This window comes from Paenibacillus sp. FW101-FHT12H11 (genome assembly GCF_058790355.1).
Map to the genome: position 1 here is coordinate 249,457 of NZ_JBYTCO010000005.1, position 57,671 is coordinate 307,127.

General features: G+C 42.2%; 52 protein-coding genes (2 of these 52 only partly in view). 45 read left to right on the top strand and 7 right to left on the bottom strand.

Annotated elements, in window-relative coordinates; translation table 11 throughout:
- The 4 genes in view from AC3WTJ_RS17850 to AC3WTJ_RS17865 are tightly spaced (at most 60 nt apart) and all read left to right on the top strand, a layout consistent with a single transcriptional unit that may run on beyond the window.
- Positions 1-821: the 3' portion of a response regulator transcription factor gene (locus AC3WTJ_RS17850; RefSeq protein WP_492522933.1), read on the top strand. 763 nt of this gene lie to the left of the window's left edge; the window shows 821 of its 1,584 coding nt (coding positions 764-1,584); its start codon lies off the left edge, out of view; the stop codon is at positions 819-821.
- Positions 822-855: 34 nt separating this feature from the next.
- On the top strand, positions 856-2,418 hold the full coding sequence (locus tag AC3WTJ_RS17855; protein WP_492523271.1) for a glycoside hydrolase family 43 protein: 1,563 nt from the start codon (positions 856-858) through the stop codon (positions 2,416-2,418).
- 32 nt (positions 2,419-2,450) lie between these two features.
- Complete coding sequence (locus tag AC3WTJ_RS17860; RefSeq protein ID WP_492522934.1) at positions 2,451-4,742, top strand: glycoside hydrolase family 95 protein; 2,292 nt, start codon at positions 2,451-2,453, stop codon at positions 4,740-4,742.
- A gap of 60 nt (positions 4,743-4,802) precedes the next feature.
- Positions 4,803-5,198, top strand: a complete 396-nt coding sequence (locus AC3WTJ_RS17865; protein WP_492522935.1) for a VOC family protein — start codon at positions 4,803-4,805, stop codon at positions 5,196-5,198.
- Between the two features lie 289 nt (positions 5,199-5,487).
- Here the strand turns inward: AC3WTJ_RS17865 and AC3WTJ_RS17870 are convergent, their stop codons facing one another.
- Complete coding sequence (locus AC3WTJ_RS17870; protein WP_492523272.1) at positions 5,488-5,844, bottom strand: NucA/NucB deoxyribonuclease domain-containing protein; 357 nt, start codon at positions 5,842-5,844, stop codon at positions 5,488-5,490.
- A gap of 320 nt (positions 5,845-6,164) precedes the next feature.
- Here AC3WTJ_RS17870 and AC3WTJ_RS17875 point away from each other — a divergent pair, with 320 nt between their 5' ends.
- The 12 genes from AC3WTJ_RS17875 (at position 6,165) to AC3WTJ_RS17930 (ending at position 19,815) form a co-directional block, all read left to right on the top strand.
- Entirely contained in the window at positions 6,165-7,724 is a 1,560-nt protein-coding gene (locus AC3WTJ_RS17875) for a response regulator (RefSeq protein WP_492522936.1), read from the top strand.
- A gap of 5 nt (positions 7,725-7,729) precedes the next feature.
- On the top strand, positions 7,730-9,433 hold the full coding sequence (locus AC3WTJ_RS17880) for a sensor histidine kinase (RefSeq protein WP_492522937.1): 1,704 nt from the start codon (positions 7,730-7,732) through the stop codon (positions 9,431-9,433).
- Positions 9,434-9,557: 124 nt separating this feature from the next.
- On the top strand, positions 9,558-10,925 hold the full coding sequence (locus AC3WTJ_RS17885) for an ABC transporter substrate-binding protein (RefSeq protein ID WP_492522938.1): 1,368 nt from the start codon (positions 9,558-9,560) through the stop codon (positions 10,923-10,925).
- An 86-nt stretch (positions 10,926-11,011) separates the two neighbouring features.
- Positions 11,012-11,959: a carbohydrate ABC transporter permease gene (locus AC3WTJ_RS17890; RefSeq protein ID WP_492522939.1), complete on the top strand. Its 948-nt coding sequence runs from the start codon at positions 11,012-11,014 to the stop codon at positions 11,957-11,959.
- The gene (locus AC3WTJ_RS17895; protein WP_492522940.1) at positions 11,956-12,759 is read left to right on the top strand and encodes a carbohydrate ABC transporter permease; all 804 of its coding nucleotides are present in this window, start codon (positions 11,956-11,958) and stop codon (positions 12,757-12,759) included. The genes AC3WTJ_RS17890 and AC3WTJ_RS17895 overlap by 4 nt, the downstream gene beginning before the upstream one ends.
- A gap of 878 nt (positions 12,760-13,637) precedes the next feature.
- Positions 13,638-14,351 (top strand): CAP domain-containing protein, encoded by a 714-nt coding sequence (locus tag AC3WTJ_RS17900; RefSeq protein ID WP_492522941.1) that lies wholly within the window; start codon positions 13,638-13,640, stop codon positions 14,349-14,351.
- 229 nt (positions 14,352-14,580) lie between these two features.
- Positions 14,581-14,898, top strand: coding sequence for a hypothetical protein (locus AC3WTJ_RS17905; RefSeq protein ID WP_492522942.1), 318 nt, complete (start codon positions 14,581-14,583; stop codon positions 14,896-14,898).
- Between the two features lie 516 nt (positions 14,899-15,414).
- The gene (locus tag AC3WTJ_RS17910) at positions 15,415-15,933 is read left to right on the top strand and encodes a hypothetical protein (protein ID WP_492522943.1); all 519 of its coding nucleotides are present in this window, start codon (positions 15,415-15,417) and stop codon (positions 15,931-15,933) included.
- Between the two features lie 348 nt (positions 15,934-16,281).
- The gene (locus AC3WTJ_RS17915) at positions 16,282-16,818 is read left to right on the top strand and encodes an HAD-IIIA family hydrolase (RefSeq protein ID WP_492522944.1); all 537 of its coding nucleotides are present in this window, start codon (positions 16,282-16,284) and stop codon (positions 16,816-16,818) included.
- A 600-nt stretch (positions 16,819-17,418) separates the two neighbouring features.
- Positions 17,419-17,985 carry an RNA polymerase sigma factor gene (locus AC3WTJ_RS17920; protein WP_492522945.1) on the top strand — a complete coding sequence of 189 codons (567 nt, stop codon included), beginning with the start codon at positions 17,419-17,421 and terminating at the stop codon, positions 17,983-17,985.
- Between the two features lie 390 nt (positions 17,986-18,375).
- Complete coding sequence (locus tag AC3WTJ_RS17925; RefSeq protein WP_492522946.1) at positions 18,376-18,882, top strand: GNAT family N-acetyltransferase; 507 nt, start codon at positions 18,376-18,378, stop codon at positions 18,880-18,882.
- A gap of 660 nt (positions 18,883-19,542) precedes the next feature.
- Entirely contained in the window at positions 19,543-19,815 is a 273-nt protein-coding gene (locus AC3WTJ_RS17930) for a hypothetical protein (protein WP_492522947.1), read from the top strand.
- Between the two features lie 111 nt (positions 19,816-19,926).
- Here the strand turns inward: AC3WTJ_RS17930 and AC3WTJ_RS17935 are convergent, their stop codons facing one another.
- Entirely contained in the window at positions 19,927-20,895 is a 969-nt protein-coding gene (locus tag AC3WTJ_RS17935) for a serine hydrolase domain-containing protein (protein ID WP_492522948.1), read from the bottom strand.
- Positions 20,896-21,025: 130 nt separating this feature from the next.
- Between AC3WTJ_RS17935 and AC3WTJ_RS17940 the strand changes: the two genes are divergently transcribed.
- The 11 genes from AC3WTJ_RS17940 to AC3WTJ_RS17990 all read left to right on the top strand — a co-directional run bounded on the left by AC3WTJ_RS17940 (position 21,026) and on the right by AC3WTJ_RS17990 (position 34,264).
- Positions 21,026-22,150: a hypothetical protein gene (locus AC3WTJ_RS17940; protein WP_492522949.1), complete on the top strand. Its 1,125-nt coding sequence runs from the start codon at positions 21,026-21,028 to the stop codon at positions 22,148-22,150.
- A gap of 20 nt (positions 22,151-22,170) precedes the next feature.
- Positions 22,171-23,658: a glycan biosynthesis hexose transferase WsfD gene (wsfD, locus tag AC3WTJ_RS17945; RefSeq protein WP_492522950.1), complete on the top strand. Its 1,488-nt coding sequence runs from the start codon at positions 22,171-22,173 to the stop codon at positions 23,656-23,658.
- 19 nt (positions 23,659-23,677) lie between these two features.
- Complete coding sequence (locus AC3WTJ_RS17950) at positions 23,678-25,228, top strand: hypothetical protein (protein ID WP_492522951.1); 1,551 nt, start codon at positions 23,678-23,680, stop codon at positions 25,226-25,228.
- The gene (locus AC3WTJ_RS17955; RefSeq protein WP_492522952.1) at positions 25,228-26,478 is read left to right on the top strand and encodes a glycosyltransferase family 2 protein; all 1,251 of its coding nucleotides are present in this window, start codon (positions 25,228-25,230) and stop codon (positions 26,476-26,478) included. Before AC3WTJ_RS17950 ends, AC3WTJ_RS17955 begins: the two co-directional genes overlap by 1 nt.
- 26 nt (positions 26,479-26,504) lie before the next feature.
- The gene (locus AC3WTJ_RS17960) at positions 26,505-28,592 is read left to right on the top strand and encodes a cellulose biosynthesis cyclic di-GMP-binding regulatory protein BcsB (RefSeq protein ID WP_492522953.1); all 2,088 of its coding nucleotides are present in this window, start codon (positions 26,505-26,507) and stop codon (positions 28,590-28,592) included.
- Positions 28,589-29,443 (top strand): diguanylate cyclase domain-containing protein, encoded by an 855-nt coding sequence (locus tag AC3WTJ_RS17965; RefSeq protein WP_492522954.1) that lies wholly within the window; start codon positions 28,589-28,591, stop codon positions 29,441-29,443. Before AC3WTJ_RS17960 ends, AC3WTJ_RS17965 begins: the two co-directional genes overlap by 4 nt.
- A gap of 314 nt (positions 29,444-29,757) precedes the next feature.
- Entirely contained in the window at positions 29,758-31,128 is a 1,371-nt protein-coding gene (locus AC3WTJ_RS17970) for a UTP--glucose-1-phosphate uridylyltransferase (RefSeq protein WP_492522955.1), read from the top strand.
- Positions 31,129-31,545: 417 nt separating this feature from the next.
- The gene (locus AC3WTJ_RS17975) at positions 31,546-31,920 is read left to right on the top strand and encodes a hypothetical protein (protein ID WP_492522956.1); all 375 of its coding nucleotides are present in this window, start codon (positions 31,546-31,548) and stop codon (positions 31,918-31,920) included.
- A 38-nt stretch (positions 31,921-31,958) separates the two neighbouring features.
- On the top strand, positions 31,959-32,705 hold the full coding sequence (locus AC3WTJ_RS17980) for an SDR family NAD(P)-dependent oxidoreductase (RefSeq protein ID WP_492522957.1): 747 nt from the start codon (positions 31,959-31,961) through the stop codon (positions 32,703-32,705).
- A gap of 99 nt (positions 32,706-32,804) precedes the next feature.
- Positions 32,805-33,152, top strand: coding sequence for a putative quinol monooxygenase (locus tag AC3WTJ_RS17985; RefSeq protein ID WP_492522958.1), 348 nt, complete (start codon positions 32,805-32,807; stop codon positions 33,150-33,152).
- A gap of 125 nt (positions 33,153-33,277) precedes the next feature.
- A complete protein-coding gene (locus AC3WTJ_RS17990) occupies positions 33,278-34,264 on the top strand; it encodes an SLAC1 anion channel family protein (RefSeq protein WP_492522959.1) in 987 nt (328 codons plus the stop codon).
- 39 nt (positions 34,265-34,303) lie between these two features.
- Here the strand turns inward: AC3WTJ_RS17990 and AC3WTJ_RS17995 are convergent, their stop codons facing one another.
- Together AC3WTJ_RS17995 and AC3WTJ_RS18000 are read right to left on the bottom strand one after the other, a co-directional pair.
- Positions 34,304-34,837 (bottom strand): permease, encoded by a 534-nt coding sequence (locus AC3WTJ_RS17995; RefSeq protein WP_492522960.1) that lies wholly within the window; start codon positions 34,835-34,837, stop codon positions 34,304-34,306.
- On the bottom strand, positions 34,834-35,316 hold the full coding sequence (locus tag AC3WTJ_RS18000; protein ID WP_492522961.1) for a permease: 483 nt from the start codon (positions 35,314-35,316) through the stop codon (positions 34,834-34,836). Before AC3WTJ_RS18000 ends, AC3WTJ_RS17995 begins: the two co-directional genes overlap by 4 nt.
- A gap of 349 nt (positions 35,317-35,665) precedes the next feature.
- On the opposite strand from AC3WTJ_RS18000, the gene AC3WTJ_RS18005 reads away from it, so the two are divergent.
- The 6 genes from AC3WTJ_RS18005 (at position 35,666) to AC3WTJ_RS18030 (ending at position 39,914) form a co-directional block, all read left to right on the top strand.
- Entirely contained in the window at positions 35,666-36,124 is a 459-nt protein-coding gene (locus tag AC3WTJ_RS18005; protein ID WP_492522962.1) for a cupin domain-containing protein, read from the top strand.
- 147 nt (positions 36,125-36,271) lie between these two features.
- Positions 36,272-37,222, top strand: coding sequence for a thioredoxin-disulfide reductase (gene trxB / locus AC3WTJ_RS18010; RefSeq protein WP_492522963.1), 951 nt, complete (start codon positions 36,272-36,274; stop codon positions 37,220-37,222).
- Between the two features lie 65 nt (positions 37,223-37,287).
- Positions 37,288-37,620 carry a thioredoxin gene (gene trxA / locus AC3WTJ_RS18015; protein WP_492522964.1) on the top strand — a complete coding sequence of 111 codons (333 nt, stop codon included), beginning with the start codon at positions 37,288-37,290 and terminating at the stop codon, positions 37,618-37,620.
- Between the two features lie 209 nt (positions 37,621-37,829).
- Positions 37,830-38,162: a putative quinol monooxygenase gene (locus AC3WTJ_RS18020; RefSeq protein ID WP_492522965.1), complete on the top strand. Its 333-nt coding sequence runs from the start codon at positions 37,830-37,832 to the stop codon at positions 38,160-38,162.
- 35 nt (positions 38,163-38,197) lie between these two features.
- Positions 38,198-39,574, top strand: a complete 1,377-nt coding sequence (locus AC3WTJ_RS18025) for an FAD-dependent oxidoreductase (RefSeq protein ID WP_492522966.1) — start codon at positions 38,198-38,200, stop codon at positions 39,572-39,574.
- Between the two features lie 22 nt (positions 39,575-39,596).
- Positions 39,597-39,914, top strand: a complete 318-nt coding sequence (locus AC3WTJ_RS18030; RefSeq protein ID WP_492522967.1) for a thioredoxin family protein — start codon at positions 39,597-39,599, stop codon at positions 39,912-39,914.
- A gap of 54 nt (positions 39,915-39,968) precedes the next feature.
- Here the strand turns inward: AC3WTJ_RS18030 and AC3WTJ_RS18035 are convergent, their stop codons facing one another.
- Complete coding sequence (locus AC3WTJ_RS18035; RefSeq protein WP_492522968.1) at positions 39,969-40,670, bottom strand: Crp/Fnr family transcriptional regulator; 702 nt, start codon at positions 40,668-40,670, stop codon at positions 39,969-39,971.
- A 156-nt stretch (positions 40,671-40,826) separates the two neighbouring features.
- Positions 40,827-41,525, bottom strand: coding sequence for a pirin family protein (locus AC3WTJ_RS18040; RefSeq protein ID WP_492522969.1), 699 nt, complete (start codon positions 41,523-41,525; stop codon positions 40,827-40,829).
- Positions 41,526-41,874: 349 nt separating this feature from the next.
- Here AC3WTJ_RS18040 and AC3WTJ_RS18045 point away from each other — a divergent pair, with 349 nt between their 5' ends.
- The 6 genes from AC3WTJ_RS18045 to AC3WTJ_RS18070 all read left to right on the top strand — a co-directional run bounded on the left by AC3WTJ_RS18045 (position 41,875) and on the right by AC3WTJ_RS18070 (position 49,409).
- Entirely contained in the window at positions 41,875-43,377 is a 1,503-nt protein-coding gene (locus tag AC3WTJ_RS18045; RefSeq protein WP_492522970.1) for a spore germination protein, read from the top strand.
- 1 nt (position 43,378) lies between these two features.
- Complete coding sequence (locus AC3WTJ_RS18050; RefSeq protein ID WP_492522971.1) at positions 43,379-44,551, top strand: Ger(x)C family spore germination protein; 1,173 nt, start codon at positions 43,379-43,381, stop codon at positions 44,549-44,551.
- A gap of 242 nt (positions 44,552-44,793) precedes the next feature.
- A complete protein-coding gene (locus AC3WTJ_RS18055) occupies positions 44,794-45,897 on the top strand; it encodes a GerAB/ArcD/ProY family transporter (RefSeq protein WP_492522972.1) in 1,104 nt (367 codons plus the stop codon).
- 363 nt (positions 45,898-46,260) lie between these two features.
- Positions 46,261-47,058, top strand: coding sequence for an SDR family NAD(P)-dependent oxidoreductase (locus tag AC3WTJ_RS18060; protein ID WP_492522973.1), 798 nt, complete (start codon positions 46,261-46,263; stop codon positions 47,056-47,058).
- Positions 47,059-47,101: 43 nt separating this feature from the next.
- On the top strand, positions 47,102-47,851 hold the full coding sequence (locus tag AC3WTJ_RS18065) for an SDR family NAD(P)-dependent oxidoreductase (RefSeq protein WP_492522974.1): 750 nt from the start codon (positions 47,102-47,104) through the stop codon (positions 47,849-47,851).
- A gap of 358 nt (positions 47,852-48,209) precedes the next feature.
- Positions 48,210-49,409, top strand: coding sequence for an MFS transporter (locus AC3WTJ_RS18070; protein WP_492522975.1), 1,200 nt, complete (start codon positions 48,210-48,212; stop codon positions 49,407-49,409).
- Positions 49,410-49,715: 306 nt separating this feature from the next.
- On the opposite strand, the gene AC3WTJ_RS18075 is transcribed toward AC3WTJ_RS18070, so the two are convergent.
- The gene (locus AC3WTJ_RS18075) at positions 49,716-50,063 is read right to left on the bottom strand and encodes a winged helix-turn-helix transcriptional regulator (protein ID WP_492522976.1); all 348 of its coding nucleotides are present in this window, start codon (positions 50,061-50,063) and stop codon (positions 49,716-49,718) included.
- Positions 50,064-50,505: 442 nt separating this feature from the next.
- Here AC3WTJ_RS18075 and AC3WTJ_RS18080 point away from each other — a divergent pair, with 442 nt between their 5' ends.
- The 6 genes from AC3WTJ_RS18080 to AC3WTJ_RS18105 all read left to right on the top strand — a co-directional run.
- A complete protein-coding gene (locus AC3WTJ_RS18080) occupies positions 50,506-51,690 on the top strand; it encodes a phospholipase D-like domain-containing protein (protein WP_492522977.1) in 1,185 nt (394 codons plus the stop codon).
- A 145-nt stretch (positions 51,691-51,835) separates the two neighbouring features.
- Positions 51,836-52,576, top strand: a complete 741-nt coding sequence (locus AC3WTJ_RS18085; protein ID WP_492522978.1) for an SDR family NAD(P)-dependent oxidoreductase — start codon at positions 51,836-51,838, stop codon at positions 52,574-52,576.
- Positions 52,577-52,726: 150 nt separating this feature from the next.
- Positions 52,727-53,461, top strand: a complete 735-nt coding sequence (locus AC3WTJ_RS18090) for an SDR family NAD(P)-dependent oxidoreductase (RefSeq protein WP_492522979.1) — start codon at positions 52,727-52,729, stop codon at positions 53,459-53,461.
- A gap of 374 nt (positions 53,462-53,835) precedes the next feature.
- Positions 53,836-56,160: a helix-turn-helix domain-containing protein gene (locus tag AC3WTJ_RS18095; RefSeq protein ID WP_492522980.1), complete on the top strand. Its 2,325-nt coding sequence runs from the start codon at positions 53,836-53,838 to the stop codon at positions 56,158-56,160.
- Between the two features lie 63 nt (positions 56,161-56,223).
- The gene (locus AC3WTJ_RS18100) at positions 56,224-56,598 is read left to right on the top strand and encodes a cupin domain-containing protein (RefSeq protein WP_492522981.1); all 375 of its coding nucleotides are present in this window, start codon (positions 56,224-56,226) and stop codon (positions 56,596-56,598) included.
- 130 nt (positions 56,599-56,728) lie between these two features.
- Positions 56,729-57,671, top strand: the beginning of a protein-coding gene (locus tag AC3WTJ_RS18105; RefSeq protein ID WP_492522982.1) for a chondroitinase-B domain-containing protein. It continues 944 nt past the right edge of the window; the window shows 943 of its 1,887 coding nt (coding positions 1-943); its start codon is at positions 56,729-56,731; its stop codon lies off the right edge, out of view.

Here is a 57,671-nt window from a genome sequence, read left to right on the forward strand (position 1 = left end):
AGGAGAAGCTGCTTGAGTTCTTGAAAGTGGACTGTTATGCCGCGATTGGAGAAGAGTCAAGTTCGCTTTCGGAGTTAGGCAGTTTAATAGGGAAAATTAAACATTACCATGATCGCCGGTTCTACATAGATAGCCGTTACGAGGAGGCATTATGGCCCCGGGCAGATAATGTTCTTTTAACGGAGCCAGGTACAAGCCTCGGGCTTGAAGCGCTTTCGGCGAAATGGATGGAGGCGCTCTTCGATGGGAACCGGTCCCTGTCGCATATTTATCTGGGGAACCTGAAGCGGGCGATATACACGGCATCCATGGACACAGTGAAAACGAAAGAGCGGCTGCTTCGGCTGATACAAGAGGTCAGTATACGGTTTAGCCGATCCGTACCCGCAGGTATTCAGGAGGACATTGCACATACGGTTCGCCTGGAGGAAGCTTTCCGGATTGTGCGTTGGTATTCCGAACGTCTGATCGATGATATTTTATCGTCAGCAGAAGAGACCAATGAGACCAACCCGGACATCAAGGCGATACAAATTTACATCCGCGAGCATATTTACAGAAACATCACGTCGATTGATATCGCGAGACACCTGCACTTGAATCCAAGCTATTTCTCGCGTTACTTCAAGAAACTTACGGGCCAGAATTTCACCGATTACGTCCATTTGATCAAAATGGAGGAAGCGAAACGGCTGCTCGCCAAAGGCGAAACAGCGGAAAATATAGCGTATATGCTCGGTTATTCGGATCGTGCTTATTTCTCAAAAGTGTTCAAGAAATATACAGGGGTGAGCCCCAGCGAATACAAGCTGCGCCCCTAATCCATGAAGGAGTGAGAACGTGACGAATTTCAATATGTCTATTGAACGGATTCCATGGGTTTCAGACCAAGGTGATGGTACTTTCACCAACCCGATCCTGCATGCGGACTATTCGGATCCTGATGTCGTAAGGGTCGGAAGTGTTTTCTATATGACGGCATCCAGCTTCGGCCATATCCCGGGGCTGCCGATCCTGCATTCCAAAGATCTTGTGAATTGGCGCTTAATTAATCATGCTATCCCACGCATGCCGCTCAGCGGATACGATCGCCCGCAGCACGGGAATGGTGTATGGGCTCCGAGCATTCGGTTTCACGAAGGAAAGTTTTGGATATTTTACGGTGACCCCGATGTCGGCATCTTCATGACCACCGCCGATGATCCTGCCGGTAGTTGGTCAGAGCTTCACCTCGTGCATGAGGGCAAGGGCCTTATCGATGCATGCCCTTTCTGGGATGATAACGGCGAAGCTTATCTAGTTCACGCCTATGCACAGAGCCGAAGCGGTATCAAACATAGACTTCGTGTACGACGTATGTCTTCGGATGGGAAGCGGCTTCTTGGTGAAGGCGCTATCATCATAGATGACATGGAGCGTCATCCGACCATTGAAGGGCCGAAAATGTATAAAAAACACGGCTATTATTATATATTCGCACCTGCCGGAGGCGTTGAGGAAGGCTGGCAGACGGTACTTCGAGCTTCCAATCCACTCGGTCCGTATGAGGATCGAATTGTGCTGCAGCAGGGTGCTACCCCGATAAACGGTCCTCATCAGGGGGCATGGGTGGAACTCGAATCGGGTGAATCTTGGTTTATTCATTTTCAGCATAAGGAGGCTTATGGCCGTATCGTTCATTTACAGCCAATGACATGGACAGAAAATCATTGGCCTGCGATGGGGATAGACATTGACGGGGACGGCATCGGAGAGCCAGTTCTAAACTTTAGTAAGCCGAATGTCGGCGGTGAGTACCCAATCTGTGTTCCGGCAGCTTCAGATGATTTCACTTGCGAACAATTGGGGTTGCAATGGCAGTGGCAGGCTAACCCGGAAGCAGGGTGGCACTCCCTTACGGCACGGCCTGGATGGCTCAGGCTGTCTTCGCAAACCTTGCCCGAAGGCGCTGCTTCCTTGTTTCAGGCACCTTATTTGCTGCTTCAGAAGTTCCCTGGTCTAACTTTCGAGACAACGGTTTGTGTGGCTGGAGCCGGACTGAATGCCGGGGATCAGGCGGGGCTTATGGTATTCGGTTACAGCTTTGCGGCTTTGACGTATACGGTAGATCCCGAGAAAGGACCCCTGCTTCAAGTTCTCGAAGGGGATCAAGAGGGGCAAGCCGTGAGATGGCAACACAGAATTACCGATAATGCCGGACAGGAAGTATCTTTGCGTGTCGTCATCCAGCCAGGATCAGTATGCACGTTCCAATTCAGTCTTGACGGATACATCTATGAAGCTGTTGATCTTCCTGCTTTTCAAGCGACGGTAAGCAAGTGGGTAGGTGCGAAAGTAGGGTTATTTGCGCAAGCAGGGAGCACGGCTGGGGGCTTCGCGGACTTCAATCGGTTCACTGTAACAAGTGTTTCCGAGTAAATATTATGATTGGTTGAGGGGAGGGAATCAACGTGAGCTTAGATGGTGAGAAAAGGATTTGGTACCGCAGGCCGGCTGCGGAATGGAACGAGGCGCTGCCACTTGGTAACGGAACGTTGGGGGCGATGATATTCGGCAGCCTTCATAGCGAAAGAATTCAACTGAATGAGGACTCGCTCTGGTACGGCGGTCCTCGCGATCGACATAACCCGGACGCAGCAGCATATTTACCGCAGATTCGCGAACTTGTGTTCGCGGGACGCCCGAAGGAAGCGGAACGCTTGGCGGCGCTTGCCATGACAGGGCTTCCAGAAACGCAGCGGCACTATGTGCCTCTGGGGGATCTGCTGTTGACGTTTCCCCATGAGAAAGACAGAGAAGTTAGGAAATATATACGTGAGTTGGACTTGTCGGAAGCGATGGCCAAAGTATCTTACAAGATCAGCAATACTTTATATCGTCGTGAGATTTTTATCAGCCATCCGGATCAGGTGCTTGCCGTTCGCCTGACCGCGGACCGTCCAGGTGCGCTTACGCTAACGGCACGTCTATCCCGGGAGAAGTGGAGATACGTCGAGCGAATCGAGAAGATTGGAAATGATACCCTCGCTATGCGCGGAACCAGCGGAGGCGAAGGTGGCGTAGACTATCGTGCTGTTCTTCGCTGCACTGTATCAGGAGGTAGTTTGAAAGCAATCGGCGAGCATCTGGTGGTAGAGGGTGCTGACGAAGTCATCTTCTTTCTTGCAGCGGCCACGACCTTTCGATATCAAGATCCGGAGTCGTATTGCTTGGAACGCGTGGAAGCGGCGGCGAAGAAAGGTTTCGAAAGCGTTCTGACAGATCATCTTGAGGATTACTCCCGTTTATTCGGACGGATGCATTTTACTCTGACGGGCGACGAAGAGCTCAGAGAGTTGGATACCACAGAGCGATTAGAACGGATTAGATCAGGGGAGCGGGACAACGGATTAAGCGCGTTATACTTCCAGTTCGGACGATATCTGCTCATCGCTTCAAGCCGTCAAGGTTCACTGCCAGCGAATTTGCAAGGTATTTGGAATCATGAGTTCCTTCCGAGATGGGATAGCAAATTCACCATTAATATTAATCTGCAGATGAATTATTGGTTGGCTGAGGTTTGCAATTTGCCTGAATTGCATGAGCCGCTCTTTGAGCTTATTGAAAGGCTGGTTCAATCCGGGAAGCGTACGGCCGGCGTCATGTATGGCTGCAGAGGATCTGCTGCGCATCACAATACAGATATATGGGCGGACAGCGCACCGCAAGATACATGGATCCCTGCAACCTATTGGCCGCTTGGGCTAGTTTGGTTATCGCTTCATATCTGGGAGCATTATCAGTACTCCGGCGATAAGGAGTTCCTTGCAAAGCGTTATCACATTTTGAAAGAGGCATCGCTGTTCGCTCTAGACTTTCTAGTCGAGAGTCCCGATGGTAATCTGGTCACATGCCCCACGATTTCACCGGAGAATGCCTATTTACTGCCAAATGGAGAGACTGGGATCTTCACGTATGGCGCTACAATGGATAATCAGCTGCTGCGCGAATTATTCAGGGCTTGTGAGCAAGCGGCTGGGCTCTTGGTAGTCGATGATGATTTCCGCAGGGAGTTAAATAAGGCTCATGGCCGTTTACCTCAGACGGTCATCGGGAAGCATGGGCAAATTCAGGAATGGATTCACGATTACGACGAAGCGGAGCCGGGCCATCGCCATATCTCTCATTTGTTCGGACTTCATCCTGGGAACGAAATCAGTGTCAGCAGAACGCCGGAGCTAGCCCGTGCAGCCAGAGTTACGCTGGAGAGGAGGCTGCGCAGCGGAGGCGGCCATACAGGCTGGAGCCGAGCATGGATCATTAATTTCTGGGCGCGGCTGTTGGATGGGGAACAAGCCGGCGCACATTTGCAGCAGCTTCTTATGAAATCCACATTACCGAACTTGCTGGACAATCACCCTCCTTTCCAGATCGATGGTAATTTCGGCGGCGCTGCAGGGATTGCCGAGATGCTGCTCCAGAGCCACGAAGGCGAGCTGCATCTGTTGCCCGCCCTGCCTCCCGAATGGCAAGAGGGACGAATAAGCGGACTTCGAGCGCGAGGCGGTTATACACTTGACCTGGATTGGACAAACGGCCGATTGCTGCTTGCCCGAATCGTCGCGCAACGAGATGGTGTCTGTCTAATGCGGATCAGCGGCTCGAAATTACATGAGTTCCCTGTGCTTGCTGGCTGCACGTATCGCTGCGAAGCTGATGGAACGTTAGAAACGGGCAATCTCCGTATTCGCATTGACAATTGAACAGGCAATTCGTATGATCCAAATAGGATTGTAAAAAAATGCAAATGGGGTCGATTGCTGATGGCGACAGCTGACTGGGCGAACAAAATTACCGAAATCACATTGTTTGTGGAAGATTTGTATCGGTCGAAGGCATTCTACCAAGAGACTTTCAAACTTGCGATTATATATGAGGATGAGAGTTGTGCGGTTTTCGATTATGGCAATACAAGCATCAATCTGTTAAAACAATCGAATGCCGGAGAGTTGATTAAGCCGGCGCAGGTTGGTCGTGGCGGAGATGGCGCGCGTTTTCAGTTCACGATTCAGGTACCGGACGTTGACCGGGTATGCGATGAACTGAAAGTACGGGGTGTTCAGTTATTGAATGGACCGATAACGCGTCCTTGGGGGCGGAGGACGGCTTGCTTTGCCGATCCAGATGGGCATTTGTGGGAAATTGCTCAGGTGCTTTAAAGTCGTTGACATGCTTACTCTTATCAGGCAAAAAGCTGCTGGCCGGAGCCATGCGGTTCCTCTTCAAATCTCCAATGATCGCTGTGCGATCGTAAACCTTCAATTCGTTAATGGGCAGCCTAGATTAATTATAACTTTATATATTATTGATGTTTCGTTGTACCAAATGGAGAGTATGATTTCCGAAATCAACAGTGAATGTAGGATAAAAAGAAGAAGGTAGCCGATCAGTCCGGTTACCTTCTTTTTTAACGAGAATAATATCTTGAAAAATTTTAGTAGTTTAAAGTTACTTAATAATAATTTCAACTTTAGTACCATTTGGGTACTTTTCAAGTTGATTTGATATCCATGAGCCTGCACCGCGATTATCTGCAGGTGTCACGTACATTATATCAGCACCAGCACCACCCTCTGCACACATTGCCATTGGCCACTCATCACGGTCATATCCCTTCTTAGTAGGTATACCTTTAAGCGATTGATCTCTATTATGGTCTGCCTTCTCCCTATCTATTGTACAAATATTTGATTCTCCATGTTCTATTGCCGACTTAATATGGGCACCGGTTTCCGGATAACGTTCCTTTGGGAAGATGATGGTCACCAAAGATCCTTTTTGAACGGCAGTTTTACTCTGAAAGATCCCAGATTGAGTTAAATATGTAGCTGTTGAAATAAACACCACTAGTAAGAATAACCAAAGAAGTTTCTTAATAATTCCATCTCCATCTCTAGATTAGTAATGAATACCATTATAAAACCGATTTTTTAATTTGTCTTCTAATTGAATAGAAAAAAGTGATTGTGCTTATAACGGGAGATTAACACTATGTGAGAAAAGGTGGTTTTATCCAAACACCGAATAATTTAATAAATATAAATTTTATTGGAAGCTAACTATCTGTGTTCAATCGGTTAAGGCAGACGAATGAATTTATAACTTCCATAGGGGGCTGATGAGAAATGGCACGGATTCATGTAATGATTGTTGATGACGAGGTGCTTGCCATTCAACACCTTAAGCAGTTGATCAATTGGGAGGAACATGGCTTCACCCTGGCAGGAGAATCAGCACGTCCCAAGCAAGCATTGTCGATGATAGAGCAACTCAAGCCGGAGCTTATCTTTGTCGATATCCGCATGCCTCAAATGGACGGTCTGACGTTCTGCAAGGAAGTCTTGGCGCTGAATCCGACAGTGAAGCTCATTTTATTGTCATCCTACAAAGAATTTGAATACGCCAAAGGGGCGATCCAGCTAGGGGTTTTCAACTATTTGGTGAAGCACGAGCTGGACAGTGTAAGCTTGAGCAAAGAGCTGGAAGCCGTGCGAAAGGCGATTCAAGATGATCACAATAAACAAGGCATTATGATTAAGCAGGCATTGAAGGAGTTGACAGCAGGCGATCCTTCTTCGATTGAGCTTTTAGAGTTAGTTCCAAAACGCAATTTGGATGCAGGTCAAGTGTTTATGTACATTTTGCTAGAGAAAGATGCTCCCTATCCAGTATTAACTGGGTATATGGCTGACAGCAAGTCCCTAGCCGAACTGGAAGAAAATTTGGTCTGTGAGCAGGATGTGTTAGGGATTGCGTACAAGGAAAGCAGCCGATTGGGGATTGTGGTTATTCTGGAGCCGGGTAGAAGTATGAAAGCTGCGGCAGAGATGCAGTTTTTCAAGGCGCGCGCTATTCAAAACGCTTTTTTGCGGCTTTATCCTGGTGAAACCGTTTCGGTCGTATATTCTGGCTTATTTCGCAAGTTGGAAGATTTGCCAGACATCCATCGGCAGGCGCAACAGGTTCAAAGAATGCGATTTATGTTTGGAAACGGTTCGATTTCATCTATCGAGGATCAGTTAAAGCGGGTGATTTCAAGTCGGCAGCAAAACTTACCAGACCTCAATGCGGCCGAGTGGGAACAACTTTATTCCCGCAATGGGTTAGACGCGCTGCTCGAAGAATTGGAAAAGAGATTCCAGGACATTCAAGAGACATATTCGGCTGAGCGGCTTTCCGAACTGTGTTCGGTAATGACTGGCTGGATTGACAGGCATCGTGCAGAGCGTGCGCTGCCGCTGCTTAAGCAGCTTTGGCAGCAAAGACAGATCTGGACAGAACAATGGCGCACTTTACAAGGAATCCAACTATGGTTAACGGAAATGGTAAAGACGACGCTTCAGCAGGAGCAACAGCCCTTTTCACGTAAAATACGTGAAGCGCTTGAGTTCATGAATAGCCATTATAACAAAGAAATAAGTACAGAAGAGATTGCCATGCAGGTTGGTTTAAGCGGCGAGCATTTCCGGCATATGTTCAAGGAGGAGACCGGACAGACGGTGCTGGATGTGATAACGGCCATTCGGATGAACAATGCCAAGGCGCTGTTGCGAAGCGGACATTACAAGCTCTATGAAGTTGCGGAACTGGTGGGGTATCGAAGCAGCTATTATTTTACTAAAACGTTTCGCAAGCAGACAGGCATACATCCCCATGCGTTTGTCGAGCAATCGAAAGAAGGATGATTCGAATGAAGATCAGAACCAAAATCATCGTAAGCACTGCAGCCATTGTCTCCATTTCCTTACTCGTCAGCAGTTTTATTACTTATACCTACGTAGCCCGTATCATACGAGAACAATCGATCAGGGATAACCAGACGAAGCTCGCACAAATCTCCTCATCCATAACCAGAGTACAGGAGCGATTGGCCAAAACAGCCGAAATCATTATCGTTGACCCAGGGATCAATGGAAAGATGGTCCCTAATGGGAGCTTAACAAGCGAACAGCAATATTTCCGCAAATATGATGTGCAGCAGATGCTGCAGCGCTTTCGTGCGCTCAATTCTTCGCTTCTGAACATTATGATTGTCCGACCGGATGGCGAAATATTCTCCAACAATAGCGGATACGAAAGCTATTTTCACGAATATTTGGATGAGGAATGGATTAGGCCGTTCTTCCAGCATGGCGAAGCGGCTGTCTACTCAGCGCCGCATAAACTTCAATATTCGAATGGGACATACTCGGTCATCAGTTATGTAAGTCCTTATCGGAATATGCAAGATGCGGCGGAAACTAAGCCTTACTTCTTAATTTTAGAAATTAGGTTGGATGAAATTGAACGTATATTTGAAAATAGCAGCAGAGATTTTGCCTGGTTGAGGCTGTTGAACGATCAGGATCAGCCCATTTACGATAGTCAGGCGATGGGGAATGAAAAGGGAGAGGCACCGTCCACTGCGCGGATGATTTCCATGGAAGACGTATCCATGTTGGCTGGATGGCGTCAAGAAGCGTACATCTCTGAGGAACAGCTGTATGAGAAAATTCGGCCTATTCTGTTCTTTTACCTGCTTATCGGCATGGCGAGTTTGGCTTTCATTATGCTTGTAATGTTTCCCAGTATGCTCCGCATTACTAAGCCGATTATTGTAATGACAAGAGCAATGCGACGATTGTCGGCCGGTGAGTTGAACACGGCTGTGAACATTCGCAGCGGTGACGAGATGGAGCTTTTAGGGAATGGCTTTAACCGAATGGCGAAGGATTTGCAGATCTGGATGGAATCAGCCATGCAAGAACAGGAGCTGAAGCGAAATATCCAAATCAACCTGCTGCTCTCAGAAATCAACCCACATTTTCTGTATAATACCTTGAATACCGTCATCTATTTGTCGCAAGCGGAGCGAAGCAAGGATGTCATCACGATTACGAAAGCGTTAATTGATATTCTTCAGGATACGATCAAGACGGGGGAAGATGCCTATTTTACGACCATTCGTGCAGAAGCGGAGATCGTAACCAAATATGCAGCAATTCAGCAATATCGCTACCCAGATCGTTTTCGGCTGCAATGGTCGTTCGGAGAGGGAACTGTGGGATGCATCATCCCGAGAATGATCATACAACCAATTGTGGAGAATGCTTTATTCCACGGCGTATTTGCAAACGAGGATATTGGCAGGATCCAAATCGAATCGTCTCTAGTCGGCGAGGAGCTTCAAATCGTGATTCAAGACAATGGATGCGGCATGAGTGCAGAGAAGATGAATGGGCTGTTCACCAAAAATCGGACTTCCACTTTTTCGAATCAGACGAAAGGCATCGGCCTTGCCAATATTAGGGAACGTATCGAATTTCATTATGGTCACCCATATGGTGTCGATCTGGTGAGCACACCGGGGCAAGGAACGACGGTTGTCCTTCGATTGCCTATTCTTATGTCATGAAAGAGAGATGAAACGCGCGACCGGATTGGTTCACAAATAGCCGGATTGTTGCATAGGAAAGTACACAAAAAGAAAGTATTCTTACTTGTGTAAGCGATTTCACTCGATGATTGGAGAGGTTATCATGAAACATTTGAAAAAAACATGGATCGTCCTTACGACTGTAGCGTCAATCACAACGGTTATTTTGTCGGGATGCAGCAGTTCGGACACACCAACTCCGAATACTACTTCCGCTACAGGAAACAGCACATCAACCGCAACCAAGTTTGGTGGAGTTCCCACGGATCTGAAAGGCACAATCAAGGTGTGGGACTGGGATGAGGCATTCCTAAAGCGTATGGTGCCAGAGTTTAACAAGGTATTCCCGAACGTGAAAGTGGAATATACCGTCGTCAACAATGGCGATTTCATGCAGAAGCTGCAGAGCGGTATCGCTTCCGGCTCGGAAGTGCCGGATGTCATTCTTGGAGAGATGAACTATCGCGGTCAGCTATTCGATCTGGGAATCCTCGATAATCTTGAAAAAGCGCCATACAACTTCTCAAAGAGCGAGCTGCTGGACTACCTGCCCGCGATTCTCTCCAATGCCAAGGGGGAGCTTGTCGGTGTCGATCAATCAATTACGCCGGCAGGATTAGCATACCGTAGGGATTTGGCTCTCAAATATTTGGGTACCGAGGACCCAACTGCTGTAGCCGCATTACTATCCGATTGGAAAGCATTTATTGAGAAAGGGAAAGAAGTGAAGGAGAAGAGCGGAGACACGGTTACGATGTTTGCAAGCTTCGATGATGCGTATCGCGTCATTCGCGAACAAGCCTCCAAGCCATTTGTGAACGGTACGAATATCAACATAACGGAACGCTTTAAGCAGCCAATCGAGACCGTATTCAGTATGCGCGATGCAGGTGTTCTTGGTAAATATGAATCCTACACGCCCGGCTGGAATGCTTCCTTTGCAAAGGGAGACAATATCTTTTATCCAATGGCTCCTTGGGGTGCAAAGTGGAACATTTCAGCTAACGACAAGGACGGCGTTGGCCGCTGGGGACTAATTCCGGCACCAGGCGGAAGCTATACCTATGGCGGTACCTCTATCGGCGTCTTTAAGGACAGCAAAAACAAGGAAGCGGCTTGGGCTTACATTTATTTCAACTATTTATCCGATGAAGGGCTTGCAATCAGCTATAAGGAATTCGGTAATATGCCGGGAATCAAGTCTTTCTTCGACAAGCACAAGGACTGGCTGGACGCGGGGATCGAATATGATAAATACTTTAAGGATCAGAACCTCAGCAAGACGTTCTTCGAGAAAATTGTTCCAACCGTGAAAGCAGATCAGCAAACGAAATACAATGCGATTGTTCAAACCGCTTATAGCTCACTTTATCCACTTTGGATGAAAGACGGCAGCATCAGTGCGGCGGCCGCACTCGAAAAGTTGAAGGGGGAAGTCAAAAACCTGGCCCCTGAGGTTTCAATCAAGTAATACGTGATTCAGCTTTGCGAAGCAACTGCTGTGGCTCGCATTATTGCTTGCGGCGGTTGCTTCCTTGCCTAGAGGAGGAATTAAGCATGGAGGTAGTGAATGCTGCTGTCACACAAGCAACCAAAAGTAAAATAAAGTCCGGTATGCGAATATGGCCATATTTGTTTTCGCTTCCGTTTGTAGCGTGCTATTTGATTTTTCATTTCTATCCGATCTTGTACTCCTTCTATTTAAGTCTTCACGATTGGAATGGGATTGGCGACAAAACGTACGTGGGCTTGAGAAACTATGTTACGCTGCTGACCAAAGATCCATTGTTCTTTAAGTCACTGTTTAATACCATTGTTATTATGCTCATGTCTACACCGATCATGATTCTGTTAGGAATGGTTGTTGCGCATCTGATCTTTCACTTGACACGCGGCAGAATGGTTTTTCAAACGCTTAACTTTCTTCCATACATTACCACACCAGTCGCAATTGGATTCATCTTTTCGTTCATGTTTGATTGGCAGACAGGGATTTTGAATATGCTGCTCATTAAGCTTGGTTGGCTGAAAGAGGGCGTTTACTGGCTGCAAGTCCCCTGGTTGTCGCGTATGATCATTGCCATTATGATCATCTGGCGTAATTTGGGCTATTTCATGGCCATTTATTTGGCGGGGATGACGGCAATTCCACAGGAAATATATGAAGCGGCTCGTGTAGACGGCTCCACATCCTTTCATACATTTACAAGGATTACACTTCCGCTCCTGCGTAATATTACGGTTTTTCTAATCGTCACCTCGGTGATCGGCGGGCTTCAGCTATTTGACGAGCCTAAGCTGCTGTACGGCGGGTGGTCTACGGCTCAGGTAGGTGGGCCGGACAACGCTGCATTAACGGTGATCTGGAAATTTGTGAATGACTCCTTTGTTACCGGCACTCGGTTTGGCTATGGTTCAGCAATAGCGTATACGTTGTTTGTCGTCATCGCTATCTTTTCTGTACTCAGTTACAGACTTACCGCAGGGAAGGAGGAGAAGGCATGAAGGCTGTAAAATGGCTGTTTATTGGTTTGATAACCATCGTTTCGTTGTTTCCCTTCTATGTAATGGTCATGATGTCCACCTATTACTCGGAAAATATTTTCAAGCAGCTTCCGCTTCTGCCTTCGAATTATTTGTTTGACAATCTAGAGACCGTCTTTAAGACGAATTTCTTCAAGGTATATGCCAACAGTCTCATCGTCTCTTTCTCTTCAGTACTTCTCGGCGTATTTACTAGTACCCTGATCGGCTATGCGGTCGCCAAATTCCACTTCAAGCTGAGCCGTATATTGACCTATTTCATTATCATCACCATGATGGTGCCTGCTCAGGTAGGTCTGATTGGCTATATTATCGAAATGAGACATATGGGCTTTGGCAATACGCTAATGCCAGTCATTCTGACCTGGAGTGCCTGGTCCTTCGGGGCATTCTTCATGATACAGTTCATCCGGGATACAGTTCCAAGTGAGATTATCGAGTGTGCGAGAATGGATGGGGCATCAGAACCTGGCATCTTGTTTCGAATTGTGGTTCCGTTGATTAAGCCGGGCATTTCAACCTTATCAACGCTTGTGTTCCTCTGGTCATGGAACAATTACTTGCTTCCGTTAGTGACCATCAATAATTCAAAATGGTTTACGCTTCCAGTTTTCATCTCGACCCTTGGCATCGTGCATCGAACGGACTATGGTGCCAGGATGGCCGCACTTTGCATTGCGACGCTTCCGGTATTACTGATCTTCCTTCTTGGAAGCCGTACTTTTATTAAAGGGTTGACCGCTGGGGCGGTTAAGGGATAATTATTATTCCCTCATATTATCTTCACTTTCTGGGAGTATCAGCAAAGTCGAAGCTTCTTGGCAGAGGCGGAGCTTGTTCCATGAGCTATTACAGGACGATACTCCTCTGCTTAATACGTGGACACTGCTCCCAGGTGAAGAATTGCGAATTGAAGAAACTCGGTTAACATGAAGTTTTTATAGCTGCACGATTGTGCGGATCCGGTAAAATGGGAGTTATACCGATATGATAACTACGCGATGATAATCTCGCCTTACGGCAGAAAGCCGACTTTCAACTATCGGAGATGGAAAAACCGAAAATAATAAATCGTTTATCTGGTAAGGCTGGAGAGGAACGGGACGGTTTGATTGAATTAAACCTTTCAACAGATAGGACTGCCTTAACTGGATTAGTCTGAATTATTTCATCCTCTTTTATGTTAATCAGGTTCAGCTGAGGTGTAAAGTTGGTTAGAATTACATCGTACGCTCGACTGTTTATACGATCTTTTGTTGGTAGATGATACCTTCCTATTTTGTTCTAAAACAGGTTGATTCATGCTGCCGAGCTGAACGTTGTCATCCCACAAAATTTGTTTGTCTAACCTTGCTTATAACGAAATTTGTAAAAAATCGGTTTTACAAATGTATTTTTTTGATATTCAACAAACACGAAACCAAAAAGCAACACAAAAGATAGAGCACCTTGCCCATTGTGCAGCTGCTTTAATAATGGAATAACAAACACATACCCGGAAGAAAAAATAGCGGGCGGTTAAGTTATATTTTATTAGGGGTTAATTTAATTGAAGTCTGAATAAAACAATGGGACTTTACAAAACCTTTATTTGATATCGTTACACATTAACGGTTCAGGAGGGATTGTTATTAAACCATTGGTCATAATAGCAGCATTGCTACTAGTTACAGGTTGTTCGAGTAATAATTCGACAAACAATCAATTGAATGCTAAACAAACGAAGATTGAAACTCATGCTCCTAATGCTGCTTCAACGTCAACTTTAACTCAAGCATCATCCATTTCTACTACGGGTGAAGGGAATTCGCCGATTAAGATCAAACAAGCACCCAATGATGCTGCGAATTGGCTCGATTGGTTCCAAAGCAACTATGCACCAGCAGAAAGCCCAGCGAATCAAGCCGTAAATCCACAACAGCCAGCTAATCCACAACAGCCAGCTAATCCACAACAGCCGGTTAATCCGCAAGAGTCCGTAAATCCATCCCAATCCGCGCAGCAAGTTTTGGATCTGGTGAATCAAGAAAGAACGAAAGCAGGCTTGAATTCCCTTAGCATGAACAGCAGTCTCACGAAAGTAGCCATGGCTAAGGCTCAGGATATGTACAACAATAATTATTTCGATCATCAGTCTCCGACTTATGGATCCCCATTTGATATGATGACTGCATTCGGGGTCACATATAACTCTGCAGGGGAAAACATCGCCAAAGGCCAGAGTAGCCCGACGGAAGTAATGAACCAATGGATGAATAGTCCTGGTCATCGTGCCAACATCTTGAATAGCAGCTACACCCAAATCGGGATAGCTTACTATAATGGCGAGTGGGTTCAGGAATTTATTGGCTAGTAGATCAAGGACTTCAACCAACGCACCGAGAGAATTTTATACAAAAAGAGAATAGATAGCGCAAGAGCTGCATTAAAGCAGCTCTTTTTTATTTCATTATTCAAGTAATGGGAGGATAGTTCCTTCTCACTATACTGAACAAGGTGAAATAATGGCAGTTACTCCTATTAGTTGTGGTAAAATAAGGGGTGATAGCTTTAAAGTTTTAAGATAAAAAGAGGGATAAGTTATGGATAGTAGGCTAATTTTACTTCTAAATAAAATTAAAGAACGACCTGGTTTATTTATCGGAAGAAAGACTTTAATACCTCTTTGGCACTTTCTTCATGGTTATCAGTATTGTTTGTTTGATATTGAAGGGGATTATTACAATATGCCTGGATTTCAGGAATATATAGAGGATATTTATAATTTCCATGGAACCCATAGTTGGGCACATATAATACAAAGTAATTGCATTGATGATGAAGCAGCATTCGATAAATTTTATGAGCATCTCGATGACTATCTAAGCCAAATAAATATTAATTCTGAAAGTAAAAGTTAGTTCAATCACCTTGAAAGATTTTTTGAATAAAAACCAACATTAAACCTTAAGTGATTCTATATTGGAGAGTGCTTTTAAGGGCTCAACTGAAGGTATCTTGAGATGAAGAACGGGCAATTGCTCATTATATGCAAAGAAGCGGCCAAGAGGCAGCGCTATTGAGAGCAAGTAAAAGGGATAGCTTCTACGCAATTATTTCCTCGATTCGATTTGATCTACCGTAATTAATTTTGCCGTTGAAAAGTCCCTCCATACAGCATCTTTTGCATCCAAAAAAAGCCACGATTTACGCGGCTCTTACTTCAAAGGAAAGCGCAGCCGATTCCACCACTCTTCCATGTGATATGGCCCAACTAGCCTAACCCTGGTTGAACAAATAGACGCGATGAATTGAATAGCTCTCGGATCCAGGCCCCACGGGCAAAAACGTTCGATTCCCGGTTACTGCTATAAAATACCAAAAAAAGAGGTGTTCATATATACAAAAAATGTATAATAAAGGATGGGGGTGGTTCGATGTTAGTGAAATTGAATAGGCAAGAGTTCGACTTGTTGGATGATGATGCTCTTGGGTGGATGTGTATGGAACCGATTTTCTTGCAGATTCGTGGGAAAGACTTGGCAGTGAAATCGCAAGCGTTTGCTCAGCTTGGCACCGGACAACAAGCGCTCTTCATGTTCAGAGTTTTGTATGATCATGCTCGTAATTCAGTGACAGAGTTTTACTGTTGGGTAGCCTATTTGCTGGAGCAATCCTATTTCTGGTCAGGGGTCATGAAGGGATTGCGCTTTTATGATGATATCTCAATGATACAAATACTTGAAGAAACAAAAAATGTCCTAGAAACAAGGAGCCAGCAACTTGGCTTACAATTAAATAATGTTAATTTTAAAGATCTTGAGGATGATAGAGAGTTAAAATCAACCATTGATCAATTATTTCAGAGATTTCAAGAGGCTACTCCTGATAGTTTAAAACGAATCAGTGTGTATATTCGGTCAAATCCACTAGAATTTGTAGAAATGAAAGACTGAGTTACAGGTCAGATTATTATGCTAACGAGGGACATTTGTTCAACGTCACACTTGCGAGAAATGGAGCCTAAAAAATGTCCAACTTAAATTGGACACAAGATAGAATTGGCTGCGCCATGTGCGGAGAGAAACCGTTGGTATTTACTAAGTTGAGAAGCGGGTTTGTTGTAATTGGTGACACTCAGTACTTGCCGGGATATTGTGTGTTGCTGCCTTCCTATAGCTCAAGAAACACACCTTTGGAGGCTGCTGGCATAATCGGCGGCCTCCATTAGGTTAATGGGCAGGATAATTCGGTCTTTTAAGAGTATTACCCAATATATGTAAGTGAAGATTAGGGGGATTCCTTTGAAAATTCAAGCTGTTTTTATTGACCGTGATGGAACATTAGGTGGAAATGGTCACTTTATTCATCCTCAAGAGTTTGAGTTATTCCCTTCGTCCTTAGCAGCATTGCAATTGTTAAAAGAACATGGAATTAAAATATTTGCCCTTTCTAATCAACATAACATATCCAAGGGATTGGCGACAGAATTAGAATTTCAAAAAGAATTTGATAGTTATGGATTTGATGCAGCATATATATGTCCTCATGAGCCAGAAGAAGGATGTGAATGTCATAAACCACGACCCGGAATGCTTCGGAAAGCTGCTGCTGAACATGAACTAGACTTGACACATTGCGCAGTTATAGGTGATGTGGGTTCAACAGATATGCTAGCAGCTGCTGCAGTAGGGGCCAAAAGAATTCTTGTTGAGACGGGCTGGGGTATACAGTCTTTGGAAAAATACCGTCACAAATGGTACGATCAAGCATCACCAGATTTTATTGCGAAGGATCTATTAGATGCAGCGAACTGGTTAATTAGCAGCATTTACAAATAAGCTTGGGTTATTCCGCGTCGTTAGTAAGGATATTTAATACAACAGTAACTATAGTTCAATTGTGACATAACGGCAGCAGGCTCAAAATCTTGTGCCATTATGTCGTGATTGGATTGGTAAATATTATTGATTGGAAGAGGTGCTTGTATGAATGCTTAGAAATGGTTCCTTCATCGATCAATCAAATCGCCAAGATAGTTATATTTGTTCCGATGGGGTATTTAATTCCGTTCATTGTACGAAGACCATCATTTATGCTAAATTGAGGTGGCAGGAGTTTATACTTTGTTAATAAACGATTTAGAGGGATTCAATAAGCTTGGTTTAGAATAAGCAGTAAGGAAGCAAATGCCAGTGAAGATGTTCCTGCTACCCAAAAAACCGAGAAATCGCGTTGTGTTTGCTAACAATCCAGCCTCAGATGGCATCGGGGTTAGAGTATTCACGCTTACATTCACAATTCCAAATGACCTTTTTCCGGTATTCACATCCACTAAAGTGATAGATAATAAAAATACATACTAGCCCCTAACTTGAAGAATAGAGTCTATAGCGAAAAGTAAATTCCGGGTGGCTTATCTGATTCAATGAGGTGAAAGTATGGAGACGACCGGTGTCCATGTATTAAAACATATGAACTATTTGTCTGAAACAACCGATCAGAAGGCGGTCCTTCACAATTTAATGGAAGCCTACGGGAATGATGTTTGGAATTATGCATTTACTATTTGTCGTAATATGGATTTATCTGATGATATTACACAAGATTCTTTCTTAAAGGTATATCGCAATTTAAAGACATTCCGCGGAGAAGCTTCAATGAAGACCTGGCTACTCACCATAACGCGTAATACCGCTTATGATTATTTGCGCAAAGCATTCTGGCGTAAAGTCACACACGTCGGGTTTATTCAATCTACCGGAACCTCAGAATCTGCTGAAAACGAAGTGATGGAGAAACTTAATGCCAGGGATATATGGAAAAATGTAATTTCTCTGCCTCCCAAGTATCGAGAAATTTTGATTTTGCATGCACATTATCAACTCTCAACCAAGGAAATCGCTGCCATTCTTAACATTTCGGAGGGGACAGTGAAATCCAGACTCCATCGTGCCAGATTGAAAGTGATCGAGCTGAAGGAGCGTACAGAGCGTGAACACTCCTGATACTTTTGAAGTAATATAGAATTGTAGCCAGAAGTATGAAAATAATTCTGAGACCTAGGAGCCCATCCAGGGTCCAGGTTAAAACGGCAAAACATTTTACATAATATGTAAGGGGCAATAACATAAATGCTTTATCAGCCGCGTAAAATGCGGTTTTATTATTTTAAGGTTACGACTTCTTGTGCTTTTCAGAAGACAGGATGATGCATTGTTTTTCAGAGTAGGATATACAATACAAAAGGGGAAGTACTTGAAGAGGTTCACCTAACAGCGCTTGAGGTTTTGAAGAAATTACAGAGCACTTGAAATATAATTATATGATATTTCACGATTTTGACCATTCTGCTCTCAAACTAGCAGAGAAATGAAGTGTTTTTGGGGGACCTTACCTTGAAAGTATTAGAAACAGAACGGCTTATTCTTCGTCAGCAAACAATTGAGGATGCGGCTTTTATTCTTGAGCTTTTGAACGACCCTTCTTGGATTCAGTACATAGGCGATAGAGGTGTGAGAACCGTTGAGGACGCGAGGGACTATATTTTAAAAGGAGCTATAGATATGTATGCCCGCTTGGGCTTCGGGTTTTATTTGACAGAGCTGAAGGATGGAGGGATTCCGATTGGCATCTGTGGATTGGCAAAAAGAGATTTCCTAGCAGATGTAGATGTTGGATTTGCTTTTCTTCCTAATTTCAGGGGGAAAGGGTACGCCTTTGAAGTTGCTAGAGCAGTGATCTGTTACGCGCAAAACGTTCTAGAACTACAACGCATTGTGGCAATTACTTCCGAAGATAACCATGCATCGTCCAAACTTTTAGAAAAATTAGCATTGCAGTTTGAAGGCAAGATCCGATATGAAAATACAGATGAAGAAGTGTACATATTTGGGATTAACTAAATGTATTTGATTCTGAAATGATGCGCCGTGTGATATTAAGATTATCTCATTAAGGGCTGCGAAAATCGCGGCCTTTTTGTATTTGGGATAAGGTTATTGTCAAAAAACATTGCTAAGAACTTTATCCCATTCCCGACGGATCGCGCTAAGATATCAATTGATATGTAATCTTGATCATTTTTAACTGTTTTTTTAGGAGTTGAATCACACGCACACATGGATGTTATCCGCGTTACGCTAACGGGCAGCATAGTTCCAATATGTGGTATTATTGTTTTAGTCTGAACATTAAGATGGGGTGATAGGCTGTGAATAGGTATGGTTTTTACTTGTTCTGTTCTGCAGTATGTATTGTTCTTCCCGTTGTATTTTTAATTTATGGATATTGGGATGCATCTCAACCAAAGGTGGGTCCAGTTGGGGATGGTAATCAGAATCCGACCTTTTTACAAATCTTTCCGCTGATATGCACATTGGTTACTGGCCTCATTAATACACCAGTTGCTATTCATCAGTATAGAAAACATAAAAAAAGTCAAAGTGAACTTAGAAATAACGAGTAAAAACAGGGAGCAGCTGCTCCCTGTTTTATTGAAGTAAAGGGAGGGGAAGGTGAAAATTTATTAGTTAAGAAAATCGTGCTATAAAGGAGTGCAATCAATGAAAGATGTTCCTTCTGAAGAATCGTTAAATTCCATATTGGCTAACGTTAAGCAATTCTCAACTATTGAGAACATAAACGAAATTGCAAAATCCGTAAAATGGAAAAGTGAGATTTACGAAATTAATCTTATTATTTATAGTCATTCAGAAGAAAAACCACTTATAAAATATTCTGCAAGTTATTTCAGAACATTTGATGCCTCAAACACATCGGAAGAAAATATTGATGGATACAAAACTTGGACCAAATACGAGGAACCACAAACCTGAAAAAATTAAACTAATAACGAACATTAATTGAATTAAGGAACCGCGGCAGCCGGCCATGAGGATAAACGAAAAAGCAGTCCAAGCTGAGGGAATCAGCTGTGGACTGCTTTTTCATTTCAAGCACGCTTGCGCGGCGAGCATCGGCGCAATATGATTGCGAAACACAAGGAGCGGGATCTTGCTCTTCTTCCGCTCATCATGCGTTAACACGACGACGGTGTCCAGTCGTGGAATGATGTAAATCGCCTGCCCGCCGAAGCCGTAGGCGTTGTAGTAGTCCATTGGTGGGGAAGAGGGAGAGGCTGCGTTCGCATCAGCCTCATACGTATCGACCCACCAATGCCAGCCGTAGAAGCCGCGGCGCGGCGGTACCGGCGCGGCCGGAATGGCGGGAGCGCTGGAGCTGGCGACCAGCGCCTTTGAAATGAGGGGCTTGTGCTGCCACAAGCCCTCCTGTAAGAAGAGCCGGCCGAATTTTAGCATATCGGCCGGCCGGAGCTGGAGACCGAATCCGCCGGTATGAATACCTTGCGGGTCGGTCTCCCAGGCGTAGTCCGCGATGCCAAGTGGACCGAAAAGCTCTTGTTCCGCATACTGGGCAACCGGCATGCCTGTAACTTGCGCTAAAATCGCAGCAAGCAGCTGGGAATTGCCGGAGTTGTATTCCATGCGGGTGCCAGGTACTTCCGACAGCGGTTGTGCAAGGACGAAGTCGACCCAATTAGACGTTCTGGTCATCTGCGGGAACGAATTCTGACCCCCAAATTCGGTCCAGTCCATGCCGGAGGTCATCGTGAGCAGGTGCCGGATTCTCATTTCCCGCTTCCGCGAATCAGCGTCTTGAAGAAGCTGAGGGAAGAATGTTGAAACCGGCGTTTCGGCCTCGGGCAGCAACCCTTGATCCATGGCGATGCAGATCAGCGCCGAGAGAACACTTTTTGTACAAGAATTAATGCGCGTTATTTCAGTTTTTTTTTGTTCGTCGCGATAATGTTCAAAGATTCGTTCACCGCGTTGTTCGATAAGGCAGCTTGCTAAATGCAGCGGTGCGAGCGCGGCAGCCATCTGTTCCAATCTCATGCCATCCGTCCTTTAATTACCTTTTGAGTGAAATGCAGCGTGTGTTACACTAGGGCTAACTATGGTATCCTACGATTATACCATCCCGACATGCAGTCAGGAAAAGATTGCGATAGGAGTTCATTAGCTAATGAGCATGAAGCGAAACCTTTTGTTGATTCCCCTAGCCTTCGTCATGACACTTTCAGCTTGTGAGGCTTTGCCTGTATTCGGAAAAGATAAGCTTGCGCGCAAGCCCATCTCTGGTTATGGCCAGCTTGTACCCGTCAACGAGCAGCGTAATGCGCTTCAGCATTTTATAACAGAAACATTAACCGGACATTATGGTACGTATACCAACTTACGAGAGACCGATCAGAACAGCGAAGTCGCAACCGGGCATGAGGTACTTAGTGAGTCAGCCGGACTGCTCATGCGTTATTATGCCTTAACGGGGCAAAAGAATAAGTTCGAAGCCGAGTGGCAGCTTGCCAAACGCACGTTCGATGCGACATCAGGTCTTAGCTACCGGTACAGCCCCAAGTTGAATAAAAAATTCACCGTTAACGCTACAGTGGACGACTTTCGGATTCTTCGCGCGCTGGACGAAGCGGGGAAAGCTTTTCAGACAGACGCTTATAAGAAGGACTTGGCGTACTACGGAGATAAATTATATACCTATAACGTTTCTGAAAGCCGTCTGCGAGATTTTTATGACGAGACTTACGCGATGACGAATTCATTTATTACGTTGTGCTACATAGATGTTGCTTCTATGGAGCTGCTTCCCGTTTCGAACCGGAAGAAGCGTGCGCTTGAAACGGACATGCTGGGGATTATGCAGGGGGGTTACTTGTCGGATTCGTTCCCTTTATATCAAACTCGGTATGATTTTAAGTTGAAAACCTATCAATCCGAGCAGATTAATTCGGTGGAGTCGCTATTGACGATCCTGAATCTAGCTGAAATTGGAGAAGCCAAGCCAGCCAGTTTGCAATGGATAAAGGCTCAGGTTACCGCGGGCACGTTGGTGGGCGCTTATGATCGAAACGGAAAGCCGTTAAACGATGTCCATTCGACGGCGATTTATGCCATCGCGGCCATGATCGGTTCCGTTACTAAAGATCAACAGCTATATAACGAGAGTATCACGAAAATGAACGCGTTTCAAAATCATACCCAAGGAAGCCCGCTGAACGGAGGCTTTGGAGATGAGCTCGCGCAGCAAGCCTATTCATTCGACAATGCCATGGCTTTGCTCGCTTATGTTTATTAATAAAGGAGTGAGTGCTTGTCGTGACGAATCGCTATTTGAGAGGACTGCTTCGCGTGATGACACCAGCTGCTGCCGCGGCGGCCGGCGTATTGGTCATTACAGTGCTCGCCCTGTTTGTTTATCCTTATATCGGTATTGCGGATAATGGCGACTTTTTTCGAGTTTTGTATAGCAATGGGCTTTACATCAACGATCCGACGTATGATAGTCAATATCTTGGTTTTTTCGTCAAAACATACGGAATTTTTCAGTATTATAACGAAAATCAGGCAACTATTTTCTCAACGCAATCGTCTTTTGTAAAAGCGGCTATTGGCCTAAATCAGTTGTTCCATCCAGGCACAACCACATTTGATATTCGCTATCAAGCGGCCTTTTATCTCGGACTTTATACAGCTGCGGTATATTTGCTTGTTGAAGCATTGACTTGGAAGCTTTCCAAGCTGCGCGGCTATGTGATTGCGGGAATCGTTGTTTTTGTGTTTGGCGACACTGGCTACACAGCTTATTTTAATTCCTTATATGGTGAAAGTGTAATGCTGATCATGACGATGTTCATGGTAGCAAGCGGACTGCTGTTATACCGGAAAAGATATAACGATTACGTGATGCTTGGCTTATTCGTAGTTAGTGCCATGATTTTAACGGCAAGTAAGCAGCAAAACGCCCCAGTTGGGATTTTGACAGCCATATTCGGGGTATTTTTCATTTATATTCGGAAAAGCCGATCGTATCGTGCCATAACCGCAGGACTCCTCGCAGCTCTGATTGGTGTTGGAGTTGGCACCTATGTGCTGATCCCAAAAGAATTTGTTAATATTAACAAGTTTCATGCAATGACTCGCGGCGTATTGATGGGTTCAGCAGATCCGGAAAAAACGTTGGAAAGCTTTGGCATTGATAAGCAATATGCGATTTTGAACCGCAGTGAGTACTACGAGCCTTATAAATCGTTTGATGTGGATTCTGCACAGTTTGAAGAACAGTTTTTTAGCAAATACGGCTTTGTTTCCATTCTTCGCTACTATGTCGCACATCCCGGACAAGCGGGGCAGATGCTTAATATCGCGGCGAGAGACGGTTTTAGTATCCGTCCCATGGCGATGGGGAACTATGAGCAGTCCGTTGGCAAGCCATTTGGTGCGCACACGGTATTCTTTTCTGGCTATAGCTTGCTTAAGCAGGCGCTGGCGCCGAAAACGTTTGGCTTTATTTTACTTTGGACTTTGCTCATAATCGGGCTTTATGTCCCATCGTTTATTCATGCGATTCGCTCGCAACAGTGGCGTAAAGCAACGAAGCTGCCTATTGTGATTTTATTGATTTCAATGGGATTATCGGGGATATTCGTTTCCATTATCGGAGCGGGCGATGCGGATTTAGCGAAGCATGAATTTCTATTTACATTAACCTTTGATCTTGTTTCTTTACTTACGATTAGGGATTTGATTGCTAAACAGTTATGGAGCACAGAATCGGAGAGTAAACAAGTTGGGGCTGCGATGTAAGGCATAAGGAGGGAGCGACATGCGAAAAGTATACCTCTTCGTCACACTTCTCGTTTTATTATGTACGCTAAGTGTGCCAAGACAAACTTCAGCCGCAGAAAGCGCAAAGGATCCTGTGCTGCTTCTCTATGACAGCAAAGCGCTTAAGACACCTCTGGAAGGAAATGTTGAAGCTCTGCAGCGGCTCTTAGCTGGCTACTCTACACCAGTTACACTGCTGAGCTTAGAGCAATATAAAGAGGGAAAGCTGCACAGCTTTAACAAAGTAATCCTCGTACGAAATAAATCAGATGAATTGAATCTTCCTGATGTTTTTTTACAAGACTTGAAAGCTTACTCCGGTAAGTACATGCAAATTGGAAGCGGTCTTCCAGCATCGATTCAGCAAGCACTGCACCTCCAAGAACAGCATACGGTGGATGATACGATCAACTTGAAGATTAGTGATCTGAGCCAAACTTCCATTCCTGTTAGCAATATGGCTTGGGTGACCTCGTTTGAAGGAAAATCGTATGGGACAGTGAAATCCTCCAAACATCCGTCCGAAGCACCGTACAGTATTGCAAACGGCAACTATGGGTATATCCCGTACTTGTCAAAAGGCAACGTTTCAGAACTGGCAGCTTCCTATGTGTTGAAAGATTGGCTGGAAGTTTCCACAGCCCCGCAGCATTATGTATTAATTAGTGATATTTTTCCGTTTTCAAATCTGGAACTCGTGAATGCGATGGCGGATCAACTGTATGAAGCAGGCATTCCTTTTGTAGCCAGCATACAGCCGGTATTCAGTAATTGGGATTACCCGGCGATGCAGCGTTATATGGAGACGCTTAAGCATTTGCAAGCCCGCAATGGCAGCATCATTGTTCAAACTCCGATTGTTGACTCTACGGATTCTCCGGATGTGAATAAACTTCGGAATGAATTGGGCTCTTTTCTTGATCATTTAGCAAGCTCAGGGATCATACCGCTTGGCGTCAGTGCTGAGATGTATTGGACTTATGATAAACATTATGCGTCAGATGGACTTTCTTTTTTTGATTCAGGTCTTATTCTTCCAAACAAAGCCGTTCAATACCGGGATCCTTCCGATACCGCCGTGGCGTTTCACTCAACAGCATATACGATTGATGCCAATGTGCTTTCCCGCTATTCGGATGAAGGCAATAGCCTGAATCAGTTGCCGATGAATACGGCCATAGCGTACAGTTTTCCTAACGATCCTTCGAAGCTGGAGACTCTGCTTACGACGTTAACGTCTAGCTGGACAACGTATGATGATTATAAAAATGGGGGGCACTCCGTTCAAACGTCAACGAGTAAATTTAGCTCACAGAACGGGCATTTGCTAATCAATGGTCAGGAGATTCTGCTTAATAATCGCATTCAGGATATTGATTCGGCACATGTCTATGTGCAGCAAGAAGAAAAAAGTTTAAGCGGACTTTTCTCCGTGCAAAATAAAATACTAATTGTTTTAATCGGAACATCGCTTTTCTTATTCGGTCTTTTCCTTATCATCGGACACCGAATGTACAAACGAAAATACATGCAATCGTGGAGACAATGATGACACTTGCCGACATACTAATGCTGATTGCTGTGATATGTATCTGGTCACTCCTGCTGATTAATATCATCCTGATTGTGGCAGGCTATCTGTATTACATGCAGATTGAGAATCAACCGGTTCCTCCGATGAAAGGGGAACCTCCTTTCGTTTCCATCATGGTGCCGGCTCATAATGAAGGCAAAGTGATTACGCAAACCGTTGAATCACTGCTCGCTTTAGATTATCCGAATGATCGCTACGAAATCATTGTGATTAATGACAATTCCTCGGACAACAGCCGAGAACTGCTTGCTAAGCTTCAAGCGAAGTATCCCGAGCGTCAATTGATCGTATTGAACACGGATGCTACCACGGGTGGTAAAGGCAAATCCAACGCCTTGAATCTGGGTTTCAAACTAAGCCGTGGCGAGCTAATCGCCATCTACGATGCGGATAATACCCCTGAAAAGAAAGCGCTGCTTTATCTCGTCGCCGAAATCACGCAGGATCCAGGACTTGGCGCAGTCATCGGCAAATTTCGCACTCGGAATCGAAATGCGAATCTGTTGACTCGTTTTATCAATATTGAGACGCTTTCATTCCAATGGATGGCTCAGGCGGGGCGTTGGAAGCTGTTTAAGCTATGTACGATCCCGGGTACAAACTTTCTGATGCGCCGCGAAATCGTTGAGCGAATCGGGGGTTGGGATGTGAAGGCAATTGCGGAGGACACGGAAATTTCATTCCGCATTTATTTGATGGGTTACAAAATTAAGTTCCAGCCTAAATCCGTTACCTGGGAGCAGGAGCCTCAGACGGTCAAAGTTTGGTTCAAACAGCGGACAAGGTGGGCGAAAGGGAACATTTACGTCATTGTAAAAAATATCCCGCTGCTGTTCCATCCGGATGCGCGCCGAATACGATTTGATATTTGCTATTTTCTATCTATTTATTTTTTGTTGCTGACCTCGCTTGTCATGTCAGATTTGCTGCTGATTCTACACGCATTGGGCTATGTTAGCACGACCATTGCAAGTTTTAGCTCATTTTTATGGGTACTGGCGATTATTCTCTTTATCGTGGGCACTTTCATTACGCTCGTCACGGAAAAAGGAGAAATGCGGCTCTCTAACTTGTGGGTTATTGTTTTGATGTACGTGTCTTACTGCCAAATGTGGATGGTCGTGGCGGCTTACGGCATGTATACCTATTTGAAGGACGTCATTTTTAAGCGAGAAGCAAAATGGTATAAAACCGAACGCTTCTAGGGCAGTAAGGATCGGAGTTGACGACGATGTGGAATCGTAGTGTTGTGAGAGTAGCATTAAGTATTTTTCTATTTCTGGGGTTATTTCTACCGACAGTTCAAGCAGAGAATGTGCCACCTGCCGCCGGGCAAATGCAAACGCATTTGTCCGATACGTCTTTAACCGGCGGCATTACATATACGCAGCAGTTTTTTCGTGTAGAGAACTATTGGAATGTGACCAGCGTTGACATCCATCTGGATTATCAGCTGTCACAGCTCCTGCAAAACGAACGCTCCTCCGTCACGCTCTATATGAATGGAACGCCGTTTCATTCTTTTCGACCGCAGCTGGGAGAGAAGGTACAGCAGCAGCTGGATTTGACCGTGCCGGCTTCAATGATTATTAAAGGCGTCAACACGCTTATGGTACAGGGGCACTTGGAGACGAATGCGCCAACCATACAGAATGCTTGTCTACCTACCGATAATCGCGATAATTGGCTGCAAATCGCAAAATCCTCAAGAATCGCCGTGAATTATACCAGTGAGCCGATTCAGGACAGTATACAGGATTTTCAAAGGCATTTTATTGGGCAAGATTCGGTTACCAATGGTCAAATTGCGATAGTTGTTGCACCTGAAAACACGGCTCCTGAATTGGAGGCGGCGACCTATGCGTTATCTGGCTTAGCTAAAGTAAATCAAGTGACGGATAAACCGATTCCGCTTACGACTTATAGCACCGATCTGACGAAAACCAAGCAAGCACTCATTCTTGTCAGTCTCTATGAGCATTTGCCTGCGGAAGTGAAGGCTGTGATCAAAGAGGGGGACGTGGCACAAAAAGCGGTTCTTCAGCTCATTGATCTCAATGGGGTCAAAACGCTCGTTATCACGTCGAAGGATGCCACGCTCCTCATCAAGGCCGGTCGACTTGCAGCCAACCAAACGTTGCTTACGCAAATTAACTCGCCGCAGAAAGAAGTACTGGCTTCCACGGAAGTGGACACGCCGGCTGTCAATGTTAGCCGTACCTTACCGTTGACGGAGTCCGGAGATAAGCTTGTCGGTGACCGCCACCGGGAGAAAGCGTATTTTATTTCCCTGCCGGGCAACCGTTCCATTGCAGACGGCAGTAAGCTGCGCATCAACTTTCGTTATGCGCGGAATGTCGATTTCGACCGTTCGTTGGTCACGATTCTCGTGAATGATACGCCGATCGGGAGTAAAAGGCTTTCCACAGAGCTCGCCGACAGCGATCATATGGAGCTTACGATTCCGAAATCCCTGAATATTTCAGGGAATTTCACAGTAAAAGCAGCATTCGATCTTGAGCTTAAAAATAATAGCTGTCTTGCAAACGAAGATCAGATGCCATGGGCCTTTGTCGAGAAGGATTCGCTGCTTCAATTGAATACAAAAGACAGAACGGAGTTGTTGTTCAACAACTATCCGTATCCGTTTCTACGTGACGGCAGCTATAACCAAGTTACGGTTGTATTGCCGACGACACGAGATGTGTACATGTATCAATCGTTAACAAATGTATTCAATCTGCTGGGCCGCTATGCGCAGACGAATACAGGCAATGTACAATATTTAGCAGGTAACCTCCAACCTGATCAGCTTAAAGGCCGTCAAATTATTGCGATCGGCAGCTATGAAGACAACGCTGTGATTGCGGCGAACAATGATAAGCTTTATTTCCGCTATGGAGCTGGGGGACAAGGTTTTGTCTCTAACGAAAAACTCAGCATTGAATCCGGCTATGGCAAACGAATCGGTTCTTTACAATTGATTGATTCTCCTTATCAAAGCGGTTTTGGGCTTATGGCAGTGACGGGCAGTCGGCCGGAATATGCTTACTTGGCCTCCAAGCTCATCGGCTCGGAAGGCTCGCTATGGCAAGTGTTCGGCGATGGCGCAATCACGGATGCAGATGGCAACGTGCAGGCATATCGCTTTAAGAAAGAAGCTGCTTCAGCGCCATCCACTGCGCTTGATGATGTACTGGCGCGTAAAGATGTTCTCGGCTTTATGGCCGCGGCAGGACTTGTCGCCTTGCTTGTGATCCTCTCGCTGATTTTAATGATTCGTAAATATGCGAAGAAGAAGCGGAGGGATCTGCGATGAGTCGATTACGAAGTAGTATGATCTCGGACGGCGGCTTCCTGCTGTTTTTGCTAGTGTGCTTTGTTAGCATCATTTTCACCGCGGGCAATCCAAATCTGTACCTGCAAAATATTATTTTTCTCAATGTGGCTTTTCTCATCGCCGTTATAACATACTTTACGAATGTTACGACAGGCTTGATTCTAAACATTCTGTTCATCTTCGGCTATGGGACGTACACCTTGTACCAAACGGTTGTGGCTGGCGGCTTAATCGGGACGCAGAATTATTTTTGGCTCATTGTGACTCCGATCTTTACACTTGCAACTTGGCTCTTGACGCTTGGGAATCGGCAATTGCAGTTGGAGAACGAACAGCTAATCAAAGAAAATCAATCCTTGGCGACCGTCGACTTGAAGACAAGCTTGAAAAATACGCTTTCTTTTCAAGCTGATGCAACCGTATTTATGGCACTTTCCGTCCGCTATCATATTCCCTTGACTTTGATGGTGATCAGCGTGAAGTATTGGGATGAAATTAAACGGATGATTGGCGAAGATCAGCTGATGGAAGCGGTCCTCGATCTATCCAGAATGAGCCAAACGAATATTCGCACGAACGATTCGCTTTATTTGCTCAATAAAGAGAATCCGATGTGGGGCATGCTGCTATTTACGGATCGGACAGGGGCATCTATCGTCATCGAGCGCTTGAGAAAGAGTGTTGAAGAACGTAATCGCGGCGAATACGCGGAGAAATACAGGGTGGAACTTGTTTTGAAAATGGGTGCAGTTGAGTACAATGCGGCTGAAATCAATAATCCCCTCGAGTTTATCGTACAAGCGAAAAAGCAGTTAGAATACGACGTGTAAAAGGATGGTCTCGGCGAAAGCTGGGACTTTCCTTTTTGTGGTAGAATGAGTAATATCACTCGTTGAATGTATGAATCAAATTTGGAATAAGATCATCGGTTGCCACGCTGCTTGACGTTGAGAACAAGAGTCTACATGACTTGTGGTTATTTAAAAGAAAATGTATGAAGCATATGAAGAAGCACAAACTACTTGTAGATGAATAATGAAATTCAACTATCGGAGAACGGATAGTGCGGCGATGGAACCGATCCATCGCTTGTTTTAGTTTATTGCGCTTCTACAATTCGTAGTCTTTATATAGGAGGTTTTTCATGGATAATCGATATGACGAACTCTACAAAAAGGCGGAAACCTACGGCCAGGAGCATATACTCAAACTTTACCCCTCGCTATCCAAAGCTTCAAAGAGCAAACTGCTGGATCAGATGGAACAGTTGGATTTTGGCGAACTCCACGAGCTTTTTCATCATATGAAGCAGCCATTGGCAAGTACCTACGGTATTTCGCCTATGAAAGCTTACGATTTGGAAGATTACAGCGAGAAGGAGCGGGAGCAATTAACCGTAACCGGCTGGCATCGGCTTCGCCAAGGTAAGGTCGCGGCGCTTGTCGTCGCCGGAGGGCAGGGAAGCCGCCTAGGGCATGAAGGACCAAAGGGGACCTATAACATCGGGCTACCGTCAGGAAAGTCACTGTTCCAACTGCAGGCCGAGCGCTTGCTCAACTTGTCCCGTAGAGCCGGCAGGTCCATCGCTTGGTACATTATGACCAGCCCGGAGAATCATCGGGAAACGGTACAATATTTCCAGGCATCGGAGTATTTCGGCTATGCCCCGGACGACATTTTCTTTTTCCAGCAAAATGTCCTTCCAGCACTGGATTCCTTAGGACGCGTGCTACTGTCCGACAAGGACGAAATCGGCTTTACCCCCATCGGAAACGGCGACGTTTTTGCTTCCATGAAGAAATCAGGCGCCTTGGACGACCTGAAACGACGTCGAGTGGAGTGGCTATTCTATTACAATGTCGATAATGCCTTAATCCGAGTCGCTGATCCGCTGTTTATAGGAGCTGCTGCGCATTATAACCATCCGATTGCCACCAAAGTCGCGGAAAAAGCCTACCCCGAGGAAAAAGTCGGCATTTTTTGCCTAAAAGGCGGGCGACCTGCCGTCGTGGAATATATTGATGTGCCTAAAGAGTTAATGTACGAAAGCGATAGTGCGGGCCACTTGACATACGGGTTGGGCAACCTTTCGATTCATCTTTTTCGTACAGATTTTATCGAACGGTATGCAAATACGCATATTCCATACCACGCCGCCCATAAAACGGTCAAATACATAGACGATCAGGGCCATACGGTCCAGCCGGCTTCGCCTAACGCTTTCAAATTTGAAAAATTCATTTTTGATTTCTTTCCGTTCGCCGAAAGCATGACATTGTTGAAAGTACGAAGAGACGAAGAGTTCGCACCTGTCAAAAATAAGGAGGGCAAGGACAGCTCGGCGACAGCACGACGACTTATGCTGGATTTGTATAAGCGATGGCTTTGGGAAGCAGGCGTAACCCCCTCCGTACTCGAAGGCCGGGATATCGAAATTTCCCCGCTGATTTCTTATGCGGGAGAGGGACTGACTCCGGATGTTTTGAAAGTACTTCTTGCTACGCAGTCTAACTAATGGTTAGCATTAGTTCATCAATTAAGTTGAAACAGGCTGCGGGTGATAAACTTGGTGGCCTGTTGTGCTAACGATGAACTACAGCTCAATAAGCTTCAATAGAAAGCTGCTGACAGCAATAGATCGGTAGGACACTATTGGTAACCGCGTTGCCGGAGGAAAGCTTCGTACGAAATTGGTTTGGTGTAAATTTCCATGTGATTTGTATACGGCATTAAGGCTTAAATATTACTTTTTACATACTATATAACCAGAAAGTAAGTACTTTTTTTTTAGTTACTTTTGTTCCATAATGACTCTTGTGGCCACGAAGCATTAACCTAATTGATAAAAATCAGCTGATTGGATTATAGAGTGAAAGCAAAAACATAGTAACCAATGTGTGTTGTTAATTAAATTATCCGGGAGATAAGTTAAATGAGTTCAACAATTGAACATTTAATAAATAAACACATTGAAATTTGGAGTGAAACAGATTCCAAGAAAAGAAGAATTAAGATTCAAGAAGCGTACACAACAAACTGCCGGGTGTTTGATCCTTTTTTCTCTGATGTAATTGTTGGTCATGACGCTCTAAATGACCTGATTGATGAAGTACAAGCTAAAAATCCTGGAAAAGTGTTTACGGTTATTCCCGGCTCAGTTAATGAGCATCATGATCAAGCGAGATTTAGTTGGAGGTACGAATCATCTGAGAATCCAATCGTGATTACTGGGCAAGACTTCATCGCTGTAGAGAATGGTTCCATTCATTCCTTAACTGTGTTTGTAGACAAGCCAATTTCAGAGTAAACATTTAATATAAAACGTTAGAAAAGGGGAAAAAGAATATGGGGAAATTTGATGGGAAAGTAGCAGTAGTAACAGGAGGCACAAGCGGAATTGGTCTCCAAGCAGCCACTCAGTTTGCAAAAGAAGGTGCTCATGTATATATTACAGGACGCAGACAAGCGGAGCTTGATATAGCGGTAAAACAAATTGGGAACAATGTAACTGGTGTTCAAGGGGACATTTCTAAACTGGAGGATTTAGACAAGCTCTATGCTTTGGTTAAAAAGCAAAGTGGACATCTAGATATCCTCTTTGCGAATGCGGGACTTGGTTATATGCTGCCACTGGGAGAAATTACAGAAGAGCATTACGATAAAACTTTTGATGTTAACGTTAAAGGAACGCTTTTCACTGTTCAAAAAGCTCTGGCTTTGTTTCCCGATAACGTTGGATCTATCATCATGACTGGTTCAACGGCGGGTTCTATTGGCGATCCAGCGTTCAGTGTATACGGAGCTTCAAAAGCTGCGATTAGGCAGATGGCTCGTAACTGGATCCTTGATTTAAAAGGAACAAAAATTCGTGTAAACGTCCTAAGCCCTGGATTTGTTCATACCCCTGCGTATGATTACTTGTTCGCTGAGAATACTAATGCTGTTCTAGAACATGCTAAAAATATAACTCCACTAGGCAGGGTTGGAACCGTTGAAGAAATTGCAAATGCTGTGATGTTCCTCGCTTCAGATGAAAGTAGCTATATTAATGGAATAGAGCTATTCGTAGACGGCGGAGTTGCTCAAATTTAATAGTTTGAACGTGAAAACGATCTTCGGCCAAGCACAAAGTGCAAGAATTAGTGTCTGAGATTCATCAAAAAAATATAAGTATAATTTGGAGGATTTAAAATGAATAAAACCGAACAAACAGTAATTATTGCTCGTTTTAAGTTGAAAACTAACTCCGATAAACAAGCTTTTTTTGATAATCTAAAGCCGCTCTTTGATACAATGTCCAAAGAACCTACTTTTGTAAATGGCATTGTACATGAGAACGTTGATGACCCTGATGAAATTGTACTCTACGAAATTTGGAACTGTTCCAAAGAGACTTGGCTGGCAGAGGAAGAAACGAAAGCTTACCGTCAAGGTCCATATACTCGTGCAGCAGAATTCTTGTTGGGGAGAGAGCTAGGTTTCTACTCCCCATTCGGAGAATGGGGAACTACAATTACTGCTGGTAAACATTTCTCCTAAAATCAACATAAAGTTTTTCATTAAAAGGTTCAGCTACTGAAAACTGAGGAGCTGTTCCTTTTTTTTATTATTGGCTCAATCTCAATTGGTAATGGCAAAAAAGGAATTTAAAGAGGTAAAAAAATATGAAGCAAAGAAGGCATACACCTGTGGGGTCATCTAAAATGGATGGACTAAAATATTTGTCTGTTAACTCATTTGGTTCGGTTATGGGAATAGAAGGACTCTCGCTTGCTGGCAGGTTATCTCATAATCTGTTTGGAACTTCCTCGCTGATTTCTGAATTGATTGGATTAATGGGAATCATGATATTTGTGCTTCTAAGCGTTTGTTTTGTCATAAAGTTGGTGAAATTCCCGAGTCTTGTTTATTCAGAGTTTTCAAATTCTATTGCCGGAAATTTCTATGGAGCTATCACCGTTGCTATCCTACTTCTTTCATCAGTCATTTTACCTTACAACCATTTTTTGGGACAAGTGATTTGGATAATAGGTACAAGTCTAACCATATTATTAAGTTACTTCATGGTATCTCGTTTATTTAAGGTTAAACAAGATCCACTACATGCTGTTCCTGCCATGTTAATTCCTGCTGTTGCCATTTTGAATGTACCAGTTACAGGGGTTTCAATGCCGTTTGCTTGGATTCATGAATTGAACTTGTTTTGTTTAGCAATAGGGGGCATTTTATCCCTGATTTTCTTGACTATGATTTTTACTCGATTGATACATCACGAACCTATGGCAGCAGGCATGACCCCCTCTTTGTTAATTTTGATCGCACCTTTTGAGGTTGGCTTTCTTGCATATGTAGCTTTGACAAAATCGATTGATATGTTTGCATCAATTTTGTTTTATTTTGGATTATTTTTATTCATGGTATTGTTTTTCAAGTCATTTAATAAGTCCATTCCGTTTACTACGGCTTGGTGGGCAGTAAGCTTTCCATTGGCTGTTCTTAGCAATGCAGCTTTGAAGTATGCCCAGTATGTAAACACATGGCCGACCAAGTTCGTTGCAGCTTTTATCCTTATCTTGACTACATTTGTTATTGTTATTATATTTATTCGAACTATTAAACACTTAATTAGTGGAAAGCTGCTGCAGGGTTAATGACAGGTGAGTGATGGCTTGCGCAGTTCTTGAGTGAAATTATAGTCGTTCAGCTTTTTGGTACAAATCAGCTTTTTGTTCTTTCGATGTCATGACTTCTAGCAAGAATGAAGTCAGGATGATGCCTGGAACATTGATTAGAAGCCGGGTTAAAGCAAAGGTAGATCCTAAAGATGTCATTTCAAAGATCAACATCGGTATTTTTGTCGAGGACCAAGCACCGATGAGAATCATAATATTTCTAAACTTGACACCTTTTTTCATGAAAGCTGCAGCTACCGGAAAAGATGCATAGAGCGGACCAGCAGCAACAGAACCAATAAGAAAAGCTAGAAAGATTCCCATCCAGCCTGATGTTTCTCCCATGTACTTTACCATGACTTCCTTTGGTACCCAAGTATCCAAAAGTCCCATTAATACAAAGATGGGGGGGATGACAAGCATCATTGCTTTCAGACTTGATGTGGAAACCTTTATAGCATTCAAACCGACAGTTTCCTTATAGAAATATAAAAGAATTAACACGATGATAGTCAATAACGGAAATTTGTATCGTTTAATTGTTCTCCTCATGCGCCCACCACCCAGCCAATTATCAAAGCGACAATGAAAGAGAACAGAAATGCCACGATATTTCGAGAAAGTGTTAGCCTTTTTCCAAAATATTTCATCTCCAAAGGTGCAGTGACGATACCAACTGTCAAAAGGGTAGACACTAATGCTGCTGCTTGCATGACGCCTGCCCCTTTCTGTAATAACAGGGCAACCATAGGAAAAGCAACAAAACCAGGGATGATAACAATAGAGCCTGCAATTGCGGATATCAGTATACCAATAAAACCGCTAGATGAGCCGATGTAATGACTGATTGTTTCTGGATGAAGGATTGAAAGTAAAATACCCATTATAAATATGATTCCAAGTAATTGAGGCAAAATATTTTCGAAAGACTTCCATGCTTTCATTAAAGATCGTTTGGTCTTAGCTTTGTCTTTCCAATAGGAGAGAAGCAGCAAAATTAATGTCAGTCCATATATGATCGCATTACTCATATGTTCTACCTTCTTCACTATTATTTTATGAGTTCTTATTTATTATTATCTGCAAATCAATATGCTCAACCTTTTCTGAATTCAATTATTATCACTAATTACATTCGAATGTATGCAATAAAACTAGCAGTTCATATTGCTAAAATCGAGCACATCTTACTTCAGTAAGATAGATTACAGATTAAAATAAATGGTTAGCCTTATAATAGGGGAGCAGATAAGAAGAAGTGAAAACGGGTTGCAATTGAGTTGGAAGACTCAATAAATCCGCTTCATCATATAGCTGCTGTCGTTGCAAGAAATCACTGCAAACATTGAAAACATTATAAATTAGGAGGCATAATATATTATGTCAAAAGTATTAGATGTCATGGGACCACGTATTCAACTCGTAACGGATTTAACAGAAAATAAGGATTATTCCCTCATGAAGGCTGAAGTTCCAGCAGGAGTTATCGTTCCTGTTCACAGTCATGATGATCGTGAAACCTTTGTTGTTCTCTCAGGGGAGCTTGAAGCATTCACGGAAGACAGTTGGAAAACAGTAAAAGCCGGTGAGACCGTTGATATTCCAGGAGATGTAAAACATGCCTGGAGGAATTCCTCTAACGAGACAGTGACATTGTTAGTCGTATCGACTGTAAAAATGGGGGAATTTTTCAATGAAATTGGCCGCCCTGTTGACACAGTGCCACCAGGTCCTCCCTCACTAGAGGTATTACAACACTTTGTTGAAGTTGCGATAGCTTATGGGTATTGGCTCGGCACACCAGAAGATAATGCTTCGATCGGTATTAAGCTAATGTAATCTCAGAAATGCCCGATCTACGAGAACTCAAAAAAGAGGAATCCGTACTACATTGCGGGTTTCTTTTTTATGGAGTTTACATCTTATCCGCATAATCGAATAGGACGGCGGGAAAATAACATATAGAGCAATTAAGGAGGAAATGAAATGAATCATGCAATCATTATCGGTACTGGTCCCGCAGGACTCACCGCTGCAATATATTTAGCTCGTGCAAATTTAGAACCAATTATTATTGAAGGTCCTGAACCAGGTGGACAATTAACAACCACTACAGAAGTTGAGAATTTTCCAGGTTTTCCAGAAGGAATTATGGGACCGGAATTGATAGAAAATATGCGAAAACAAGCAGAACGATTCGGTGCAAAGTTTCGTACAGGATGGGTTAATAAAGCAAATTTATCCGACCGACCATTTAAATTAACCCTTGAAGGAGGAGAAGAACTCGTAGCAAACTCCATCATTATATCAACAGGTGCCTCCGCGAAATACCTTGGCATATCAGGGGAAAAAGAAAATGTGGGACGAGGTATTAGTACATGTGCAACTTGTGACGGGTTCTTTTTTCGTAACAAAAAAATTATTGTTGTAGGTGGAGGAGACTCCGCTATGGAAGAAGCACACTTCCTAACGAAATTCGCATCAGAAGTGCGAATCGTCCATCGCCGTGAGGAGTTACGCGCCTCAAAAATAATGCAGGATCGTGCTCGTCAAAACCCCAAAATCACATGGAGTTTGAATAATACGCCTTTACAGGTGCTATCAGGGGAGCGAGGGGTTACTGGATTAAAAGTTCTTAATAATATCACTTCTGAAGAAGAAATCATCGAAACAGAAGGTATTTTCGTTACGATAGGCCATACACCTAACACAAAATTCCTTGACGGTCAGTTAGAAACGGATGACATTGGTTATCTGAAAGTAAAACCAGGGTCTTCTGAAACTAACATTCCAGGTGTGTTTGCCTGTGGCGACGTACAAGATAAAAAGTATAGACAAGCGATCACTGCAGCTGGAAGTGGTTGTATGGCAGCTTTAGATTGCGAGAAGTTCCTTGAAGGTTCTATGGTTCATGATTGGAGTAAAACGCTTGTGTAAAAAGGGAATAGAGAAGTATTTAAATGACTTACGATGAATTTTCCAAAAAATAGGAGGTTAAAATAATGGATGTTATTTCACTAACTAAGGATAGTTTTCATAAGCAAATAGAACATGGAGTCACACTTGTGGATTTCTATGCAACTTGGTGCGGTCCTTGTAAAATACAGTTGCCTATTGTAGAAGAATTAGCTAAAGAACTGAAAAGCGAGGCTGCAATTGCTAAAGTGGATATTGATGCAGAATCTGACATTGCCTCAGAGTATGATGTTAAAAGTATTCCTACTTTAATGATTTTTAAAGATGGTTACAAACTAGAAACATTTGTTGGCGTTCAGAGTAAAGCGTTCTTAAAACAAAAAATTAATGAGTATACAGCAATAGGAGATACTTGTTAAAGCTATTAATTTTGGATTGCAATAACAAGGCTGTTGGTAATCCAACAGCTTTTTCGTATAAATTGTTTCACAAAAGTGAAAATAAATTAATCAGACTGTTTTTGGGATAATATAAAAAAGGATGTGTGAATTAGATTACAGAAGGATCTTTCATTTAGGAGTAAGCTGATAAAGTATCATACAACAAATTTAACGAGGAGGAATTCATAATGTCCGTAGATAACCAACAAGTCGTATTGAATATTCGTTTTAAAACTAAACCAGGAAAAAAAGAAGAATTCCGTACCCAGTTATCCTCGTTGATTCAAGTTATGTCTGTAGAGAAAGCATTCATTAGCGCTATAGTATCTGATGATTTAGATCAACCTAATGATTTAGTCATCTATGAGATATGGCAGGGAACAAGGGATAGTTGGTTGGAGGAAGAATTTACTAAACCGTATAGGAAAGATTATGAAGACACGCTTGCTGAGCTGATCGAGGACAGAATGGTTAGTTGGCTAGAACCAAAAGGAGAATGGGGAAGTACATTAACGGCATAAAGATTTGATCCCATGTCATAGATAGGTTGTGTGAAATGATAAAGTATGATGCCATTATTATCGGGTTCGGAAAAGGTGGTAAAACACTGGCTGCTGCATTAGCTAAGAAAGGTCAGAAAGTAGCCATCATTGAACAATCAGAACTAATGTACGGAGGTACATGCATTAATATCGGTTGTATTCCGACAAAAGCATTAGTTCATTATTCTAAGCAGTCACAACTCATGAAATTAAAAGATTATGATCATAAATCCGAAGCATATCGACTTGCAATAGATAAAAAAACGAACCTGGTATCTGGCCTTCGTCAAAAGAATTTCGATAACCTCGACAATCTTGATAAGGTAACGATTTATACCGGAAAGGCAAAATTTGAATCATCACATGAAATTATAATTCAAGCCGGCGAAGAGCTTACAACGATTTATGGCGAGAAAATTTATATAAATACAGGAGCTTCAACCATTATTCCTGATATTGAAGGGATTTCAAGTAGTAGGCACGTGTACACAAGTACATCCCTAATGGAATTAACTAATCTGCCTAAAAAGATGGTTGTTCTTGGAGCTGGCTACATCGGATTGGAGTTTTCATCTATCTATGCGAATTTTGGTTCAGAAATTGTGGTTTTAGATAAGCATAGTGAATTTCTCTCAAGGGAAGATCGAGACATTGCGAATATGGTTCAATCAACACTTCAGAAAAGAGGAATCGACTTTAAGTTGGGTACTGAAATCCAATCTATTCGTGACGTAGAGCATGGAGTGATTGTAACTTACCTAGATCAGGACAATAATTCTCATGAACTTTACGCAGATGCTGTTTTAAGCGCCGCTGGAAGAAAGCCAAACACGGAAGGTTTGCAGCTTCAAAAGGCAGGCATAGCTGTTACTGATCGAGGAGCTATCCAGGTTGACGAGCGATTACAAACGACAATACCTCATATTTTTGCCATGGGGGACGTAGTTGGCGGATTACAATTCACGTACATTTCGTTGGACGATCAACGTATTATTTTAGATAACTTGTATGGTTCAAAGCAAAGAACAACGGAGGATCGGCATTATGTGCCATATTCCGTATTTATTGACCCTCCTTTATCCCGAGTGGGGTTAAGCGAAGAGCAGGCACTTGCTAAGGGTTACGAAATCAAAGTGGCCACAATGCCTGCCGCAGCAATACCACGTGCAAAGTTGACGGAAGAAACAGACGGGTTGTTAAAAGTAATCGTTGATGCGAAAACAGACAAGATACTCGGCTGTTCATTGTTTTGTTCAGAATCACATGAAATGATTAATATTGTTCAGATAGCCATGGAAACAGGTCAACCCTACACTTATTTAAGAGATCACATCTTCACACATCCCACGATGAGTGAATCTCTAAATGATTTATTTCAAGGAATTAAATAACATAAATGAGGAGAATATAAACATGAATAGAATACAAACAAAAGATCAGTATCAAGAACTTATTGCAAGAGATGCTTTTACAGTTATGAAATTTGATACAACGTGGTGCCCTGACTGTAAAAACATGGACCGTTTTATTGGGGATATTATCGAAGAGCAAACGGATAAGGATTTCTACGCAATTGATGCTGAAGCATTTCAACAAATAGCCGAAGAAAATGATGTACGTGGGATTCCTAGCTTATTAGTATTTAAAAATGGAGAGAAAATCGGTCATTTACACAGTAAACTTGCAAAAACCCCTACACAAGTACGCGAATATCTCGACACATTAAATTGAGAATGCCGAATGAAAATGAGGAGTATTCGCTAAGCGAATTGCTCCTCTTTCACTTTAATGGGTGTCTAACGCCAAATTTTCTTTAGCTTTATTTTGATCTACTAGGATTTTTTTTCTACCTGATCTGATGATCCCCTGTTTGGAAAGCTCGTTTAATGAGTTAGAAACGGATTCTCTTGTAGCTCCAATCATATGAGCTAATTCCAGGTGAGTTAGAGGGAGATCGATTTTAACAAAATGCTCCTCAGGGATGCCAAATTGACTAGAAAGACGTAGCAGCAAATATAGTACACGTTCATGTACAGTTCCTAATGCTAATTTTTCCAGCAATTCAGAGGCTTCGTTTAATTTCTTACTAACCTCCTTCAAAAAGCGCAATACTAATTCTGGCCTTTGAAGCAGAAATTGCTCGAACTGATCTTTGTGAACAGAGCAAAGCAAAGTTTCCTCCAGTGTTTCAATATAACCATCACGTGTTCCAAGTGAAAATGCATCGATTTCACCAAACATATTACCTGCTCCGAGAATTGCGGCAGTATACTGTTTACCTTCTGAATTTATTCTGTACACACGGAGTTTCCCAGTTTTAATAAAAAATAAGCCGTCCGGGTTAGAGTCAGGTGTTTGTACAATAGTCCCTTTTGGTATGGCATTAAAATGAGTCATAGGCGTCATTTGATCAATTTCAATTAAATCTTCAGGTGGAAGTGCTTCAAAAATGTGAATTTTAGATAAGTACCATAATTTATCCATCATCAATCAAAACACCTTTCATAATAAGTCTTTCCTAAAGTTTCCCTTCTTTACTTCAAAATATTAGCAAATTAAGATAAGTTATTCTTGGTTAAAGAAAAAAGTCCAATGAACTTAGTTTTTCGTTCATTGGACTTTTGCATGAATGTAAATGTGTCACTAAGGAAGATCAATAAGTAAAAATCTAGTATCTTCTACGGCAGTTAGTAGGAGCAAAGACATATTTGTTATACGTGCAGTGTCTCGTTTATTAAGAAGATGAGTTTTATCTAGCTGTATCGATCCCTCAACAATAAATATAAAAATCCGACGGCCTTCTGGTTGTTCAAAATTCAAGGACTTACCTATTTCTAAATCTGAAAAATAAATGGTGAGATCCTGGTGAATGTAGGATACATTCGGATTTGAATTTTTTGAAACAATTGGCAATAATCTATTTTTTATTAGTAAAGGATCATACTCAGTAGTCTGATAGGAAGGCTCTAAGCCTTGTTCCTCTGGATCAAACCATAGTTGAAGGAAATTTACTGTATCTTCTCCTGGATTCATCTCAGAATGCACAATTCCGGTTCCTGCTGTCATCCGTTGGACGCCGCCAAATGTAGTCACAGCCGTATGACCGGTGCTGTCTTTGTGCTCTAACTGGCCATCGAGAACAATTGAAACTATTTCCATGTTTTGGTGAGGATGCATACCAAAACCACGATGTGGCAAAACGAGATCATCATTCAAAACACGCATAGGTCCAAAGCTTGTTGTTTTAGGATCATAGTAATCTGCAAAAGAAAAACTCAGGCTGCTTTTTAACCACCCAAAGTCAGCATGGTGCCGGGAAGATGCCTGAAATACTTGAATCATTGTTCCACCCATTTCAAATAGTTTAAGTTCCAATTCTGAATTGAATTAGTTTGTTTCTTATATTCGATATTATGTATCAAAAGTAACAATAAATAAAGTACGCACTTTATTGTGATATAGTGACTAAAAAGTGATAAATGTGATTTTTCTAAAACGCTTTGTCGATTTTTTTTCGAGAAGCGTTTTCCTATTTTATTGGCATTCTTTTCATAAACAAGTTAAAAATATTTTGATTGTGAATGAACATGTAACATAGTTCTTCGTTCTATTGCTAATAATACACATGACACTAATATTTGGGTAAATATCCAATGTGCATTTTGGAACTACGGGGGGAGGGAGATTCGAGTTGCAACAGTTACCGTTGACTACATCTGCGGCTATGAACTTAGAACAGCTTCAGCGAAGTTATTCGGAAAATGAATTAATAAGCATCAGAGAACTGTGTCATTCGGACTTGAACTGTGGAGCATTCATCGTTTATTTAACGATTCTCGTGGATGAAAAAAGATTAAATGAACAAATCATCCGTAAAATAAACTTGGATTTATCTGTGAATGATGATCAGGGACATACACAGAAAACCATTCTTGAAACTCTTTACTCTCTAGGCGATGTGCAAGTACTTACGGATATGAATGAGGTCGTCAGCCATGTCGCTGATGCCAACTTCGTTATTTTAATGGACGGGCATACCGAAGGGTATGCCATGAGTCTGCCAGGCTACGAGACGAGATCTATAGGAGAGCCGCAGCTTGAACTAAACGTACGCGGTCCGAGAGAGGCCTTTTCTGATGATTTGCAGATAAATCTAGGTATGGTTTATCGCCGGATGAAGTCCTCTAATTTGAAAGCGAAGTTGGTACATATTGGTCAAGAGAGTCAAACAAAAGTGATGATCCTCTACCTTGCTAGTGTTGTTGATAGCGGAGTTCTGGATGAGGTGATGCGGAGAATTGATGCAATCGAAATTAAAACGTTGGTGGATATTACGCAAATTGAAGAATTGATCCAGGATAGTGCGTTTTCACCATTTCCGCAAATCCTAGACACCGAAAGACCCGATCGTGTCATTACAGCAGTAAATCGAGGGAAAATCGTAATCATGATGGATGGGTCGCCAAACGCATTAATTGCTCCAAGTACATTTTTTGAAATGCTACATCCCTCGGAAGATTTGTATGAGCGATTTTACTTCGCTAATTTTATGCGTGTCATACGATTGATTACCTTGTTTGTTTCTTTGATGGGTCCTTCTCTATACATAGCATTAACTACGTTTCATTTGGAGATGATTCCTACACCGCTAATGATGACTTTTCTTACGGCAAAAGCAGGAATACCTTTTCCTACATTTATTGAAGCAATTATTATGGAATTATCCTTTGAGATATTAAGGGAAGCGAGCTTACGGTTACCACGGGTCGTGGGGCAATCAGTCAGTATCGTTGGTGCTCTTATTATTGGAGAAGCTGCCGTACAATCAGGTATTGTATCTCGTCCAATGGTGATTGTTGTTGCTATGACGGGCATAGCATCCTTTACGATACCATCCTTTAGCGCAGGTATCTCATTTCGCATATTGCGATTTCCATTAATGTTTCTTGCTGCAAGTCAAGGCATGTTTGGCGTATCTGTAGGTTTATTTCTAATTGTGTACCACTTATGTTCGTTGAGATCTTGCGGCGTTCTTTTTCTTGATCCACTTGGATCAGATAATATAAAGAAAGTTTTGAAAGAAATTATACTATTTCCAGTTAAGTTCAGAAAAGCAGCGTCTCGCCAAGACACACAATTGAATTATGCTTCAAAACGCGCTACCAATAATACGCCTACGAAAGAATGGGATTAATATGAGGAGTGTTGTTCGTACTGTTGTCATTGTAATATTATGTGCAATTCTGATTCTAATAGAAGGCTGCTCGCGGGATACTAACGAAATTAGTGATATTGCACTAGATACAGCAGTAGCCCTCGATTATGATATGAAATCCAAAAAATATACATTTACAACTTATTGCGTTTTGCCGTCAATCTCGAGTCAAGAAAAATCGGGAGCATTTACGCAAAAGATTTCAAGTGAAACAGGAAGTACGCTATTAGAAGCAGGTAAAAAAATGCGATCTCATGCAGGTAAAAATGTCATATTCCAGCACAATAAATTTTTCATCGTTGGTGAGGACGCTGCACGGCATTCTCTATATGAAGTAGTAGATTATCTAACAAGGAAACGTGAGTTTCGAATTACATCATTCTTGATAATAACGAAAGGTCTAGCTTCAGACAAAATAAAATTAAAAACCGAGTCGGGTGATATGATTTCGAATGATTTACTGGGTCAAATTCGAAATAATAAGCTACTCGGTCAAAGTGCTCCAATCATATTAAAAGACTTTGTTAACTTATTCCCGAATCCTTATCGGGGATTCGTTGCAGCTAGTTTAGTGTTGAAACCATCTGAATCCAAAAACAGAGATGTACCATTATTGAGTGGAGGGGCAATCATATACAAAGAAAAATTAGTTGATTGGTTGAATGGAGAGGAGGTCTTGGTAGTTAATATCTTAACCAATAAAAAAATATGGAGGAATCTAGAATTCCCTGTAAATATTGAATTCGACTCGGGCCTTCATTTTACTTCTGTATTCCATGTATCTAGTTCAGAAATTCACAGTGAATTTAGCAACGGCAATCCAGTAATCCGTCTCAATATGAAATTAGATGCAGCAGTAGAAAGCGTAAATGAGGATACAAAAGTATTAGATTCAGCAAAAATAAATCAGATGGAGAAAGCCGCTTCTGATCATATTGAAAAAGCAATAACAACTAGTTTGAGTCATTTTCAAAAAGATTTGAAAATAGATATTATTGGTTTTTCGAATGTATTACTACAGCATCATCCTAACGAATGGAAAGTTATTCAAAAGGAGTGGGATCATATTTACCCTATAATGCCAATTCAGACTCATGTCTCCGTCAAGATTCAAAGAGCTGGTATGACTACATCCATCGGAGGAATGGATTAATGATATATGGCGTGTTTATGGTTGCTTCTCTTTGTTATGGAATCGTGTTATTTTATCATTTACTCAAAAAGTCTTATACATCTGATGCCATATTGATATTGGTATTATGCTGTATGATCGCGGGTTATTTTACTCCATACATTGGAGCAAAATGGCCAACAGTAGAAAGCGTATACTACACGTTATATTCACCAATATCCGACTTTTTCAACCAATAAAAAATAAAAACAGGTGGGACCTAAATGGCAGGCTTAGAAAAGATATCTCATATACAGTTCAGCGTTCTATTATTCGGATATATAACTGGATTTGAAGGTTTATTTCTATCCGAAGCAAAAGTGTTACAACAAGACGTTTGGATCGCTAATGTTGTGAATGTTTTTATGGGAATTGGTGTTTTATCTCTCATTTGCTATGTTCAACGTCAGTTTCCACATCGAAACTTGGCTGAAATTTGTACGAAATTGATGGGAAAATGGGTAGGTAAAGCCATGCTTTGCATCTATCTAGTGAATAATCTTGAGAACGTTTCTGGTGGTCTCCGAGCGTTGTCAATGTTCTACACGACGATCTTGTTGCCCAATACAAGCGCTGATGTTATGATCTTAACTTGTGTTATTTGTTCCACATACGCCGTGTACATAGGGCTGGGTACATTGGTACGAATGAATTTGGTTGTTTTACCGTTTTTTTTAGTCGGTTTTCTTACCACTTGTCTATTTGTATTTCCTGAAATTCAAACCAACCCCTTCCTTCCTCCATTTCAAAGTAAATCTTCCGAAATCATTGTTCAAAGTTTGCACTTATTTACGTTTACATTTTCTGAAATAATTACATTTGGTTTTTTAATGTCAAGAGTTGAACAACCACAAAAAATATTTTCAAGCTCTGTGATTGCAATTATTATGTCAGGGTTTTATATGCTTATTATTACATATTTGACTCTTGGTTCATTAGGTTTTGATTATATAAAAACATCAACATTTCCATTTTTCTCTACATTACAATTAGTGAAATTTGGAGAATACTTGGAAAGAATCGAAGTCATTCTTATTGGAATATGGACGCTACTTACATTAGTATATACCGTTGTTTTGCAGTATGTATTTACCCTTGTTTTGGGAAGCATTTTCAATATTAAGAAAAAAAGTCCTTTTGTATTTGTGGTCGGTTTATTGTTTTTTGCACATTCCTGTAGAAGCTTTATTCGAACGGCTGATCACTTTACCTATGGAGATAAAATTTTTCCTATTTCATCACTACTTCCCTGTATTATCTTTCCGATCTTATTAGCGGTAGTTACAGTGATATGGAAGCGCAGTAAGGAACCTATAAGAGGCACATAATATTAGATGATTACATGCTATTACATAACATTCCATATCAATCGTTTAATGCATTAAGACTCGAATATCACTTTTTACTTACTATGTAACTAGAAAGTAAGTACTTTTTTTAAACTAACTTTTGACGCATAATGACTCTTGTGGCTCGGAAGCATAAGTTTGATTTGATGAATCGGTTGTTAGAATCAATTAGTTGATGTAGTAGCATAATAGGGATTGTAAAAGCAACTTTTCTCTAATTGATTTTTAAATAGCGTCTTTCATTAAATAAAGCCACATTTTGCTTAGGTTTTGAATTACATTTCAGTTAACTTTATCAGGCATTGATGAAGTCAATATATGAATCGAAGGAGCTAATGAATCATGGATCTTAATTTAAGAGATAAAGTTGCTGTGGTAACAGGAGCGAGTAAAGGAATCGGGCTCGCAATTGTTAAGAGATTTGTTGAAGAAGGTGCTAAGGTCGTAGCCGTGAGCCGTACGCTTAGCGAAGAGTTGACTCAGCTGGCTAATAAATATGAGGTTGTACATGTTCCTATGGATGTTGCATCAACGAAAGATGTCGATATCATATCATCAAAATTAATCAGTCCCTTTGCTAGAATTGATATTTTGGTTAATAATGCCGGCGCCATTGACTCCCGCAAAGGGATAGGTTTTATAAACACAACGAATGAAGACTGGGAAGAATTGTATAACCTCAATTTATTCAGTGTAGTTCGGTTTACGCAAGCCGTAGTTCCGCACATGCTAAAACAGAAGCAGGCTTCTATTATTAACGTTTCTTCAGTAAATGCCTATCTTCCTGAAGTAACGTACCCTATCTATGGGACAACAAAAGCTGCTTTAAATAATTTAACTAAGCTCTTAGCTGCTGAACTAGGTTCTAAACAAATCCGTGTTAACAGTATTTCACCGGGACCTGTTAAAACAGACATGTGGACAGATGAAAACGGACTAGCTAATGAGTTCGCCAATAAGTTTGGAACTTCAGCTGAGAAAGCAATGGATAAGTTTTCCGAAATGGCAGGTATTTTATTAGGCAGATTATCTGAAACAAATGATGTTGCCGATCTTACTGTATTCCTAGCTTCTGAACGTGCAAGTATGATTACAGCTTCCGACTATGTGATTGATGGCGGAGTCTTAAAGAAAGCGTGAATTTAAACTAATTTTAATTACAAATAAAAGGAGATGTCATGATATGGGTATTTTTAATGGCAAAGTAGCAGTTGTAACTGGGGGTACTAGCGGAATCGGTCTAGGTGCAGCGCAGATGTACGTTAAAGAAGGGGCACATGTTTTTATTTTTGGTCGGAGACAAGCAGAGCTCGAAGAAGCGTTGAAACTGCTAGGGGAAAATGCGACGGCCGTTCAAGGCGATGTTTCCAAATCGGAAGACATTGACAAATTGTTTGATACCGTAAAACGCGAGAAAGGAAAGGTAGATTTTCTTTTCGCGAACGCAGGCTTGGGCTCACTTGTTCCACTTCATGAAATTACAGAGGAACATTACCACAAAACGTTTGACGTTAACGTAAAAGGGACTATTTTCACAGTAAAAAAAGCGTTGCCTCTGTTCCCAGATCAAACGGGATCGATCATTGTTGTCGGATCATTGGCAGCAGCCCATGGTGATCCAGCATTCAGTGTATACGGCGGGACGAAAGCAGCGATCAGACAGATGGTCCGCAGCTGGATTCTGGATTTGAAAGGCACACAGATTCGTGTAAATGTGGTTCACCCTGGATTCATTAATACCCCTGCATATGAACATCTATTTGGAAAAGAAGCATTGCCAGGCATTTTGGAAGGAATGGCAGACAAGACGCCACTTGGCAGGGTTGGAACACCGGAAGATATTGCTAAAGTGGTGAAATTTCTTTCTTCGGACGACAGTGCGTACGTTAACGGGATCGATTTGTTTGTAGACGGAGGAGCAGGTCAATATTAAGAAAAGAATATAAATCAAAAAATTTCAGATAGTTATTCAAAACTAGAAGGTGCTGTCACTCAAAATCGTTGAGAGACAGCACCTTTTTATGCAGAATACTGGCGAGGGAATGCCGATTATTATATGGGGCTATCCAATATTTAACATGAAAATGTGAAAACCGCGACATACAAGGCTTTAGCTTACTTTTCAATACAATAATTACTTATAAGTTACTATGTAACAAATAAGTAGGTACTTTTACTATTGTTACTTTTAATTCATAATGACGTTTGTAAGTTGTTCTTAACAGACTATAAGGGGCGCAAAAACACCGGGGTACGAAGATTTTTCAATAATAGGATTGAGGGAGTAAATAATGAATAAAAATGAATTATCTAAACAACAGAAATTTTTGATATTTAGTTTGTTTTTATTAACCTTTGTTTTGGGAACCAGTGAATTTGCCATTGTAGGATTACTAAATGAGATTGCAACCGATCTTCATCGTACAATTTCAGTAGTTGGCACATTAGTATCAGGATTTGCAGTCGCTTTTGCCATCGGTACACCAATATTAACTTCGCTATTGAGTCGTTTTAATAAATATCCCTTAATGTTAATATTAATAACTTTCTTTATTATTGCCAATGTGCTTAGTGCTTTATCCTACAATTATGGGGTATTATTTTTATCGCGAATTCTTACAGCTATTGCTGAAGGTGTGTTGGTTGCTTATGCACTAAATATTGGAACGAGTGATAAGATCCCAAATGAAAAGAAGGGATTCGCCCTCTCCATGATATTCTCAGGATTCACCTTTTCTAGCGTCATTGGAATTCCCTTAGGCACATATATTGGACAAATATACGGTTGGCATATGACATTCTGGACTACATCAGTATTAGGTGTTATTACACTTGTTATTTCCATGAGCATCATACCAAGAAATATAGTAGGTGTAAAAAGTTCTATTAAAAATCAAATGGTTCTGTTTATTCATCCACAATTTATTTTGGCCTTTTTCATTCCAGCTTTGAGTATTGCGGCAACATTTATTGTGTACACGTACCTAACAGCGATTATAAATGAAGTATTATCCATTCCATTAAAATACGTTAGCTTGGTCCTTCTGGTATATGGTATTTTTTCAGTTATTAGTAATATGATCGGTGGTAAAATAGCGTCAAAAAATGGAGTAAGTAAGCTGAGATACATTTTTATAATCCAAGCTATCATACTCGCATCTTTGTATTTGACAGCTTTTTCAATTTATTCTGCGATGATTAGTATCTTATTGATGTCATTGGTTGTTTTTGTCCAAGGATCTACAAGTCAAATTTATTTTGTTGAGTTAGCAGAGAAGCATTTTCCAGCAGCAAGGGATTTAGCAGCATCATTAACCCCTGTATCCATAAATTTTGGTATTGCTATCGGATCTGCCATTGGTGGTTTGGTTGTTACTAACTTGGGACTAATTCATGTTTCATGGGTGGGAGGAATCTTTGCCTTAGCTGCTTCATTTGTTACCTTCTTGAGCTTTCGTTTGAATCAGAAAGTGAAGGCAAAAAAATCATGATTGGGACATATTATTGCCTATAAGGAGCAATTGAGCTCCTAAATTAAATCGATTAGTTCAAGGTATTACTCAAAAATACTCATCCAATGATAGCTAAACTTATCATGGTTTATTTGATTGTCACCGCGATTTCCCGCGTAAACACAGTAGTGTGCTGTGACAGCTTAAATTTAATGCAGTCCTGTAAACACCAAAACTAGTGTTCACAGGACTGCATTTTAAGTTGTTAAAAGTTCAACTATTATGAATACCCATAAAATGAATTAAATCTGTATTCCCATAGATAGAATTGAAACTTAATTAACATTATTCTACGGATAAAATTTGATACTCATCCTCAGAGTATGTTTTTGCTGCATAATCACCACCCCAGGAGCAAAGTGCTCTCAGCATAGGCTCGAGCGACTGACCAAGTTCAGTAGTTGAATATTCAACTTTCGGAGGTACTTGTTTATAGGTCTCCCTGTGAATGAGTCCGTCAGTCTCTAATTCGCGAAGTGTTTGAATTAGCATTTTTTGAGAAATGCTTTGAATAAGTTTTTTTAACTCGCTTGTTCGTTTTGGCCCCTTCATCAAATGGTACAAAATAAGCCCCTTCCACTTACCTCCAATAACCTCCAATGAAATCTCTAAGTCGCAATAATATGTTTTCATATTTGATATAACACCTTCCATTTTAATTGTAACTATTTGGTCACTATGTAACAAAAAAGGGTGTGCTTTTTTATTATTACTTCATATGATTCATAATATCATTAGTTCGCAGACAAGAGTAGTTAAAGCTCAATCATTCAAACTAATTAGTATGGTAACCAAGTGAGAAAAAAATAACCATGTCAATGCCAATATTAGTGATTATTATTATGTACATTTGTTAAGGGATCGCTATGATTTATTGAATCTGACTGAAGTTAAAAGATATAATTCGTTTATCTACAAAAAAATTTAGATTGAAATATATTGCATTTTAGCCCTCACTTCAATACTGGGAGGAACTCATTTGAAAATTTTGACATACCTATAAGACCGCGATATTTTAGGCTGTATAAAAATGCCCTTCCGAGATAATAGTAATCACAAAAAAGGAGAATTTTGTGTGAGAAAGGTATTATTTGCACCTTTATTACTATTTTTACTCATAGGATGGGTTTATCTAGACATTGAAAAAGGCGTAAAAGAAGCTGATGCGTCAATACATAGTTCTTTCCACTATGCCGTTTTTCAGATGTATAACGCGGGACAGGATTTGTATGATTCGCTTTTTTCCGATATTCAAAAAGCGAAAGAGTACATTTATATCCATTTTTTTATCATTCGAAATGATGAAATTAGTAATAAATTTCTTGCTTTATTGGAGGGTAAGGCAAAACTAGGGGTCGATGTTAAGTTATCGACAGATCGAATGGGGAGCTTTCTGTTTAAGAAATCGATGCGAGAAAGATTACGAAAAGCTGGGGTGCAATTTACGTTTAGCGGAAAACCTACGTTTCCACATTTCTTCTATACTTTACAAAATCGGAATCATCGCCGGATTGCTGTGATTGACGGGACGACCGCATATATTGGCGGTTTTAATATGGGAAAGGAACATTTAGATCAAGATAAGCGAGTGGGCCATTGGGAGGATTATCACTTTCGTATCAGTGGTGAGGGCGCTCAAGAAATGGAAAGACAATTTTTGCTTGATTGGAAAAATAACACGGGTGATAGTTTTCCTGTGCATACCAGCTTCCCTATAAATGGAAATACGTGTTATGATTATTTATTTACGGACGGGAAAGGAATGGCGGAGCGATATCAAGACTGGATAATGAAGGCAAGTCATTCGATCGTGATTGCATCACCTTATTTTATACCTGGAAAGAAAATGGTGGATGAGCTAATTGAGGCAAGAAAACGAGGGGTTGCTATCCAAATTTTAGTTCCGCTTAATAGTGATTTCCCTTTGATAAAACAAGCTGCATACCCGTACTTAAGAGAACTATTAATACATGGGGCGGAAATTTATATATATCAGAACGGTTTTTTTCATGGAAAGGTGTTGAGCATTGATGGAAAGTATGTGATGACGGGCACCCCGAATTTTGATACTCGCACCTTTTATCTTAATAAGGAATCAGTATGTTCGATTTATGATGGACCGATAATAGCTGAGATCCAGAAAAAGTTGCAGGATGAATTTCGGATGTCAAAGCGTATTTCTGATGCTTATTTTGATGATTTGAGTATATGGGAACGATTTTTGGAGAGGACGATTTCAATCGTTTCTTTTTATCTCTAGCGATTTTATTATTGAGGGGAGAAGTTTATTTAAACAATTAAGGTCATGGCGAGCTACAACTAGAAGAATTAAGAAGAGGATGCTGATCCTTCTATCGTTAAGTTATAATATGCTTGTATCAAATAAAAACGAAAAGGAGCTCACTATGAAAGCACTCGTCACTGGCGCAAATAAAGGAATCGGTTTCGAAATCGCTCGAAGTCTTGGTAAGCGTGGCTATGACATTCTCGTTGGAGCGCGTGATGAAGCCCGTGGGCAGGCAACAGTCGAAAAACTTGCCGCAGAAGACATATCAGCAACGTTCATTAAGATTGATTTGAATAATTTTGACAGCTTGCACACAGCGGCTAAAATGGTTGATTCGCTCGATATTTTGGTCAATAATGCTGGAATTCCTGATAGTGTCAAGCCTGGGCGCGCGGCGCTCGACCTCGCCAAGCGCACATTTGACTATACAACAGAGGATTTACGTACGACGATGGAAACGAATTTTCTCGGCACACATGAGCTCATCAAAAGTCTTCTGTCATCTCTGACAGATAACGCGAAAATCGTCAATATCACCATTCCGGTTTCGCCGACCGACTTTTGGCACCCGCTCGCTTACATTACGAGCAAAGCAGCACTCAACGTGATGACACTGACTTACGCTTACGAGTTTGAAAAAATGGGTAGCCATCGCCAGATTTTCGGCATCATGCCTGGCGCAGTCGCAACCGATTTGAACGGCATGGAAGCTGGTTCGCACGGCGGATTCGTCAAGTCTCCCGAAGCCGCTGGGCAGATAAGTACCGATATTATCCTGTCTGATAAGAATCAAAATGGTCAAATTATTCAGTACGATGGAAAGATTGTTACAGATTATGAGATTCAGCTGAGACGCTAGAAACATCAAGCTCTGTCAGAGGTACTACTTCCAGACATGCCGATCCTGTTTCTCAAACCGTTAACCACGTTCCGGAAAACCCGATGCTGGTGCCCTTGGGAACAGCTGTGATTAAGTTAATAGTAAAATAAAAAAATAATAAGGTGAATTATGAGAGGAAAAGTAGCTGTTATTACCGGCTCTGCAACCGGTATCGGAAAAGCCATCGCTCTTCGTTTAGCAAGGGAAGGCGTCCATATTACAATCAATTATTCCAAATCGGAAAATGAAGCATTGGAGACCCAAAAGGAAATTGAGGCTTTAGGAGTAAAATGTCTGTTGTTTAAAGCAACGGTTTCCGATGATCTTCAGGTACGCCAAATGATTAAAGAAACCGTAGGTTCATTCGGACGATTGGATATTTTAGTCAATAATGCAGGGGTGACCGATTTTGTTAGCCATGATGATCTTGAGGGATTGAAAGAGGAGTATTGGGACAGGGTCATGGATGTCAATGTAAAAGGGCTCTTCTTTTGCAGCCGGGCCGCAGCGGTCGAATTAAAGAAGCAGAAAGGCTGTATCGTAAACATTACGTCGGTCGCAGGGTTGACAGGGCTAGGCAGTTCGATCGCTTATGCCGCCTCGAAAGCCGCTGCTATTAGTGTAACGAAATCGCTTGCCCGCATCATGGCCCCTGAAGTTCGCGTCAATAGTATTGCGCCTGGGATTGTACAAACCCGATGGGTTGAGGGGCAGGAGGATCATATCAAGCGACTGGCAGAGGGAACACCGCTTGGTAGAATTGCAACTCCGGAAGATGTGGCTGAAGTCGCTTTTTCATTAATTGCCCATTCGCATTTTGTGACAGGAGAGATCCTCAAAGTAGACGGCGGGATGTTTATATAACTTATGAAAGCAGAAAAATAGCTGACCGTGTCTAACGCGGCTGGGCTGGAGAAAAGAAGTCCTTGAGTATCAAGGACTTCTTCATTTTTGGAAGCATACCTACTTTGCAGAAGAGCAATTCAAAGATTCACGAGGTAATGAAGATGTTGAATGGAATCAAAAGTCGATTCAAGGCAGCAGAATTGGAATTGAAGCCCTAGAACCGCGATGATTAGTATAAAAGCAATCGTTTTTTCTATATTTTATAAATTGCATATGAGTTTATATTTTGATGATTTACTAAGATCGCCTTTTCCCTAATAATGGAGGGTATCCTTCAAAAGCCTCATAAGTATAAATTGTAACCGTTCTCATCGTGCTGGGGGGGCATTCGTATGCTGCAGAAGATTCAGAAATATAATAGGAGTGTTATAGCTACATGGCTATTCTCGTATTTGTCAGTGTTGTTGGTACCTATTGTAATTAGTATGATTCTTTATTCAGCAACGCACAGTCTGGTGGAGAAAGAAATAAATCGGGCGAACGAGTTGCTTCTCACGCAGATCGAAATGTCTATCGATAGTAAGTTAAAAGGCTTGGAACAATTAAGCTTGGAAGTTGCTTTAAACAAAAATGTCTCTTCTTTCGCGAATGTTGAAAAGCCATTATTCGACGATCATTATTATCAACTGTTTAATATTGCCGAAAGTTTGAGAACTTACCAACGAGCCAACGACTATATTGAGCAAATTTACGTGATGTATGCAAACAGCGATACCGTTGTATCCACGTTCAATCACACCGATTCCCGTGGGCTGTTCACCCTCATGAGGCCGGGGAAGGAGACTTCTTTTGAGGAGTGGAGACGGCTATTTGACCAAAAGTATGTCTATACGTATTCGCCAATGAAATATTGGAACGAAGGCACGTCGATGTCTGGGGTGATGTTTGCCCGGTCGCTCGTTTTGAATAATCCGCTTCAGCCTTATCCCATTCTAATCATTTTGATTAACGAGAATAAGCTGCTGGAAAGCATTCCGAAATACAATGATTCATCGCTACTGATTTTGGATAAAGATAATCACTTCATTGCTGCGTCCAAAGATAAACAGGAATTGCAAGAACACTTGCCATCAGAGCGTTTGTTTGGGAAAAAAGGTTTGGTTTACGCTGAGATGAATCATGACAAAGCGGCTTTGTCTTATGTTACATCCGAACTGACGGGCTGGAAATATGTGTCCGTTCTCCCGGCAGAAATCTTCAATGAGAAGATGGAATATTTGAAAGCGATAACAAGATGGGGCATTGCCCTAGGTTTGTTGATAGGCATTATCGTTACGATTATTTTCTTGAGAAAAAATTATATGCCCATTCAAGTCCTGCTGCAGAATATGACGCAGCGGTCCGGATTCCGTTTTGACGGAAAATCGAATGAGTATTCCTTTTTGCAAAATGCGCTTCATCATACCTTTATTGAGAAAGATGAAATTAGCAAGCTGTTAAAGCTGCATAATAATACGATCAGAGCGCATTTTCTGACACGTTTATTGAAGGGGCAGTTGGAGAAAAAACTTTCGCTTACGGATTCTTTTGCCGCCCACAATGTCCACTTTGTTTCGGATCGGTTTGCGGTGCTGCTGTTCAGCATTGATGCTTACGGCAAGCTGCAAACGGATGAAGCGGATGCATCATTCGGGCAGGAGACACAGATGCTTCATTTTGTGCTTAGCAATGTGGTTGAGGAGCTTGCTGGTGACGATGCAACGGTTTATTCCACAGAAGTGAACGAGCTGACAGCCTGCATCGTTAATTTGAAACCACTTCCTTCGAATGAGGAAGAAGACTTGGTATTAATCCGAATGGCCACCCAAACGCAAGCGTTCATTAAGGAACACATCCATGCGGAAATGACGATTGCTGTGAGCGGTGTTCATAATGACGTGTATGGGATCTCACAATCGTACCAAGAGGCACTGGAAACTCTTGAGCATCGCATCGTGCGCGGCAATGGGCAGTTGATTCTGTACAAGGAAATCAGTATGGAGGCAGCGTGCTCCGGACGGAATTACTATTATCCGTTGAGCGTTGAACAACAGCTCGTTTACTACGTGAAGACGGGGAATTTATCCAAATCGCAGGCGCTGCTAGGAGAAATTTACGAAACGAATTTCAAAGATCACCCTGTTTCAGTGCCGTTTGCAAAATGTCTGCTATTTAATTTGGCAAGCACAATGCTGAAAACGCTCGACGAGGTCAGCTCGATCAGTAAACGAAATTTTGAAGCTCAAGCTGAAGATGTGGAACGGCTGTTGAACTGTGATACGGTTCAGGACATGATGGCCCATATGAATCGAGTGCTTGAACAGGTCTGCGAATGGATTCAAACCGACAAGAAGAATCAACATACTTATCTGATCGATGATATACGCGATTATATTCAGACGCATTTTCGAGATGTCAATTTGAATATCTCGATGATTGGGGAATCTTTTTCGCTGACGCCTTCCTACGTGTCCAAAATATTTAAAGAACATACGGGAGAATCCCTGCTGGATCTCATTAACCATACGCGATTGTCAGCGGCAAAAGTGCTGCTGTCTGAACACAACCTGACGATCAACGAAGTTGCATGGCGTGTCGGTTATGCAGATGTGAGCACATTCTTGCGCATTTTCAAGAAATTTGAAGGAATGACGCCTGGGAAGTATCAGAAGATTTAGCTTTTGCTTATCAACAAACAAAGCGATTTGAGGTTCAATAGACAAGGAATGGAGGAATAGTAGATGAAAAAAATGCGATTAAACGAGCTGCAGGATGTTCAAAGTGGTCATCTTTTACAAGAGATATTGCTCGGTAAATATTTGTCTTCAGGCGGACTTTCCTTTGCTAAGCGGGGGGAACGCAGTCATACAAATGACGGGCCGGATGGTCGCGACTATCATGTCCATGGGGATTGCGAAGCCTTTCTTATCCTGCAAGGAGCGGGAACCATGGAAGTGAATGGGGAGTTTCATCAGGTTAAGGTCGGTGACGTTGTGGTTATCGAGCCTGGAGAAGATCACCATCTGAATTCAAGCGAGGAAGATCCGATTGTAACGGTATGGTGTCATGCTGGTCCCAACCGGCATAAGAATCAGCAAGAAGAGGCAGCGATTTGAACGCATTTTTCAGGGACAAACGACTTGATGTCGAAAGGAGGTGAGGAAAGCGTCTTGAAGGAGTAATTTGGTAAGCGCTTTCGTTTCAAAGTGTTTCATCACATTCAGCAAAAAGGACGGTGTTAGTTACATGAGATTGTCACCGAAGAAGGCTGCAGCCTTCCTGTTATGCGTACTTTTATTCATGAGTTTGATTCCTGGTTTCGTTGTTGCAGCAGATACGAAATTCTCCGTACCCGGTTCCAGCGTGACCGCAAGCTCCCACGATGGCAATGTTCCAGCGAATACGGTTGACGGCGATATGGGTACCCGTTGGTCAGCCAGTGGGGATGGCCAATGGATCAAATTCGATCTTGGCTCCAGCGTAACGGTAGCTTTTGTTAAAATTGCCTTTTTAAATGGCTCTACGCGTACTTCATCTTTTGATATTCAGACCTCTGCGGACAATGCGACGTTCACGACGCAGCTTTCCAATGTAACAAGTAACTTGGTAGACGGGCTACAAACCTTCGATTTTCCGGATGTCGCATCGGTCCGGTATGTGCGTATCGTTGGTCATGGGAATTCGGCTAGCGCTTGGAACAGCTATTTGGAAGTCGAGGTTTTTGGAAATGGAGGCAGCGCTCCCGTTGAAGATTCAGTGACGGTTTCGACGTCGGCTCAGCTGCAGACTGCGATCGACCAGGCTGTTCCCGGCAGGATCATTTATCTGCAAAATGGCACCTACTCACAATCCGGTCCATTTACAGTCAATGGGATTCACGGTCAAGATGGCCAGGAAATCGTCATCAAAGCCTTGAACCGCGGGCAAGCGATTATTTCCGGGGGAGCTTATTTCAGCTTGTATCAGTCGTCTTATGTGACGATTTCGGGAATGAAATTTACAACTACGACGAGTGCAAGCAACAACGCGGTAAAAATGGATGAGTCCAGCCATATTCGCGTGACACGCAATGAATTCAATTTGAATGAAACCGGGGCCACGAACAATTGGGTGAAAATCAGAGGCGTTAACAGCGACAACAATCGGATTGATCGGAATATTTTCGTATCCAAAGCGGATCCGGGGCCAA

Excerpts from the sequence above, each read along its gene's own strand:
- AC3WTJ_RS17855 (WP_492523271.1), top strand. The coding sequence starts at position 856 with ATGTCTATTGAACGGATTCCATGGGTTTCAGACCAAGGTGATGGTACT.
- AC3WTJ_RS17865 (WP_492522935.1), top strand. The coding sequence starts at position 4,803 with ATGGCGACAGCTGACTGGGCGAACAAAATTACCGAAATCACATTGTTT.
- AC3WTJ_RS17875 (WP_492522936.1), top strand. The coding sequence starts at position 6,165 with ATGGCACGGATTCATGTAATGATTGTTGATGACGAGGTGCTTGCCATT.
- AC3WTJ_RS17880 (WP_492522937.1), top strand. The coding sequence starts at position 7,730 with ATGAAGATCAGAACCAAAATCATCGTAAGCACTGCAGCCATTGTCTCC.
- AC3WTJ_RS17885 (WP_492522938.1), top strand. The coding sequence starts at position 9,558 with ATGAAACATTTGAAAAAAACATGGATCGTCCTTACGACTGTAGCGTCA.
- AC3WTJ_RS17890 (WP_492522939.1), top strand. The coding sequence starts at position 11,012 with ATGGAGGTAGTGAATGCTGCTGTCACACAAGCAACCAAAAGTAAAATA.
- AC3WTJ_RS17895 (WP_492522940.1), top strand. The coding sequence starts at position 11,956 with ATGAAGGCTGTAAAATGGCTGTTTATTGGTTTGATAACCATCGTTTCG.
- AC3WTJ_RS17905 (WP_492522942.1), top strand. The coding sequence starts at position 14,581 with ATGGATAGTAGGCTAATTTTACTTCTAAATAAAATTAAAGAACGACCT.
- AC3WTJ_RS17910 (WP_492522943.1), top strand. The coding sequence starts at position 15,415 with ATGTTAGTGAAATTGAATAGGCAAGAGTTCGACTTGTTGGATGATGAT.
- AC3WTJ_RS17920 (WP_492522945.1), top strand. The coding sequence starts at position 17,419 with ATGGAGACGACCGGTGTCCATGTATTAAAACATATGAACTATTTGTCT.
- AC3WTJ_RS17930 (WP_492522947.1), top strand. The coding sequence starts at position 19,543 with ATGAAAGATGTTCCTTCTGAAGAATCGTTAAATTCCATATTGGCTAAC.
- AC3WTJ_RS17935 (WP_492522948.1), bottom strand. The coding sequence starts at position 20,895 with ATGAGATTGGAACAGATGGCTGCCGCGCTCGCACCGCTGCATTTAGCA.
- AC3WTJ_RS17940 (WP_492522949.1), top strand. The coding sequence starts at position 21,026 with ATGAGCATGAAGCGAAACCTTTTGTTGATTCCCCTAGCCTTCGTCATG.
- AC3WTJ_RS17950 (WP_492522951.1), top strand. The coding sequence starts at position 23,678 with ATGCGAAAAGTATACCTCTTCGTCACACTTCTCGTTTTATTATGTACG.
- AC3WTJ_RS17955 (WP_492522952.1), top strand. The coding sequence starts at position 25,228 with ATGACACTTGCCGACATACTAATGCTGATTGCTGTGATATGTATCTGG.
- AC3WTJ_RS17960 (WP_492522953.1), top strand. The coding sequence starts at position 26,505 with ATGTGGAATCGTAGTGTTGTGAGAGTAGCATTAAGTATTTTTCTATTT.
- AC3WTJ_RS17965 (WP_492522954.1), top strand. The coding sequence starts at position 28,589 with ATGAGTCGATTACGAAGTAGTATGATCTCGGACGGCGGCTTCCTGCTG.
- AC3WTJ_RS17970 (WP_492522955.1), top strand. The coding sequence starts at position 29,758 with ATGGATAATCGATATGACGAACTCTACAAAAAGGCGGAAACCTACGGC.
- AC3WTJ_RS17975 (WP_492522956.1), top strand. The coding sequence starts at position 31,546 with ATGAGTTCAACAATTGAACATTTAATAAATAAACACATTGAAATTTGG.
- AC3WTJ_RS17980 (WP_492522957.1), top strand. The coding sequence starts at position 31,959 with ATGGGGAAATTTGATGGGAAAGTAGCAGTAGTAACAGGAGGCACAAGC.
- AC3WTJ_RS17985 (WP_492522958.1), top strand. The coding sequence starts at position 32,805 with ATGAATAAAACCGAACAAACAGTAATTATTGCTCGTTTTAAGTTGAAA.
- AC3WTJ_RS17990 (WP_492522959.1), top strand. The coding sequence starts at position 33,278 with ATGAAGCAAAGAAGGCATACACCTGTGGGGTCATCTAAAATGGATGGA.
- AC3WTJ_RS17995 (WP_492522960.1), bottom strand. The coding sequence starts at position 34,837 with ATGAGGAGAACAATTAAACGATACAAATTTCCGTTATTGACTATCATC.
- AC3WTJ_RS18000 (WP_492522961.1), bottom strand. The coding sequence starts at position 35,316 with ATGAGTAATGCGATCATATATGGACTGACATTAATTTTGCTGCTTCTC.
- AC3WTJ_RS18005 (WP_492522962.1), top strand. The coding sequence starts at position 35,666 with ATGTCAAAAGTATTAGATGTCATGGGACCACGTATTCAACTCGTAACG.
- trxB (WP_492522963.1), top strand. The coding sequence starts at position 36,272 with ATGAATCATGCAATCATTATCGGTACTGGTCCCGCAGGACTCACCGCT.
- trxA (WP_492522964.1), top strand. The coding sequence starts at position 37,288 with ATGGATGTTATTTCACTAACTAAGGATAGTTTTCATAAGCAAATAGAA.
- AC3WTJ_RS18020 (WP_492522965.1), top strand. The coding sequence starts at position 37,830 with ATGTCCGTAGATAACCAACAAGTCGTATTGAATATTCGTTTTAAAACT.
- AC3WTJ_RS18025 (WP_492522966.1), top strand. The coding sequence starts at position 38,198 with ATGATAAAGTATGATGCCATTATTATCGGGTTCGGAAAAGGTGGTAAA.
- AC3WTJ_RS18030 (WP_492522967.1), top strand. The coding sequence starts at position 39,597 with ATGAATAGAATACAAACAAAAGATCAGTATCAAGAACTTATTGCAAGA.
- AC3WTJ_RS18035 (WP_492522968.1), bottom strand. The coding sequence starts at position 40,670 with ATGATGGATAAATTATGGTACTTATCTAAAATTCACATTTTTGAAGCA.
- AC3WTJ_RS18040 (WP_492522969.1), bottom strand. The coding sequence starts at position 41,525 with ATGATTCAAGTATTTCAGGCATCTTCCCGGCACCATGCTGACTTTGGG.
- AC3WTJ_RS18050 (WP_492522971.1), top strand. The coding sequence starts at position 43,379 with ATGAGGAGTGTTGTTCGTACTGTTGTCATTGTAATATTATGTGCAATT.
- AC3WTJ_RS18055 (WP_492522972.1), top strand. The coding sequence starts at position 44,794 with ATGGCAGGCTTAGAAAAGATATCTCATATACAGTTCAGCGTTCTATTA.
- AC3WTJ_RS18060 (WP_492522973.1), top strand. The coding sequence starts at position 46,261 with ATGGATCTTAATTTAAGAGATAAAGTTGCTGTGGTAACAGGAGCGAGT.
- AC3WTJ_RS18065 (WP_492522974.1), top strand. The coding sequence starts at position 47,102 with ATGGGTATTTTTAATGGCAAAGTAGCAGTTGTAACTGGGGGTACTAGC.
- AC3WTJ_RS18070 (WP_492522975.1), top strand. The coding sequence starts at position 48,210 with ATGAATAAAAATGAATTATCTAAACAACAGAAATTTTTGATATTTAGT.
- AC3WTJ_RS18075 (WP_492522976.1), bottom strand. The coding sequence starts at position 50,063 with ATGAAAACATATTATTGCGACTTAGAGATTTCATTGGAGGTTATTGGA.
- AC3WTJ_RS18085 (WP_492522978.1), top strand. The coding sequence starts at position 51,836 with ATGAAAGCACTCGTCACTGGCGCAAATAAAGGAATCGGTTTCGAAATC.
- AC3WTJ_RS18090 (WP_492522979.1), top strand. The coding sequence starts at position 52,727 with ATGAGAGGAAAAGTAGCTGTTATTACCGGCTCTGCAACCGGTATCGGA.
- AC3WTJ_RS18095 (WP_492522980.1), top strand. The coding sequence starts at position 53,836 with ATGCTGCAGAAGATTCAGAAATATAATAGGAGTGTTATAGCTACATGG.
- AC3WTJ_RS18100 (WP_492522981.1), top strand. The coding sequence starts at position 56,224 with ATGAAAAAAATGCGATTAAACGAGCTGCAGGATGTTCAAAGTGGTCAT.